At 56.6% G+C, this 57,154-nt stretch carries 54 protein-coding genes and 2 pseudogenes (1 of these 56 running past the window's edge); 27 read left to right on the forward strand and 29 right to left on the reverse strand.

Translation table 11 applies throughout. From position 1 onward, the window contains the following. Positions 1–55: 55 nt before the first annotated feature. From FHT97_RS22265 to FHT97_RS22325, 13 genes and pseudogenes are all read right to left on the reverse strand, one after another. Complete coding sequence (locus FHT97_RS22265) at positions 56–658, reverse strand: cytochrome c oxidase subunit 3 (protein WP_183864273.1); 603 nt, start codon at positions 656–658, stop codon at positions 56–58. After that, a complete protein-coding gene (ctaD, locus tag FHT97_RS22270) occupies positions 655–2,562 on the reverse strand; it encodes a cytochrome c oxidase subunit I (RefSeq protein WP_183864274.1) in 1,908 nt (635 codons plus the stop codon). The genes FHT97_RS22265 and ctaD overlap by 4 nt, the downstream gene beginning before the upstream one ends. Further along, positions 2,559–3,527, reverse strand: coding sequence for a cytochrome c oxidase subunit II (gene coxB, locus FHT97_RS22275; protein WP_348649632.1), 969 nt, complete (start codon positions 3,525–3,527; stop codon positions 2,559–2,561). The genes ctaD and coxB overlap by 4 nt, the downstream gene beginning before the upstream one ends. A gap of 11 nt (positions 3,528–3,538) precedes the next feature. Beyond that, positions 3,539–4,129: a c-type cytochrome gene (locus tag FHT97_RS22280; protein ID WP_183864276.1), complete on the reverse strand. Its 591-nt coding sequence runs from the start codon at positions 4,127–4,129 to the stop codon at positions 3,539–3,541. Positions 4,130–4,155: 26 nt separating this feature from the next. Continuing rightward, positions 4,156–6,555, reverse strand: coding sequence for an FdhF/YdeP family oxidoreductase (locus FHT97_RS22285; RefSeq protein WP_183864277.1), 2,400 nt, complete (start codon positions 6,553–6,555; stop codon positions 4,156–4,158). A 362-nt stretch (positions 6,556–6,917) separates the two neighbouring features. Continuing rightward, positions 6,918–7,556 (reverse strand): UdgX family uracil-DNA binding protein, encoded by a 639-nt coding sequence (locus FHT97_RS22290; RefSeq protein WP_183756694.1) that lies wholly within the window; start codon positions 7,554–7,556, stop codon positions 6,918–6,920. 76 nt (positions 7,557–7,632) lie between these two features. After that, positions 7,633–7,800, reverse strand: a pseudogene (locus FHT97_RS22295) (SDR family oxidoreductase); the annotation flags it as partial. 32 nt (positions 7,801–7,832) lie between these two features. Beyond that, positions 7,833–8,126 carry a hypothetical protein gene (locus FHT97_RS22300; protein ID WP_183864278.1) on the reverse strand — a complete coding sequence of 98 codons (294 nt, stop codon included), beginning with the start codon at positions 8,124–8,126 and terminating at the stop codon, positions 7,833–7,835. A 591-nt stretch (positions 8,127–8,717) separates the two neighbouring features. Then, positions 8,718–9,053, reverse strand: coding sequence for a hypothetical protein (locus tag FHT97_RS22305; protein ID WP_183864279.1), 336 nt, complete (start codon positions 9,051–9,053; stop codon positions 8,718–8,720). Positions 9,054–9,059: 6 nt separating this feature from the next. Continuing rightward, complete coding sequence (locus FHT97_RS22310) at positions 9,060–10,037, reverse strand: HWE histidine kinase domain-containing protein (RefSeq protein ID WP_183864280.1); 978 nt, start codon at positions 10,035–10,037, stop codon at positions 9,060–9,062. Between the two features lie 53 nt (positions 10,038–10,090). Then, complete coding sequence (locus FHT97_RS22315; protein WP_210280976.1) at positions 10,091–10,441, reverse strand: response regulator; 351 nt, start codon at positions 10,439–10,441, stop codon at positions 10,091–10,093. Between the two features lie 381 nt (positions 10,442–10,822). After that, positions 10,823–11,155: pseudogene (locus FHT97_RS22320) on the reverse strand (alpha-hydroxy-acid oxidizing protein). A 311-nt stretch (positions 11,156–11,466) separates the two neighbouring features. Then, a complete protein-coding gene (locus FHT97_RS22325) occupies positions 11,467–11,871 on the reverse strand; it encodes a PAS domain-containing protein (protein WP_183864281.1) in 405 nt (134 codons plus the stop codon). A 704-nt stretch (positions 11,872–12,575) separates the two neighbouring features. Between FHT97_RS22325 and FHT97_RS22330 the strand changes: the two genes are divergently transcribed. Further along, positions 12,576–12,806, forward strand: a complete 231-nt coding sequence (locus FHT97_RS22330) for a hypothetical protein (protein WP_183756699.1) — start codon at positions 12,576–12,578, stop codon at positions 12,804–12,806. A gap of 735 nt (positions 12,807–13,541) precedes the next feature. Here the strand turns inward: FHT97_RS22330 and FHT97_RS22335 are convergent. The 3 genes from FHT97_RS22335 to FHT97_RS22345 all read right to left on the reverse strand — a co-directional run bounded on the left by FHT97_RS22335 (position 13,542) and on the right by FHT97_RS22345 (position 15,804). Beyond that, entirely contained in the window at positions 13,542–13,742 is a 201-nt protein-coding gene (locus FHT97_RS22335) for a hypothetical protein (RefSeq protein ID WP_183864282.1), read from the reverse strand. A gap of 558 nt (positions 13,743–14,300) precedes the next feature. Next, positions 14,301–14,831 carry a DUF4142 domain-containing protein gene (locus FHT97_RS22340; RefSeq protein WP_183864283.1) on the reverse strand — a complete coding sequence of 177 codons (531 nt, stop codon included), beginning with the start codon at positions 14,829–14,831 and terminating at the stop codon, positions 14,301–14,303. A 142-nt stretch (positions 14,832–14,973) separates the two neighbouring features. Further along, positions 14,974–15,804 carry a phytanoyl-CoA dioxygenase family protein gene (locus FHT97_RS22345; protein ID WP_183756702.1) on the reverse strand — a complete coding sequence of 277 codons (831 nt, stop codon included), beginning with the start codon at positions 15,802–15,804 and terminating at the stop codon, positions 14,974–14,976. A 116-nt stretch (positions 15,805–15,920) separates the two neighbouring features. Here FHT97_RS22345 and FHT97_RS22350 point away from each other — a divergent pair, with 116 nt between their 5' ends. Next, positions 15,921–16,079, forward strand: coding sequence for a hypothetical protein (locus tag FHT97_RS22350; RefSeq protein WP_183864284.1), 159 nt, complete (start codon positions 15,921–15,923; stop codon positions 16,077–16,079). A gap of 48 nt (positions 16,080–16,127) precedes the next feature. Here the strand turns inward: FHT97_RS22350 and FHT97_RS22355 are convergent, their stop codons facing one another. Then, positions 16,128–16,991 (reverse strand): SDR family oxidoreductase, encoded by an 864-nt coding sequence (locus FHT97_RS22355; RefSeq protein ID WP_183864320.1) that lies wholly within the window; start codon positions 16,989–16,991, stop codon positions 16,128–16,130. A gap of 262 nt (positions 16,992–17,253) precedes the next feature. On the opposite strand from FHT97_RS22355, the gene FHT97_RS22360 reads away from it, so the two are divergent. Then, positions 17,254–17,439 carry a hypothetical protein gene (locus FHT97_RS22360; protein ID WP_348649633.1) on the forward strand — a complete coding sequence of 62 codons (186 nt, stop codon included), beginning with the start codon at positions 17,254–17,256 and terminating at the stop codon, positions 17,437–17,439. 85 nt (positions 17,440–17,524) lie between these two features. After that, positions 17,525–17,728, forward strand: a complete 204-nt coding sequence (locus FHT97_RS22365) for a CsbD family protein (RefSeq protein WP_183756703.1) — start codon at positions 17,525–17,527, stop codon at positions 17,726–17,728. A 79-nt stretch (positions 17,729–17,807) separates the two neighbouring features. Here the strand turns inward: FHT97_RS22365 and FHT97_RS22370 are convergent, their stop codons facing one another. Then, entirely contained in the window at positions 17,808–18,002 is a 195-nt protein-coding gene (locus tag FHT97_RS22370; RefSeq protein WP_183756704.1) for a hypothetical protein, read from the reverse strand. Positions 18,003–18,318: 316 nt separating this feature from the next. Between FHT97_RS22370 and FHT97_RS22375 the strand changes: the two genes are divergently transcribed. From FHT97_RS22375 to FHT97_RS22395, 5 genes are all read left to right on the forward strand, one after another. Next, positions 18,319–19,404: a YihY/virulence factor BrkB family protein gene (locus tag FHT97_RS22375; RefSeq protein ID WP_183864286.1), complete on the forward strand. Its 1,086-nt coding sequence runs from the start codon at positions 18,319–18,321 to the stop codon at positions 19,402–19,404. A gap of 223 nt (positions 19,405–19,627) precedes the next feature. After that, entirely contained in the window at positions 19,628–20,062 is a 435-nt protein-coding gene (locus tag FHT97_RS22380) for a SyrB-like regulator (protein WP_183756706.1), read from the forward strand. Positions 20,063–20,192: 130 nt separating this feature from the next. Beyond that, positions 20,193–20,789: a hypothetical protein gene (locus tag FHT97_RS22385; RefSeq protein WP_183864287.1), complete on the forward strand. Its 597-nt coding sequence runs from the start codon at positions 20,193–20,195 to the stop codon at positions 20,787–20,789. Next, the gene (locus FHT97_RS22390; RefSeq protein WP_183864288.1) at positions 20,752–21,375 is read left to right on the forward strand and encodes a hypothetical protein; all 624 of its coding nucleotides are present in this window, start codon (positions 20,752–20,754) and stop codon (positions 21,373–21,375) included. Before FHT97_RS22385 ends, FHT97_RS22390 begins: the two co-directional genes overlap by 38 nt. Positions 21,376–22,269: 894 nt before the next feature. Further along, positions 22,270–22,962 carry a class I SAM-dependent methyltransferase gene (locus FHT97_RS22395; protein ID WP_183864289.1) on the forward strand — a complete coding sequence of 231 codons (693 nt, stop codon included), beginning with the start codon at positions 22,270–22,272 and terminating at the stop codon, positions 22,960–22,962. 17 nt (positions 22,963–22,979) lie between these two features. Here the strand turns inward: FHT97_RS22395 and FHT97_RS22400 are convergent, their stop codons facing one another. After that, positions 22,980–24,407 (reverse strand): mannose-1-phosphate guanylyltransferase/mannose-6-phosphate isomerase, encoded by a 1,428-nt coding sequence (locus FHT97_RS22400; protein ID WP_183864290.1) that lies wholly within the window; start codon positions 24,405–24,407, stop codon positions 22,980–22,982. Positions 24,408–24,443: 36 nt separating this feature from the next. Beyond that, positions 24,444–25,868 carry a phosphomannomutase gene (locus FHT97_RS22405; RefSeq protein ID WP_183864291.1) on the reverse strand — a complete coding sequence of 475 codons (1,425 nt, stop codon included), beginning with the start codon at positions 25,866–25,868 and terminating at the stop codon, positions 24,444–24,446. A gap of 700 nt (positions 25,869–26,568) precedes the next feature. Between FHT97_RS22405 and FHT97_RS22410 the strand changes: the two genes are divergently transcribed. Then, positions 26,569–28,032: a hypothetical protein gene (locus FHT97_RS22410; protein ID WP_183864292.1), complete on the forward strand. Its 1,464-nt coding sequence runs from the start codon at positions 26,569–26,571 to the stop codon at positions 28,030–28,032. On the opposite strand, the gene FHT97_RS22415 is transcribed toward FHT97_RS22410, so the two are convergent. From FHT97_RS22415 to FHT97_RS22435, 5 genes are all read right to left on the reverse strand, one after another. Further along, a complete protein-coding gene (locus FHT97_RS22415; protein WP_246712730.1) occupies positions 28,023–28,946 on the reverse strand; it encodes a family 16 glycosylhydrolase in 924 nt (307 codons plus the stop codon). The genes FHT97_RS22410 and FHT97_RS22415 overlap by 10 nt on opposite strands. A gap of 27 nt (positions 28,947–28,973) precedes the next feature. Beyond that, positions 28,974–30,113: a glycosyltransferase gene (locus FHT97_RS22420; protein WP_183864293.1), complete on the reverse strand. Its 1,140-nt coding sequence runs from the start codon at positions 30,111–30,113 to the stop codon at positions 28,974–28,976. Positions 30,114–30,355: 242 nt separating this feature from the next. Next, positions 30,356–30,589 (reverse strand): hypothetical protein, encoded by a 234-nt coding sequence (locus FHT97_RS22425; RefSeq protein ID WP_246712731.1) that lies wholly within the window; start codon positions 30,587–30,589, stop codon positions 30,356–30,358. A 184-nt stretch (positions 30,590–30,773) separates the two neighbouring features. Next, the gene (locus FHT97_RS22430; RefSeq protein WP_183864294.1) at positions 30,774–32,093 is read right to left on the reverse strand and encodes a polysaccharide biosynthesis/export family protein; all 1,320 of its coding nucleotides are present in this window, start codon (positions 32,091–32,093) and stop codon (positions 30,774–30,776) included. Between the two features lie 35 nt (positions 32,094–32,128). Beyond that, positions 32,129–33,199: a glycosyltransferase gene (locus tag FHT97_RS22435; protein WP_183756755.1), complete on the reverse strand. Its 1,071-nt coding sequence runs from the start codon at positions 33,197–33,199 to the stop codon at positions 32,129–32,131. A gap of 326 nt (positions 33,200–33,525) precedes the next feature. Here FHT97_RS22435 and FHT97_RS22440 point away from each other — a divergent pair, with 326 nt between their 5' ends. From FHT97_RS22440 to FHT97_RS22455, 4 genes are all read left to right on the forward strand, one after another. Then, positions 33,526–34,248 (forward strand): sugar transferase, encoded by a 723-nt coding sequence (locus FHT97_RS22440; protein WP_183756715.1) that lies wholly within the window; start codon positions 33,526–33,528, stop codon positions 34,246–34,248. A 218-nt stretch (positions 34,249–34,466) separates the two neighbouring features. Next, the gene (locus tag FHT97_RS22445) at positions 34,467–36,488 is read left to right on the forward strand and encodes a glycosyltransferase (RefSeq protein WP_183864295.1); all 2,022 of its coding nucleotides are present in this window, start codon (positions 34,467–34,469) and stop codon (positions 36,486–36,488) included. Then, entirely contained in the window at positions 36,488–38,143 is a 1,656-nt protein-coding gene (locus tag FHT97_RS22450) for a Wzz/FepE/Etk N-terminal domain-containing protein (protein ID WP_183864322.1), read from the forward strand. The genes FHT97_RS22445 and FHT97_RS22450 overlap by 1 nt, the downstream gene beginning before the upstream one ends. Then, positions 38,140–39,174, forward strand: coding sequence for a glycosyltransferase (locus FHT97_RS22455; protein ID WP_183864296.1), 1,035 nt, complete (start codon positions 38,140–38,142; stop codon positions 39,172–39,174). The genes FHT97_RS22450 and FHT97_RS22455 overlap by 4 nt, the downstream gene beginning before the upstream one ends. 12 nt (positions 39,175–39,186) lie before the next feature. Here FHT97_RS22455 and FHT97_RS22460 read toward each other — a convergent pair whose 3' ends face one another. Both FHT97_RS22460 and FHT97_RS22465 read right to left on the reverse strand, forming a co-directional pair. Continuing rightward, a complete protein-coding gene (locus FHT97_RS22460) occupies positions 39,187–40,626 on the reverse strand; it encodes a lipopolysaccharide biosynthesis protein (RefSeq protein WP_183864297.1) in 1,440 nt (479 codons plus the stop codon). A 112-nt stretch (positions 40,627–40,738) separates the two neighbouring features. Continuing rightward, the gene (locus FHT97_RS22465) at positions 40,739–42,706 is read right to left on the reverse strand and encodes a hydrolase (RefSeq protein WP_183864298.1); all 1,968 of its coding nucleotides are present in this window, start codon (positions 42,704–42,706) and stop codon (positions 40,739–40,741) included. Positions 42,707–42,984: 278 nt separating this feature from the next. On the opposite strand from FHT97_RS22465, the gene FHT97_RS22470 reads away from it, so the two are divergent. From FHT97_RS22470 to FHT97_RS22490, 5 genes are all read left to right on the forward strand, one after another. Continuing rightward, positions 42,985–44,316 carry an FAD-dependent oxidoreductase gene (locus FHT97_RS22470; RefSeq protein ID WP_183864299.1) on the forward strand — a complete coding sequence of 444 codons (1,332 nt, stop codon included), beginning with the start codon at positions 42,985–42,987 and terminating at the stop codon, positions 44,314–44,316. Between the two features lie 63 nt (positions 44,317–44,379). After that, positions 44,380–45,480 carry a glycosyltransferase family 4 protein gene (locus tag FHT97_RS22475; RefSeq protein WP_183864300.1) on the forward strand — a complete coding sequence of 367 codons (1,101 nt, stop codon included), beginning with the start codon at positions 44,380–44,382 and terminating at the stop codon, positions 45,478–45,480. A gap of 132 nt (positions 45,481–45,612) precedes the next feature. Continuing rightward, complete coding sequence (locus FHT97_RS22480) at positions 45,613–46,641, forward strand: glycosyltransferase (RefSeq protein WP_183864301.1); 1,029 nt, start codon at positions 45,613–45,615, stop codon at positions 46,639–46,641. Between the two features lie 190 nt (positions 46,642–46,831). Next, positions 46,832–47,836, forward strand: a complete 1,005-nt coding sequence (locus tag FHT97_RS22485) for a glycosyltransferase (protein ID WP_183864302.1) — start codon at positions 46,832–46,834, stop codon at positions 47,834–47,836. Between the two features lie 44 nt (positions 47,837–47,880). Continuing rightward, positions 47,881–48,963 carry an acyltransferase gene (locus FHT97_RS22490; RefSeq protein WP_183864323.1) on the forward strand — a complete coding sequence of 361 codons (1,083 nt, stop codon included), beginning with the start codon at positions 47,881–47,883 and terminating at the stop codon, positions 48,961–48,963. Positions 48,964–49,231: 268 nt separating this feature from the next. Here the strand turns inward: FHT97_RS22490 and FHT97_RS22495 are convergent, their stop codons facing one another. Continuing rightward, the gene (locus tag FHT97_RS22495) at positions 49,232–50,038 is read right to left on the reverse strand and encodes a DUF1206 domain-containing protein (protein WP_183864303.1); all 807 of its coding nucleotides are present in this window, start codon (positions 50,036–50,038) and stop codon (positions 49,232–49,234) included. Between the two features lie 190 nt (positions 50,039–50,228). Here FHT97_RS22495 and FHT97_RS22500 point away from each other — a divergent pair, with 190 nt between their 5' ends. The 8 genes from FHT97_RS22500 (at position 50,229) to FHT97_RS22535 (ending at position 55,861) form a co-directional block, all read left to right on the forward strand. After that, positions 50,229–50,561: a hypothetical protein gene (locus FHT97_RS22500; protein ID WP_183864304.1), complete on the forward strand. Its 333-nt coding sequence runs from the start codon at positions 50,229–50,231 to the stop codon at positions 50,559–50,561. Between the two features lie 116 nt (positions 50,562–50,677). Then, the gene (locus FHT97_RS22505; protein ID WP_183864305.1) at positions 50,678–51,538 is read left to right on the forward strand and encodes an alpha/beta hydrolase; all 861 of its coding nucleotides are present in this window, start codon (positions 50,678–50,680) and stop codon (positions 51,536–51,538) included. 88 nt (positions 51,539–51,626) lie between these two features. Next, positions 51,627–51,887, forward strand: a complete 261-nt coding sequence (locus FHT97_RS22510) for a DUF2934 domain-containing protein (RefSeq protein WP_183864306.1) — start codon at positions 51,627–51,629, stop codon at positions 51,885–51,887. 170 nt (positions 51,888–52,057) lie between these two features. Next, entirely contained in the window at positions 52,058–52,651 is a 594-nt protein-coding gene (locus FHT97_RS22515) for a cysteine hydrolase (protein ID WP_183864307.1), read from the forward strand. Between the two features lie 11 nt (positions 52,652–52,662). Next, positions 52,663–53,706: an ATP-dependent DNA ligase gene (locus FHT97_RS22520; RefSeq protein WP_183756728.1), complete on the forward strand. Its 1,044-nt coding sequence runs from the start codon at positions 52,663–52,665 to the stop codon at positions 53,704–53,706. A gap of 280 nt (positions 53,707–53,986) precedes the next feature. Next, a complete protein-coding gene (locus tag FHT97_RS22525; protein WP_183864324.1) occupies positions 53,987–54,451 on the forward strand; it encodes a nutrient deprivation-induced protein in 465 nt (154 codons plus the stop codon). Beyond that, positions 54,444–54,860 (forward strand): phage holin family protein, encoded by a 417-nt coding sequence (locus tag FHT97_RS22530; RefSeq protein ID WP_183756729.1) that lies wholly within the window; start codon positions 54,444–54,446, stop codon positions 54,858–54,860. The genes FHT97_RS22525 and FHT97_RS22530 overlap by 8 nt, the downstream gene beginning before the upstream one ends. Then, a complete protein-coding gene (locus FHT97_RS22535; protein WP_183864308.1) occupies positions 54,860–55,861 on the forward strand; it encodes a DUF3618 domain-containing protein in 1,002 nt (333 codons plus the stop codon). Before FHT97_RS22530 ends, FHT97_RS22535 begins: the two co-directional genes overlap by 1 nt. A 492-nt stretch (positions 55,862–56,353) precedes the next feature. On the opposite strand, the gene FHT97_RS22540 is transcribed toward FHT97_RS22535, so the two are convergent. Beyond that, positions 56,354–57,154 carry the final stretch of a potassium transporter Kup gene (locus FHT97_RS22540; RefSeq protein WP_183864309.1) on the reverse strand. The gene runs 1,101 nt beyond the window's last position, so the window shows 801 of its 1,902 coding nt (coding positions 1,102–1,902); its start codon lies beyond the right edge, outside the window — the gene reads right to left on this strand; it ends in the stop codon at positions 56,354–56,356.

Raw genomic sequence — 57,154 nt, forward strand, 5'->3', positions numbered from 1 at the left:
AGCGCCCATAAAAACGGAGGCAGAACGACGAGACGGTGTCGGAGTGAAGATGATGTCATAGACGTGGAACCCAATAAATACAGCCGTAAATCGGCAACCAAATGAGGACCACGAAGTTCCAGTAAAGCGCGTTGTCCTGGACGTCGCCGAAGCGGCGCGTGTTGTTCCCGTGCCGAGTGAACATCAGACAAGTGAGGACGACAGTATCTGCGAGGTCCGTTACAATATGGGTGGTGTGCAGGCCGAGAAGTGTCCACACGATCGACCCGTAGGCATTCTGGTCCCACATCGTATGAAGGGCGTAGAATTCGAAGACGCGAAACGGCAAGGGGATAATTCCAAGAAACGTCATCACGATCAGACCAATTTGCACGCGCCGTAACTGTTTTCGCTCAGCCCATCGTGAGAGAAGAACATTCGGAACAACGCTTGCCAGAAGGATGGCTGTCAACCAGGTGCCTGCCTGGAGATCGGGCGGGGGCGCATCAATCGGCCATACCGGCGCGAGGCCCATCAGGTAGAAGTAGACAGCGATCCCTAGCGCAAATCCGGTCCCTTCGATGAGCATGAATGCACAGGTCGCCCACCACGTGGGGCTAGCCATCCCCATCCCATGAAGGGGCAAGTTGGACGTGTCGAGTACAATACGATCCCTCACGCCTCGTCCTCCGGATCTCCCTTTGGCCAGAACCATCCGATTAAGGTTACCACGATCGGTATCGCGCCCCAGATGACTGCCCAGGGGGAGAAGATCGACCAGATCAGCATGACAGCAGTCGCAACAGCGGTCCAAAAGGGCCATAGTGAATTTCGTGCCGACGATTCCCGTGCCTCAGGCGCGGCATCCACCACTCGTGTTACCAGAAGTTCGCGACGGTCCACGCGAAGCCCGGCCGCGACGGGCAGAAGATCCTGGTCAGCTGATAGTGGAGCCAAGCTGTTGACCACGGGGATGCGGCGGAAATTAAAGGCTGGGGGAGGCGACGACGTCGCCCATTCCAAAGTCGTCGCGCTCCATGGGTTTGGCCCGGCTAACGACCCCATTCGCCAACTGCACACCATGTCAACAAAAAAGATAAAAAAACCGGCAGCCAGGACGACAGAACTAAAACTGATAAAGAGATTCAGCCCCGCCCAAGGCAGCTCCGGCTGATAAGTGTAGACCCGTCGGGGCATTCCCGCTAGGCCGAGAATGTGCATCGGAAAAAAAGTAAGATGAAAGCCGATGAAGATGAGCCAGAACGCCCACCGTCCGAGGCGTTCGCTCATCATGTGGCCGGTCGCTTTGGGATACCAGTAATAAATGGCTCCGAGCAATGGGAAAACTGCGCCACCGATCAGCACGTAGTGAAAGTGTGCTACGACAAAGTAGGTGTCATGGACTTGCGTGTCCAAGGGAACGGAAGCGACCATCACCCCCGTCAGCCCACCCATCACGAAGGTCACTATGAAGCCGAGAACAAACAGAAGGGGCGTCTTGAATACGGGCTTTCCGGCCCAAAGGGTTGCAATCCAACAAAAAATCTGAACGCCGGCTGGCACGGCAATTGCCATGCTGGAAGCCGTAAAAAAGCTTTCTCCGACCCTTGGCAGGCCAACGGTGAACATGTGATGCACCCAAAGACCGAATGACAAAATTCCGGTCGCAATCAACGCGGTGACCAAAGCCAGATAGCCAAACAATGGCCTTCCAACGAATGTCGGCAAAATCGTGGAAACCATGCCGACAGCAGGAAGGAAAATGATGTAAACCTCGGGATGGCCAAAAAACCAGAACAGATGCTGCCAAAGAAGCGCGTCGCCCCCTTTGGCCGGGTTGTAGAACTGCGTTTCAACCAGCCTGTCCAGTATTAGTGTTGAGCTGGCGAACATGATCGCAGGCATCGCCATGATGATGAGGAACGACATGACGAGCATCGCCCAGACAAGGACGGGAATTCGGTCCAGCGACATTCCCGGTGCCCTCTGCTTGAAGACGGTAGCGACGATCTCTACAGCGACAGCGAGTGCGGCAAGCTCCGTGAAGGTAATCATCTGCGCCCAGAGATCGGCTCGCTTTCCGGGGCTGTATTGCGGGCCGGCGAGCGGGACGTAGGCAAACCATCCGACATCAGGCGCTGTGTCTAGCGCAAATGACAGCCAGAGCAGGATGCCACCAAACAGGAATATCCAATACGAGAACGCGTTCAGGCGAGGGAAAGCAATGTTTCGCGTTCCGACCATGAGAGGAACAAGATAGACCGCCATTGCCTCCATGATCGGGACGGCAAAAAGGAACATCATGTTCGACCCGTGCATCGTGAAGATCTGATTATACCGGTCAGGGCCGATGTAGCGCGCCTCCGGCCGCGATAGCTGAAGGCGCATCGCAAGTGCCAGGATTCCCCCAAGAATGAGAAACACAAAGGCGGTGACGACATAGCGTCGCGCGATGATCTTGTGATCCACGGTCGCTAGAATGCCCCTTACACCAGAAGGAGAAGCCCATGTTCTGGCTAACCGCGATTCCAGATCTGCGTCACTGAGGTCGATATCTGTCAAGGCTCGCTGATCACCGGTCATTTCAGGCTTTCCATATAGGCTGAGACCTGTCGCAGCTCATCGCTTGTCAATGGAACGAGTGGCATGTTATTCCCTGGCTTTATTGTCTGAGGGTCTGCTATCCATGCGGCAAGCGAGCCGCGTGTGGTCTCGAGCACGCCAGCAGCAATTGTCTGCCGGCTACCGACATGGGTCAGATCTGGACCGCTTGTTCCAGCCGCAGGCGTTCCCCGAACCGTGTGGCAGGCAGCGCAGGGCTTGTTGTTGAACACCGTCTTGCCTGCATCTGCCTCCTGCATACTTGGTTCGATTGCTGCTGCTGCCTGATTGACTTGCCACCGTTGGAAGTCGGCCTCCTCCTGTGCTATCACGAGCAAGGCCATGTGGCCGTGCTGCAAGCCACAAAACTCCGCGCATTGCCCGCGATATACCCCTGGTCGCTCTGCTCGAAGCGTCAGGAGGTTGCGGCGACCAGGGATCAAATCCAGTTTCCCAGCGAGACTTGGTACCCAAAATGAGTGGATCACATCCATGGATTCCAGCTCCAGCTGCACGTCCTTCCCGACAGCGACATGAAGTTCGTTGGCGGTCTGAAACAGCGTCGCGCCGTTCTGGTCCTTGTAGATAAACTGCCACCACCACTGCTGTGCCTTGACTGTGACAAAGTCGGCGGGATGCCCAGGGGCATCCAGCGCCCGCGTCGTGTAGAAGCTGGTTAATGTGAGTGCCACGACGATGACTACCGTCGCAGTTGCCGCTGCCTGAACAAATATTGTCATTCTACGGGTGTTAACGCTGTCGTCTGGGATCTGTCCTCGGCGAAGCAGGGCCCACACAAGAAAACCCGTCACCGAAATCCAGATCACAGAGCAGATAATGACCATGACGATGATGAGCTGTTGAAGGGCAATGGCGGCGTGGCCATGGGCATTGAGTGCGGCCTGGTTTCCGCTACAGCCAGCGATAAGGAGCAGAAGGGCGGCCACGAAGAGGGCTTTCACGGTGATGGTCCCTGGTCGGGTCTCACCGGTGTCGGCCCCTCATCGAAAAGGATTATCGCTGGCGCGCGGTTTTCTGCTGGTCGATTGGTCTTGTCATCGTTGCGGCTGGGAGCCACAACGCTGGGAGAATAGGCCCCAATTGACTTCACGTAGCCGGCCAGCTGCCAGATTTGAACGCTCGTCATCTTGCCCTTGAACGCTGGCATGCCATGCGGGCGCCCGTCTCGGATGGAGGCAACGATCGATATCATCGAAGGCCCGTAAAGCCACCAACCATCGAGAAACGATGGTCCATTCTTTCCCTGGCCATCGCCATGGCACTGCGGACACCCGAACCACGCATAGAGCCGCTTGCCTTGGCTCAGATTATAGGCCGTGCTTTCATAGGGCTTGCCCATTTTAAAATAGACCTCAGGCGGCGTGCCCCCGATGGTGTTCGGCATCAAACGAAGATGGTCAAGCGCTGCCGCCGTCGGGGGATCAGCACGGAATTGACGGGGCTCTCTCGCCCATCCGATAAAAGTTGCAGCGCCGCAAAGGCAGAAGAACCCCGTTGTAGCAGCGATCGTTGTGGTGATGCTCGACATGGCCTCCCGCCAAAAATCGATAAGACTTACTCAACAGGTACCTTGTCCGATCGACTGAGCCGGATCGGCAGCAGCTTGTAGGACGGCGTCTTCGCTCTCGGGGCGTGATGGCCCAGCGGAAACAGCGGATTTGCTTCGGGGTAGTAGGACGCACAGCATCCTCTGGGAATGTCGTATTCGACGATGCGGAAGCCCTGGATGCTGCGAACAATTTCCGGTTCAATCGCCGTTGTCATGTCGACGAACTCACCTGGTTTGAATCCAAGCCGCTCAATATCTTCCCCGTTGAGAAAGACAACCTGTCTTGTTCCATCAACACCACGGAACCGGTCGCTGTATCCGTAGATGGTCGTGTTGAACTGGTCGTTCGAGCGTAGCGTAGCAAGATTGAGTACCTTGTCGTCGACGCTGCTGATGTCGAATTCGGGAAAGAGGCGGGATGGCGTTATGAAGTTTGCCTTCTTGTTCGCCGTGACCCACTTTCTCTCCCTAGCTGGAACAGGTCGCGCGAAGCCCCCAGGTTGAAACAGCCGCTCATTGAATTTCTTGAAGGTTTCTGGATAGGTATTTTCGATAGCATCTCGGATCAATGAATAGTCTGCGACCCATTCGTCCCAGGGGACGATACCCCTCGTTAAAGTAGCCTTCGCCAGCCCTGCAATGATAGCTGGTTCGGACAAGAGATGAGGACTGGCCGGTTGGACGCGTCCTCTTGATCCGTGGAAATGGGCAACGGAGCTTTCCATTGAAACAGCTTGGGGGCCCGTGGCTTGTTGATCGATCTCAAGCCGTCCGAGACAAGGTAACAGATATGCAATTTCACCGTGAATCAGGTGACTTCGGTTGAGCTTGGTTGCGATCTGCACGGTTAGACGAAGCTTCGCCCAGGCGGCCTCCATTATTTTTGTGTCTGGAACGGCCCGGATGAAGTTGCCTCCGAGGCTCACGAAAGCCCGGCTCTTTCCCGACAGTACGGCCTCACAGACGTCCACGGTGCTCCGCCCCTCCCATCGCGGAGGATCAAAACGGTACAGTTCCGCGAGCTTGTCTAGGGGAACTAGGGCCGGCTTTTCGGTAATCCCAACTGTCCGCTGACCCTGGACGTTGGAGTGGCCCCGCACGGCGCAGATGTTGGCACCGGGTTTGCCGATGTTGCCCCGAAGAAGCGCGAGATTTGCGACCATATGGATGTTTTCAACGCCCATTACCTGCTGAGTAAGCCCCATTCCATAGACGAGCACGACCGCGTCCGACTCTGCGTAAGTTCTGGCAGCTGCGATCATTTGCTCGCGTGTAAGTCCGGAAGTCCCCTCCAGGTTCTCCCAGGAATGCGCGCGGGCTGCCGTTGCGAATGCCTCGAAACCAGAGGTGTGCTCTTTGATGAAATCGTGATCGAGTACATGCTTCTTGTCTGCTGCAGTCATCGCTGCGGCGAAGGCGACAGCTGCGGCGCTTTCGCTCCTCGCCTCTCCATCGGATCCTGCAACCTTGCTCAAGCCGAGGCTCTGCTTGGCATCGTCGGCCTCAATCAACGCCTTGCACACTCCAAACAATGCTGCGATGTCGCCGCCATTTCGGACCTGATAATACTCACTCGAGATCGGGGTTTCGGACCCGGTAATCATCTCGCTTGGGGCCTGAGGGTTGATGAAGCGTTCCAGGCCGGGCTCTCTCAACAAATTGAACGTGACAATCTTAACGCCGCGATGCACGGCATCCTGAAGATCGTGCAGGAGTCTTGGCGACGATGTGCCGACATTTTGTGCTATGTAGAAGATACAATCGCAGTTCTGAAAGTCTGAGAGAACTGCCGTGCCGACGGTGGCGCCAATACTTTCAGGCAGCCCAACAGACGTGCTTTCGTGGCACATGTTCGACGAATCCGGCAGGTTGTTACTGCCGAAGATACGAGCAAAGAGCTGGTACATGTAACATGTCTCCAGCGAAGCGCGGCCAGATGTGTAGAAATCAACCATTTCCGGGGCAATCTGCTTCAACTCACGACCAATTTCGTCGAATGCGGTGTCCCAGGCCACCGGAATGTATTTGTCAGAGGCGGAGTCCCAGCGCATCGGATGGGTAAGGCGACCTTGCTCCTCGAGGTCGTGATCCAACCAAGTCTCGAGTTCGCCAAGCGTATGCGAGGCGAAAAAGGTTTCGTCTGCGCGCTTGCTGGTGACTTCCCAGGCGGTTGCCTTCGCGCCGTTCTCGCAAAATTCCAGCGGGTGTGATTTGGCCGGCTTTGCCCAGGCGCAGCTTACGCACATATAGCCTTCGGGTTTGTTCTGGTGCCTGAGCAGCGACGGTCCGGACAGCGGGATATGTTCCCGCAAAACGATCTCCGTCACTGACTTGGCTGAGCCCCATCCACCGGCCGGGCCACTGTCGAAGCCAATATGAGGCTTATCCTGGGGGCGAGAGGTCATGGGACATGGCCTTTAGGAACTGAAAAAGAACGCTCGTGAGCATTCCCGCTGTCCAGGGCTGATTCCTCCTCAGCAAGAGAAAATCGGAAGGGAGAGGGGGCTGTTATTTGCATTCGGCTCCTCCGTGACCAAGCCTCCCATGGGACGTACGCGGTCCTTATCGAGGAGTGAGCTTCTAACCGTGGACGAAGGTCATTTGTTCCAATAGGGACGTGACGGGCCCACGTCTTTCGATCCGCTTTCGATGGTGCGAACTGGCCTTTGGCGTCTGTAATGACCTTCGGCTGCATCGGCTTTCCTCCGTACTTCCAGGGCCAAATGATAGGCCGCCACTTTGTTCTTTTGACTTGACCCTCACGCGGCTATCCGTCCTCGAGAAGCGTGGCTATGGCTTTCAGATCATTGACGAAGCGCGCCCTGTCTTGCCGCCCCGCCGCTTGGTCGAGCACTCGCAAAAGCGCCGAGGGATGAATGGTCACGAACACCGACAGTCCGACGGGTGAACGAAAGACGGAGCCTCGGTCGCGGGTGACCTTAACTTGTGGCCCGAGCAGGGAGTACGCCGCCGTCGCTCCGAGCGCCACGACGAGCTTCGGCCGCACGAGGCGCAATTCGGCTGCGAGCCACCACGCGCACACCTGAACCTCTCCCCTGGTGGGCTTGGCATGGATACGACGTTTGCCGCGGGGTTCGAACTTGAAGTGCTTGACCGCGTTGGTGACATAGCAGGATGCGCGCTCGATACCGGCTTCCTCCAGACAGCGATCTAGCAGCTTTCCCGCAGGCCCGACGAACGGCTGTCCGGCAACATCCTCCTTGTCGCCCGGCTGCTCGCCAACGAAAACGACTTCGGCTCCTTTCGGACCTTCCCCGAACACCAGCTGCGCTGCGTGTTTATAGAGTTCGCATCGCGTGCAGATGGTCGCTTCTCTATGAATCTCATCGAGGCTCGCGCCGGGAGCGCCCGGCTGCGTCAATGCCGGGCCGACTAATTCTGCCATGCCTGTTTCTCCACCTCGGACGCTAGGCCAAGGGTTGCGCATTAGAGTGCAGAGCGCGCTTATATCTTTGCGGCGCCTAGAGGATTGGCTTGCCGCCGGTAACCGCGATTGTCGCCCCCGACACGTAACTTGAGAGCGGATCAGCGAGCATCACATAGGCCGTCGCCAGTTCTGCGGGTTGCCCCGGCCGCTGCATAGGAACCTGCTTGCCGAAGTTCTTCACACCGTCAGCCGGCATCGTCGACGACCGCGTCCTTCCCGCTTACGCCGGCGGCTTTAGTTGTTGTTGTCGGCGCATGTGTCTTCGGCATTCTGCGTGTTGCTGTTGCCCCCTTGCGTCTGAAGCGAGTTCTTGCCCATGATAGACTTGCAGTTCTGCTTGTTGAAAGTCTGCGTGCTGCCGGTGGTGGTTTTATCGGCTTTCTTCATCTTCATTCCGTTGGTCGTGCTGCTGGAGGCACCATGGTTCTTGTCCATGGTCGAGCCTGCCGGCGCCGGGTTGGACTGGGCGAATGCGGATCCTGCGAGCCCGATGGCGAGAAGTGATGTTCCGATGATCTTGAAGCGCATTGTCTCCTCCTTTGGAGCTTTGCTTGGTTGCACTTCCTTTGAAACTGCGGGCTTTCGTCATTGTTCCACGCCTGCCAGAGCCCGATGTCGTTGCAGAGAGGGAAAGCGTTGGACTGAGCGAGCGCCATATTCGGGTCCATCGGAAGCGGGCAATTCCCGCTGATGGCTCCTCAAAGGAACAGGAACGGTTGCGATCACCCGGAGGCGAAGACGGAGCGGCGGCAGCTTGCTAGCCAACCCATTGAGATTGATCGACGGAGATCCGGACCGGATCCAGGACGCCATTTTCAAAAGCGGGGTTGGACTGCGTCCGAGTTGTGCTGACGGGCCGCTCGATTCTGAGCGGCTGCATTGACCCGTGACCGCCGAGTGTGTGACTTGACGTCAAAACTCAGAAACTCAAAACCGCGCGCAATTTTTTTCCACCTGACCGGGACCATCAATGGCTTCTTGTCACCGGAGGCGTCGGTCAGGCTCGCTTTCGGGAGATGGCGCGAAGTCAGCCATGCGAGAGAGAACGCAGTCCGGAGCGAGGATGCCAAGCATGCCATCGCCGCTCCGCAACGGGAAACGCCTTTGTCGTCACCTCCGCTAGCTGGTTGCGACAAGCTTACGGATGGCGTCGATCATCTGGCTTCGATCCGTCGGTTTGCCGAGGTTGACCGCATTGGCGAGAATGGGAAAGGGCGCAAGCTCGAGTGCGACCGGGGTGACCTTCTCCCGCCCGAGATGGACGTCGAGCACGGCCGCGTGTGGCCGCGCTGCTTCAAGCAAATCGAGGGCGTCCTGAACCGAAGAAGCAGGCCCAAGTACCTCGAACCCAGCATCCACTAGGACGCGTCGAAGGGCGTCGGCAATAAATAATTCGTCCTCAACGACAAGGACGGCTGTCCGCCCTTGGGGTTTCTCTCGGTAAGGATCTCTCACGTGTCCTCACACCGGGATCTTGATCACCGCAGCCAAACCTTCAGTCCTGTAAACCAGTTCCGCCGATCCAGCGATATGTGCTCCGAGGCCTTCAATTAGCTCGGTTCCGTAACCTTTCCGCTTGGGGGCGGAAACCGACGGGCCGCCTTCCTCTTGCCATTGGCAGGCGAGCAGTTGACGACCATTTGGTCCGGTCTCCATACACCAGCTCACACGAATGCGCCCCGCCGAGGTGGAAATGGCACCATGCTTGACAGCATTCGTGGCAAGCTCATGAAAAATCATGCTCACTGGAAGCACCTTTGCGCTCGGCATCTCCACGGCCGGGCCGGAGCATTCCAGCCGTTCCGAAACGGTGGTGCCGACCGCCTGTGTCACAAGGAACTCGAAATCGGCTGTTTTAGCGCGCGCGGCGATGTCCTGCGCCTTGAACGTGGCGTCCAGCCGCCCGACAAGCGCCTCCTTGAAAATCGCCACCGCCGGCTGGTCGGCACGCGTGTTAATAACCACAGACCGGACGACCGCCGCCATGTTTTTCATCCGATGGCGCAGTTCCGCGACGATGAAATCCATTTCGGCATCATGACGGTGGCGCTCTGTCACGTCGTCGAAGATGATCAGGATGTTGGGACTATTGTCGTTCGGATGCAGGAGGCGGCGGGCGTCAATGAGAAAGGTGCGGGGCCCGATCGCGGGGAAATCGTGCGTCACCTCGAAACCAATGACGGCCGCCGCCCGCGGAATGATCGCCGAGATGAGCTGCCGCAGCTCGGGAATATCCCACTGCCCATTGCCGAGGCCGAAGAAGCTCTGCGCGATGATGTCGTCCCGCTCGACCTTGAATGCCTTGATGAACGCATTGTTGGCCGTAGTGACACAGAAGTTCTCATCGATGACGACGACAGGCTGTGTCATCGTGTCGACAACACCCTGAGCCTGGACGTGTCCCGTCTTCATCAGGCGGTATAGGTCTTCAAGCTGCATCTGCGTCATCCTCGGCAATTGCGGTCTATCCATCTGCGGATCACACGGCGAACTTATTGATTGGAATTGGTGACACGCGTGATCAGTTCCATCAGCGCGACTTCGTCGTATGGCTTCTGAAGCACAGGATGGCTGTAGCGGCCACCGACCTCAGCCTCGCCGAATCCAGTCGAGAAGATGAATTTCTTGCCGAGCTCAACGAGTTTGTCCGCGACGGGAAAGGTCATTTCCGACCCGAGCTTCAGATCGAGAACGGCGACATCGAAGTCAAGCGAGCCGACCATGTCCAGCGCCTCGTCGAGGCGTCCAGCGATACCGACGACCTCGTGGCCAAGTTCAGCGAGCATTGCTTCAAGCGTCACCGCTATCAGCATCTCATCTTCGATAATAAGGATACGCGCCACGGGTGTCTATCTCACGTCAGCACCCCGAGGATCGAGATGGCTTTAACCGCGGCTGGTGCCGCTTCAGGCGCACAATTGCAGATGTGTGGCGCCCTGTCCATGAAGGCCCAGAAATGTACGGCAGCAGACAATGACTCGCCGCCGGCGCCGCCGTGACCGACGCCCACTGCTTCGGGTTCGAACTAGCTCTCCATCCCAAATTGTTCTCCATCGGCCGCCGGGGAACTAACTACGGAAGGGTTCGTTCATTTGATCATCCACCCAGGGCGTCGACCGGATGGCGAGATCCCCATGCAATCACTGGCAGTGAAGCGCCATATGTCGTAGCATCTCACGATCTACCGTTGCATTTAGTGACGATCGAGGGAGTTTTCGACATTGCTAACGCGCATTATGCCAAGCGCATAAGATGCTCGCTGGTGAACTCATCAATTGTCGAAATGCCGAGGAGCGCCATATTCCGATGAAGTTCCGCTTGGAAATCTCTGCTGCTTTCATGATACCGGGCAGTCCGGCAACCGTGGCCGCGTAAAGGAAGGGGCGGCCGGCAAAAACGAAGTGCGCACCGAGAGCGAGCGCTTTCATGACATCGGTACCACGTCGAAATTCACCGTCGACCATTACTGCCCGCCAACACGTTCAACGATCGCTGGGAGTGCGGCCAGAGGATATGGCACCATCGAGCTGCCGTCCGCCGTGGTTCGAGACGATCACTCCGTCGGCGCCTACCGGCGGCGCAGGAACTTGGTGTGGTTCAATCGATGCCAATTACAGAAACCGAAATAAGCACCACCACCGCGTTTCGGTGGTTTTCGTGGGGACGCCCAAAGTTGCCTCGCCTTGCATTGAGCGACGCAGCACCCTTGGTTTGTGCTGATGGCGCTGACGCACGACTGTGAGGAACAGGTCCACAAGCGGTAGCTTTTCTCTCCCGCCACCGTACTACTACCGGCGCATCGCCAAAAGATGTTCTTGTCTTCCGAGCGACAACAATTGAGGCTTCGGCCGGGCATTGCAGCTTTGTCTCAGTGTGTGCTGCCTGCTGGCGCTTTCTCCGTCGCCATGACGATGCCCGCGTAGTGGACGGGATTGTCATTGCGATCCCTGAAACAGCGACCAAATGCCGAAACATGAATGTATGAGCCATCTGCCTTGCGTGATCGATATTCTTGCACCGTCGGGTGTTCCGCAATGATGGCGTCGTTTATCTGCTTGGCCAATGTCGGTGCATCGTCCGGATGCACGCGATCAAGATAGGTCTGGACGGGCAGTCCACGTTCGGTTTCAACCGGGTCGAGACCGAAAAGCTCGGCCAGCGCGCTGTCGGCGTAGACAAGGTTGCTATTCAGATCCCAAGTGAACAACCCTGCATCCGGCATTCGCTCAGTCGAGATTTGCGTAAGAAACAGCCGCTCCGCGCGCCGTACCATGGTTCCTCCCATTCAAAAGCCTCCACCAGAATGGACCCGCACCGAGTATCCATGCAAGCTGTCTTTTGAGAGGATCGCCTACGTCCAGAGGTTTAAGGAAGGATTGATCCTCTCACAATGCTTCGCCAGGCCTACTAAAGCTCCCCTTGCCATGGAAGGCAGGTTTTGTCTGCCGACGCGGATCGCTCTGCGGCAACGACTAGCCCGAAGCTTTGCCCCGCCAAGAATCACGGTCTGACGGTGTTCGCTGGCAGGGTTCATAGTGAATGAGTAAACAAGTCATGTTCGGGAGCCTCAGATCGGCTGCCCGGCCATCTCCCGAACAGCGCACGAAGCCGAAATCACGCGGGGTAACTTTTCCTTTCTCGTCATTGTTCAATCCTCCTCAACGCGAATATCTCAGAGCCCCTTCAGTTGCCACCCGCCGCAAGAGACAGTCCGGCGGGATCATCGCCGACCCATGTACGATATCGTACGGGTGTTCCTGGTTGACCTCCGGTACTGCAGAGCTAGGATCAGAAAGAAGGCGACGCAGACCGCCGGAGTCATATTAAACTTATCTACGCCTTTAAAAAATGTCCGGCGCGGCACCGCACGTGCGGCTCGCGCTCCAAACTTGAAACTTTCGGTATCCTGAGCGGTTCTAGGGAAATCTAGCAAAGCAATCTGCCGCGCGTAGCCGGCACGTTCAACCGGAGTAACGAATGTCCCTCTCGAATGCCCAAGCCCTCAATCCAAATGAACTGAAGCTTGTCACCAAGGTGGTGTCGAAGTGGTGCCATAAATATCACGTGTCCCCGAATAGTGATCAGGGAAAAGCTGTCATGGCGGCAGCGATCGAACGTGTTCTGGCTGGCGAACACTCAGCAGTTATTTTAGGCGAAGCTATTCGGTCCCATATGGCGATTCGGCATTATCAGCAACCGTGGGAATGACCACGGTCGGTTGAGTTCCGCGCATCCAACGCGTACTGAGGCTAGACGTCGACGTAACAGCCCCGCCGCTCATCGGTGGCGTAAACGTCGCAGGCCGCTAAGGTGCACATCGCGGCCGGACGATGCGTCGACGTTGTGACCAAAACCTACGTAGGCTGCCATCGACTTTGTCGCGCATTAACCAAGAAAGCCGGTAAAAACAGTCAGGCATGTGACGGTATGTTTGTCTTGTCCGTGGCCAGGTCGTTCAGGATCGGCGCAGGGCCAGGCCGCCAAGACGCCTCTTGTGCTCAGTCCACGCCGCGTTGCGACCGCGTCGGTGTTTCTCCTCCACCTGGCGCCCTCTTCCCCTCAACATCGTGGAAACCGCCGCCGACGCAGCGGACGCAGATCGGCTCCCTGGAGCGACAGCAGGGGGCGTTCGACTTGGTCCTTCGGACCTATGAGGGGGACTTCACGCTGCGCCAACCGGAATGCCTCGACTCATCACGCACCGCAAGCGCCAAGACGTCGACGAAGTCTTAGAGCTCCTGAAGGACATTGATCGTCGTGACTTCGTCTTGCACACATTGCGCGAGGCACTTCGGCCGATCACGACGGCGGAATGTGCCTGTGCCTGTGCCTTCGTCCGTGAGACCGGACTTCAGGAAGATGACGCCAGGCTCGAGCAGACCGGAAGCCGGTTCTCACTCGACTATCTCCCCAAGGCAAATCGCGTCCGACGCGCTGGGACGGTCATCGCCATTTTTGGAAGTGGCGGCGTAGCAGCCTCTTGTCGGCATCTACGCTTTTCAACCACCATGGCGTCAGCTCACGGGAGATGGTGACGATGACGCAGTGGATCAGCCGGGTGGAGGATATGTTGCCGAAAACCGTGGCATCGTAACCCTCGCTCGCCAGCATCATCAAACGGATGGCCGCAAGAGGCGTCTCCATGTCGTCGATAGCATCCTGCTGTGCCTTGATGAGTCACAGATCGAGGAAGTCCTCGCGACGGCAGGCGGACGACACTGGACGTCGCGACTTCGACCGTCCTCCGAGACGAGGTCGGGTGGATGTCGTCCCTGCCAAGAGCCGCACAGGTTCCTTGATGTCTTCCGGGACATCGCGAAGTGGATCATTCCCCAGAGCGGCATGCCGTTGTCGACATGCCGGTTGTTCTCGCGACAGGCGATCTCGGCGCCGTACCAGTCGAGGTGCGCACCGAGAAGCGGTGATGGATGCCGACCTAGGCCCGTTGGATGCAGTTGAAGAAGCTCTCGACATGGTTCTGGTACTCCTTGCTGTGGTTGACCCGAAAGAGTTCCTGGAGGCCGGCCATGGATGCGCGATCCATTTTCCCACGTGCTTCTTGACGAACTGAATTTTGTCGGCAACTTGATCCGGGGATGTTTCCCGCGATCCGCGTCGGTGGCAGCCTACACCCCCGCGCCAACTCTGGTCACTTGTGAACCAGCCGCGCCCTGCTGCTGGCTCGCCAAGGCGCGATCTGGTCTATTTGTTGAGAGCCTTCGCCATTTGCAGGTGGTGTTCTAATGCCGGGCGCGTTTTTGCTGCCCAGGCCTTGAGATCGGCGTTGTCCCCTTCATCACCGTACCGCTTGAACAGGTCTACGGCCATTTCATGGGCTTCCTCCTGATCGGCATGATATTGTTTCACAAAGTCATCACCATTCAGCTTCTGGAGCTTATCGAGCATGCTATGTTGTGATTTGCTCATATCGGTGGGGAGCGTTGCCTTCACCTTGCCCCCGCTCACGAGTGCCTTGAGCTCCTCAGAGGTCCTTTGATGATCAGTGACCATCTGTTGAGCAAAGGTCTTCGTGGCATTGTCTGCGCGTTCCAGAGCAAGTTTGCTGGAGGCAATTTCGAACATATCGCTCGCGGCGGCCTCTGTGACGAAGTCCTCAGTCTTTGGGGCTACACCGATCAGGGAGTTCATGCCGGTTTTTTCCGCCGCGGACTGGCCAAAGGCGGAAGATGCGAGCGCGATGGCGAATCCGCTGGCGATGAGAAGGTGTTTCATGTCGTCCTCCTGGACAGTTGAGAAGAAATTCTCAAACCCAATCAGGATGGGAATGTTCCAGAACAGCCGATAGCGCAAGAATGATGCGAAACGCCTTTGTAACCAAGACAAAGACCTTCGCCCGACTAGACCCAGTCCTTTTTCAGGTCGGATCTGCCCCCATGACCAGGCCTTCGATATCATGCTTTTGAATGATCGGTTGCAAGTCATCCACGACACGGCAAACAAGATGGTCTCGGGCGATGGGGGGAAGTGTGTCGTACCACTCGCGCGTGACCATCATGTCATGAAGTTCCGCGTGGCCGGCACCGGGCGCATCGACACCGAGTACCATGACGGGACGAGCGATCGGAGACCCATGCTCCGTGCCTCGATGGACCGTTAGTGCGGATCTGCAGGAAATGTCACCGCGGTTGGGATACTTGCGGGTCGCGCGCTCCTGAAATCTTGCCCACTCGGATTTGTCCGGAAACATTTCATGTTTCCATTCTCTACCGTCATCATACTGCGTACCGGGAGCTATTTCGAATGGCCCCATATCTTCCGTCACATCGACACCGGTGAGATTGAAGGCAAGTGAAGTAATTTTCCGATCGCGATACGTATCAATAGGCGACGGAAAATCACGATGCCACGGCTGATACTTGGCGCCCTGGAATGGGACGTCGAGCCCAATCTCGACGATTTGGTAGTCTTGACCGAGCACAGCGGTACACATGCCAACAAGCCAGGGATGCGTGACAAGGTCAACAAAACCTCGGAAGTTCTGGGGATGGATCTCGACATACCATCTTCTGGGGCCCCGACCGACCGCGCCGCCGGGTCTCTGGATTGCCTCCCAGAAAGCCGTCATCATGTCCTCGCGCATGTCGTCGGCCCAGTCGCGGCTGAACGCGCCTTTCAGCCCGGTAATTCCGTCGTTGCGCAGGTCGGCAATGTTGGATTCCAAGTCGAAATGGTCGTCACCTGCCATCGGAATTCCTCCTCCTTGTCCAAGTGGGAGAGTAAGATTACTAATAATTTCTATCAACCGTATATTATTAGGGCACGATGAAGCAACGCAAGGTAACGACCTTGCGACGAGTTACAATGGCAGATGTGCACGGGCAGCGACCTGTTCCCAGCCGACCGGATTGGGGCGAAGACGGTCACGAACGGATCGCAACCCTCACCGGCGAAAAGCTCAGGGATGTCACGACTGATCGCCTGCGATTCAGCGTCGTGGCGCTTCACGTCGCGGCGGAGTAATCCCAGCTGAAATGGATGACGTTGCAATCAATCGTGACAAGCAATCTGTTAGATCATGATCTCACCGCCGGTCACCGGAACAACAGCGCCTGTCATGTAGCTACCAAGATCGGAGGCAAGGAGAACATACGCGCCCGCCAATTCAGCTGGCTGGCCGGCGCGCTTTAAAAGCGTCTGCTCACCAAACTTCGAAGCCTTTTCGACGGGCATCGTCGAAGGAATGAGTGGCGTCCAGATGGGGCCCGGTGCGACCGCATTCACTCGAATGCCTTTCTCGGCGACCATTTCCGCGAGCGCTGCGGTGAAGTTCGAAATGGCGCCCTTCGTGGAGGCATAGGCGAGAAGCTGGGAAGAGGGTTGTCTGGATTGAATTGATGTCGTGTTTATGATGGCGCTCCCCTTCCTCATGTGTGGGATCGCGGCTTTCGACAAAAAGAAGGGAGCGTAGATATTGGTCCTGAACGTTTCGTCCCACTCCTCTTCCCTAATATCGGCAATGTCGGCGTATGTCCGCTGGAAAGCTGCGTTGTTGACCAGTATGTCGATCCGTCCTAATTCACCAACCGTACGGCTGACAAGCTCCTGGCAATGAGCCTCCGACTTGATGTCGCCTGCCATCAGGACGGCCTTGCGGCCCGCGTCTCTGACCCATCTCTCAGTGTCTCGAGCGTCATCATCTTCGCTCAGATAGGAGATCACCACGTCTGCTCCTTCGCGCGCAAATGCGATTGCCACAGCTTTCCCGATCCCGGAATCTGCGCCCGTGATGAGCGCAACCTTCCCTTCAAGCCTGCCAGTTCCTCTGTAGTCGTGCTCACCATGATCCGGAGGCGGTTGCATGTCGGCTGTTCTGCCTGGCGGCTTCTGCTGTTGCTTGGGAAATGGTGGTAGCGGTCTACGGGCGTGAGTCATTTCGATATCCTCGTTGAATACTCTGGCGATTAACCGCCATAAAGGGGAACAGTTCCCTTCTCGTGTGCGGACCTCGCAACCTGGCGCGGGATAGCATCTCGCCTCTAATGTTGTCCAAGGCAGCGCCAACTGGCCCGCGCGTCCGGAACCTTCTTCGCCGGGAAAGGTTTTCAAAGTCTCAATTCGAACGGATCCGTGACCGATGTCCAGCGACAACATATTGACCGCTTCCATTGACGATTTTGCCAGCAGGCTTGCAGCCATGATTGATGACGAGCTGTACCAGACTATGGAGCGTCTCGAGGCACTGAGCGAGGCGCCAAAGCGCGGCGATGTCGACGAAATTCTTGCGAGGATAGCGTTGACCGAAACCGAGATAGAACGACGTCACCCCGGACAACTCATGCGGCCATACCTGGATTGGAAGGAAAGTAAACTCGGTCCGTAAACGCCAGCGGCCCGACCTTCTTTTAGAGGGAACTGTCTGGCTGCTTGGTCGTTTGTCTCGCAGTCCCAACCCGATGGAGAAAAGAATGGATTGGAACCGCATAGAAGGAAACTGGAAGCAGGCCAAAGGCAAAGTCAAGGAGCAGTGGGGAAAGCTCACGGATGACGACCTTGACCAAATTGCTGGCAAGCGCGACCAACTCGAAGGAAAAATCCAGGAGCGCTACGGGCTTGAACGTGACCGCGCCCGGCAGGATATCGATGATTGGTATGGCAGGCAAACCTGGTGATAAATCAATCGACGGCCCGGACCCCAGTCCGGGCCGTCATGCATAGAGACGGCGCCCCCGTTGATATTCCATTACTGTCTCAATCCGTCTTGAGAAGGATCAGAACGTGATCGCCATCGACGTGTGTGACGACGTCGCCGTCCTCGGTGACAAACCGCGTGTCGCCGTAGTGCTCGAAGTCCGGCAGGAACTTCTGCGCCGAGCGCATTTGTTCGATGGCGATACGCAAATTTTCTGCCCGGATCCTATGGGGCAAGCGTTGGAAAATGGACACCGGCTGATCTCCTGAGGCAATCCAGAAATAATTAAGCATGCCCGCTCGGTTGCAATCCCTTCAATGTGAGTAAACAGGGCTAACCCGGAGAACCTTTGGGCGTAACCACCCGACGGTTCGCTCCCGTGTCACTCGAAATGCGTAGGTGATGCATCGCTCATAAGAGCCCGAGCGCGCGGTTGCCTGACGATTGAGTCGTGAGGAGAGAGGCCCTGCCTGGCTGCATCGCTCTACCTTCGTGCATTGCTCGCTGCATCCCGGATGCATCCTTCCGGCGCCAGCTGCGTTATTGGGAGGATCGGCGGAGTGAAACATCATGAGACAACCAATCCTCAGCAAATCGGGCAACTCGATAACGGCAAGCCTGTTTGCGTTGGCAGCCGGAGCTGTGTTGTTGAAAGCCTTCGCGGAACGCAAGGAACCGGAACCTCCAAGTACACCGCATGACGATCCGACCGATGTGCGGGGGCGCAAGGCTGAGGTTCCCGAAGACATCCCCAGAAAGGGATTGCGTGACGTATTCTGGCGAGTTGTGGGCAAGATCTCGAGCCATCGCATCACCCTCATCGCCGCAGGTGTGTCGTTTTATCTGCTACTCGCCATTTTCCCGGCGCTTGGCGCCGTCGTCTCACTTTACGGGCTCGCTGCCGATCCTATCACGATATCCGACCACCTGAGAGAGCTTTCGTGGGTACTTCCGCCTGGAGCTTTTGATCTCATAGCTGAGCAAATCAAGAGTATCGTACAGCGCGGAACAAGCACGCTGGGCATAGCATTCTTTGTGAGCTTGGCCATCGCATTGTGGAGCACCCATAACGGAACACTTGCGGTGTTTGACGCCATGAACGTGGCGTACGAAGAGAACGAAAAGCGCGGGTTCGTCAGGCTGAATCTCGTCGCCCTTTGCTTCACTTTGTGCGCCGTCGTTGCGGCGCTGCTCATGATTTTTCTGGTTGCCATCATGCCCCTTGCTTTATCCTTCATGTGGATTGATGCATTTAAGGAACAGATTGTCCTGTTGATGCGTTGGCCCGTACTCTTGCTTCTTGTCATCGCCGCATCGACAGCAATCTATAGGTTTGGTCCAAGCCGCGCGCCAGCCCGCGTGAGATGGATGACATGGGGAGCCGGCTTTACAGCGATCGGCTGGTTTATCATGTCCGCTGCCTTTGCCTTCTATCTGAACCACTTTGCCAACTACAGTGCGACCTATGGCACGTTGGGAGCTTTGATAGGCTTTCTCATGTGGATGTGGTTGTCAGTCGTGATCCTGATTCTCGGCGCGGCATTAAACGCGGAGCTCGAGCACCAGACGGAAATTGACACCACGACGGGACGACCATTGCCTATGGGCGCGCGCGGAGCTTATGTCGCCGACACTGTCGGTGAAGTGCAAGACTGATCAGTTTGAGTTGCGTGGCTCGAAAACCAACAAACATTTCCGAACCAACATGTCACACGGGGGTAGTTCACCGAGCTGGCAAGTGGCCTTTATCTGGCGCGATGGGCTTTTTTTGCACCATCATCTGCTAGGCGTATCAAACCCGCAATCCAGCGATGGTCGAGAGGTTGACTCCGTGTGCCGCTCGGTCGAAAAGACTTGTGGCTATAGAGGGAGATAACTGATGGCTGACGACAATAATGGAAGTTCGACGAGCGAGGTTGTTAACGCAACCGCTCCTGCAGAAATGCCGGCTCCGAAAAAACAGCGCGGCCCGCGCAAGAAGATCACCACAGAAGCAGCCGGTTCAGCTGTTCCTGTTGCCAAGTCACCGAAGGGCACGCGCCAGAAGCGCAGCGAGCTGATCAGCGAAACAAAGCCAGCTTCCGTCGAGGCAGCCGCCCCGGCAAAGGGCCTGGTGCCGACCGGCGTCCGGGGCCCGCGGAAATACGGTGCGGCAAAACAGGCAAAGAAAACCGGCACGGTAGTCGCTACGGCAGTTGACGAAGTGGCCGATCTTCTTCAGCTCGAGGAAGAGAACAAGCGTCTGCGCAAGACACTCGCAGAAAAACTGCGGGCGGAAAATGCCGATCTTCGCAAGCGGCTCGGGATCGCTTGATCGAAAACATAGTGAGAAACGCGTAACAGTGCCTCGCATTCTCATTAGAACCATGTTGCCGGACTCGGTCAGCGGGCCCGGCTCGCAACTGCGGCAACGTCGCCGTCGGTCGGCCCGAGATTGAAGCATTATGAAATCACCCTGGAAATATCTGACACAATTGACATCCCGAAAGCGGCCGGCCGATTACGAAGATAGGTCACTCGACGACAGTCCCGGACAAAGGGCGGAGGAAGGCGAGGCACTTCAGTCATCGGGGGAGGTCGAAGCCACACTGCCATCTGGAACGGCCGATGGAGACGAGCCGCTATCTGATCCGGAGATGGACGTCGGCACCCCGTTTGAAACCAAAGATGACTTGGGCGTCGCGACATCACACCTGTCAGATGGGGCCGATGGGAATGATCAACTGGTGTCCAAAAGCCGCAATGACGACACTGTGGACAAGCCGACACCGGTGTCGGTGAGCGATGCAAAGAGCGAAATCGTCCATCCGTTGCGACCGACGCGAGCAGGGCGGCCAAAGAAAAACCACGCAAAGGTGGTTGCTAAGACCACGTCCGCATTAGATAAGGGGCAAACAGAATCGCCCATCCCGCCCGCTCCGACCGTCGTCGACCACGGTACGGAGCTGGATCGGGAGATCAAGCATTTGAGAAACGAATTGGCTGAACGGCTGCGTTTGCAGAATGCTCAGCTCAGGGCGATGCTTGAGCGATTCGAATGACCATATTGCAGAGTGGACAATTATGAAAACACAGTCGCGCACGTTTGTTGTAGAATTCAAATCATCGCGTCGCCGTCCGAAGGATCAGGCGAAATCGATTTGGGGAAACACCGATCTCAAGGCCATGGCACGTGAGACGGAAGCCGATGCTCCGCATCTGTTCGAGCCGGTAGTGCCGGCGTTGCAGACTGGACCAGAGCAAAAGCATGAACCAGTAGAAAGCCCAACACCAGTCGAAACTGTCGCCTTGGATCAGGACCACAAGACGCAACCCCTACCGTCCGATGCGCCGGTTGAAGCGGCGACACAATTTGAACCAGATGCAGCAGTGGCAGTGACAGTGCATCCGGAGGTGCCATCCACGACACCGCCGCGAAAGCAGCGCAAATTGCGCTCCCGTCCAGCACGCACAGCAAACGCCGGTGGCCGCAAGGCGCCAGTCGTTGCGGCGGCCGTTCAGCCCGACGATCTTGTCGCGCTTGAGGATGAAAACAAGAGGCTCAAAGCGCTGATGACAGTACATCTGCGCCAACAGAACACTGCGCTTCGGGATATGCTCCTGCGTTTCGCGGACAGGGCTGCCTAGATCGGCGACGTTGCGACCGGGGGATTTTCTCTCCTGGGCAGGCTGCCATAGTCGTCCAACCGCTCTCGGCAAGGGGGATGGACCACGCTACTTTGTTCCTTCGCTGTCTAAGGGGAGGGGTTCCCTGCCGTTCAAAATTCGATCGCGTTATACTGCACTGGATTTCGACGAACGAGCGCTCTCAGCGAAGCGCGACCAGCAGCGTACAGCGGCTCGGACCTGTTCTATGATATCATTTGCAGCTTGATCGGAAACTGACGCTCCCGGGAAATCGTCAGCAAATGGTCCTGCCCGGACTTTGCCTTCTCCTGCGACAACCGTGCTATGCTCGCCGCCCGGCCCCGACGAAAAGGTACGATCGTAAGCCGGCGACAGTGACCATCGACCTTCGACGTTCATGAGGAACGCGTGGTTCTCTGCCGAATCTCGCGATTAAACGGTAATGACCATGTTTTGAAACATTCGCAGGAAAGCGCCACTGTCCCGGGTGATCATAAGCGTAAGCTTGTGAAGGCGGTCGTAGTCTAATGAGGCCTCGCGGTGGCTTGAGCCGCTTGTCGGATGAGATGGCGCCTCTGCATCCATAGGTAAGCCTTCCCAACAGAGAGGCGGCCTCCTTTCGTCGAACGCCCGAAGGTGCGTCACTACCTGTTACCTACATAAAAGCATTTCGGTATCATCCGACTGCAATAGATCGTGACATTTAATTCGTTTTTTATTGCTGGACGGTCTCTATCGGGGTTGTTATGCTGCTCTGCACAATAGAGACGAGGGCGCGTTTCTTCGAGAAACCTCAATCGCTCTATTGTTGCACTTGCTATTGGGGCCTTTGTTCGGTGTTGCCCGAAAGAATCGTGGCTGCACCCGTGGAAGGTTGTGAAACGGGAGCGTTCGGTGGAGCAGATCTATATTTCAAATCAGTACGCCGACTTGAACCCAACATGGCATGAAGAAGATTCACCATGGAAAGCTGCACAAATCTCCAAGATCATCGACAAGAACAGGATCAGCTTTTCCAGTCTCTGCGAGGTTGGTTGCGGTACCGGCGAGATCCTGCTCAACCTGGCCCGAACCTACCCCCAGGCAAAATTTGACGGCTATGAGGTCGCCCCCCACGCCTTTCAAAGGGCCAGCCTGAAAACGACGAGCAATGTTTCCTTCCATCTGAAAGATATTCTCCAGGAACCGGACCTACACTACGATCTTCTCGTCATCGCCGACGTGATCGAGCACGTGGAGGACTATCTTTCCTTCATCAAGGGTCTGCGTGGCCTTGCTCGCTACAAGATCTTCCACATCCCCCTGGATCTGTCGGTTCAGTCTGTCCTCAGAGGCTGGCCAATTACAAACCTTCGCAAGAACGTCGGCCATCTCCACTATTTCTTCAAGGATACGGCGCTCGCCAGCCTGACGGATTGCGGATATAGGATTGTCGATCATGCCTATACCGCAAGCCGCATCGAGCTGCCGAAACAGGCCTTCAGCAGCAGGCTAATGAGCCTGCCAAGAAAACTTCTGTTCCCCCTTAACCCTGACCTTACGGTCAGGGTCCTCGGAGGCTACTCTCTGCTTGTCCTGGCAGAATAGGATCGATCGGCGGTCAATCAGCTGCGGCCGAACTCGTCGACGATACGGATGATATCGTCTTCGCCGAGATAGGATCCTGTCTGGACTTCGATCAGCTCGAGCATGATCTTGCCCGGGTTGGCCAGGCGATGGACTTCCCCGAGCGGGATGTAGACGGATTCGTTCTCTCTCAGCATCTGCACGTTCTCGCCGATGGTCACCTCGGCCGTGCCCTTGACGACGATCCAATGCTCGGAGCGGTGGTGGTGCTTCTGTAGTGACAGTTTCTTGCCCGGCGTGACGAAGATGCGTTTCACCTGGAAGCGGTCGCCGTTCAGCACCGAGGTATAGCCGCCCCAAGGCCGGTAGGAGGTGGGATGGGTCTCGGTCAGCTGCGATGTCTTAGGCGCGGCGGCGAGCATCTTCACGAGGTTGCCGACGTCCTGGCTGTCCTGCAGTCGGCCGACATAGACGGCGTCCTCGCTGGCGATGACAGCGATATCGTCCATGCCCTGGACGGCGAGGTGTACACCATGTGTCATGATCAGCGAGTTCTTGGTGTTGACGACCGTCGTATTGCCGGCTGCCACATTGCCATATTCATCGCGGCTACCGCTCTTCCAGACGGAATCCCAGCTGCCGAGGTCGGACCACTTGAACGGCGAGGGGACGACGGCGGCGTTGCTCGTCTTCTCCATGATCGCGTAGTCGATCGAGATGTTCGGGGCAGCGGAGAAAGCTGCCTTGTCGAGACGGATGAAGTCGAGATCGGTCTTTGCGTTCTCAACGGCTTCATCAGCGGCCCTGATCGTCTCCGGAGCGTGGGTGCGCAACTCATCGAGCAGGCATGAGACCGAGAACATGAACATCCCGGAATTCCAATAAAACCCGCCTGTCGCCACCATATCCTCTGCCTTGTTGAGAGGTGGCTTCTCAATGAAGCGTGCTACCGTGCGGGCTCCTGTCGCCAGCGTTTCGCCGCCTTCGATATAGCCGTAACCTGTAGCCGGTTCGGTCGGCTGGATACCGAACGTCACCAGCTTGCCTTGGGCTGCCGTGGCGGCAGCGATGCGTACACAGTCGAAATAGGTGTCGTCGGCGACGATCTCGTAGTCGGAGCCGAGCACATGCATGATCGTGTCTCCATCGAAGCGTTTGCCGACAATGGCCGCGGCTGCAGCCACAGCTGCAGCCGTATTGCGGGCAACCGGCTCAAGCAGGATGGCGGCGAGGTCGATATCCAGTTCACGCGCCTGCTCGGCGACGAGAAACCGGAATTCTTCGTTCGTGAGCACGACAGGTGCATCGTAAAGCGCGGGATCGGACACGCGCTGAAGCGTCTCCTGGAACAATGTCTTATCGCCGATGAACTGGATGAACTGCTTAGGAGCTGCGGCACGCGATAGCGGCCACAGACGTGTGCCCCTGCCACCAGCCATGATTACGGGAACGATCTTCTGTGTCATTTGGTGTGTCCTCGAAAACTACCTTTGCTTTGCCAATCAATTCGCCTGCGCCCACCACAGGATTCGTTCCAGGCCTGCACGTAGCAAGTCCTGAGCGGCTGCTTCGCTTTGCGCCTCCGCGTAGCAGCGCATTTCCGGAGCATTGCCGGAGGGGCGGAAATGAATGATACGTCGATCCGTCAGCGTGGCTCGAAGCCCATCGATATCGCTGACGCTGTCAAGCACGCCGATCGGCTGCAGAAAGGCCGCAAGACTGGCGGGGCTGGCGCGAAGATGGGCCATCAAGCGGCCGCTGGTCTCGACCGGAAAATTCTCAAGCCGGTCGGCTGCGGCAAAAGGAAGGTGGAAGGACGCCGCAATCAGCGAAAGCGGTTGGCGCTTCGTGGCGGCAAGAAAGAGGGTCGAAAGGATCGGCACGAAACAATCGCGCGTTGGCAGGGCGTCCAGCACGTGGCCGTTGACGTCAAATTCGCTTGCGGTCAGTACGCCGCCATTGGCTTCGAAACCCGCCACATGGTCCTGGCCGACCGCAAGTGCGTCCTGCATCCCTGATATGACGAATGGAGAACCGACGCGCGTGCGAATGACGCTGAAGGCACCGGCGGTCTCCAGGCCGGAATTCGACGTGACGGGTGTCACGACAGTCGCTGCGCAGAGAAAGTTCGAGGCGATCAGCCCAAGCAGGTCGCCACGCAACGGCATGCCGGTTTCGTCGGCCACCAATGGGCGATCACCATCACCGTCCGCAGAAATTATAGCGTCAAGTCGATGATGTCTCGCCGCTTCCTTCAACTTGGCTATCGTCTCTTCAGAAACCGCTTCCGTGTCGACGGGAATGAATTCATCCGAGCGGCCAAACGGTACGACCGTCGCACCGAAATGCTCCAGGAGTTCCACCATCAGGTCACGGGCGACCGTGCTATGCTGGTAGACGCCGACCTTGAGGCCAGCAAGCGCGCCCGCGGGAAGAACAGTGGCGTTGCGTTGTCGAAAAACAGAGAGGCATTCCTCGGATCTGTCTTTCATCCTCGCACCTCTGGGGGAAAAGGTGAAACCGGCGCGATCGAATTCTGCCGCAAGAGCCGTGATCGCTGCCTCGTCCGTCTTGTCGATCTCACCGTCCGGCCGGTAGAACTTGATACCATTGCGATCGGCCGGGATGTGCGAGCCCGTGACCATCAGGCAGGCCGCCTTTTTCTTCAATCCGTAAAGAGCGAGCGCCGGCGTTGGCACCGTACCGCAGTCGCGGACATCAAAACCAAGGCTGGCAAGTGCCTCAGCACAGTTCCCGGCAATCTCGGGGCTGGAGTCCCTGAGGTCCTGGCCGATCAGAATGACGTCACCGGAGCGGGCCATTCCGCTGTCGAGCAGGTATCGACCGAAGGCAGAAGCATGAAGCGCCGAAGCCCGGCCCTTGAGGTCGACAGACAGGCCGCGAAGCCCGCTCGTTCCGAATTTCATTCCGATCTTCCTTCACGCATTCGACGCTGGACTCAACTGAAAATTTCAAGGCCGCTGCCCGCACCAACGTCTTCATGCAACCTTCGGCAACCGTTAGGTCACGGCCCCTTGCGAGCACCCGCCTCGCGCCAGATCAGGAAGAGCACACCTCCGACATAACCGACCTGCATCAGGATTATGCAAAGTACGCTATAGTAAAGCGCAAGCGCAATACTCCCGTAATGGTACCAACACAGGAGAAAAAATACGCATGAAGCGCAGAGCATGCGTAAATAAATGCCGGGGGCACGCATCAATTGGGTAAAACGCTTCATAATTAGTTACCCCTTCAAATGCAGGTTCACATAAGGAGAAAAGTTTTGCAAGCGCGAACATGTTTTACTGCAATGCACAAAGCGGGTGTGATAAGCTGCAGACAGCTGGAGTTGATGCCGGCAAGGAAAGACACGTTGGACTACTGAAATATGACGGGGTCAGCGGCGACATTTCGACTTGGTCTATTCCTTTCTCGGTATATTCTTTTCAAGCACTGTCCCCACATATATGCTGCATTGCAGCGCCAGCTTATTAATGTATACCTCTATCAGAGGCGTCTAGACGTCAAGGAAATGCCACCGCATACCAGGCAAACGATCGGGCCTTCCTCAGCGCCAGGAAATATGAGGTTATCGACTATGGTTGAGTTCAAGGGACGTGTGGGATGATAGAGCCCATCGGAATATTCACCGTCGCTCTCGGCCTCTATTGCCTGACGCGTGGATATGGGGCGACAGTCACAACCTTCATCGTCCTGACGCTCCTTGGATCCGCCGCGGCGTTGACGCTCGGCGGTTCCAGTGTGCCCCCGGCGCATCTCTTCCTGCTGTTTGTTCTGATTGCTGCGCTGCGAACTCCTTCCCTGCCGGGTATGGCAATCAATGCCCTTCGTCTCGGCAAGCCTGCCTTCTGGTTGGCCGGACTTCTGCTCTACGGTGCGATCTCCGCCTATTTCTCTCCCAGACTGTTTGCGGGGATGAGCCATATCATTCCGCTGGGAGCATCCGAGTATCCCTCGACGGGCGGTACCGTTCCCCTTGGCCCCGTCTCCAGCAATCTCACGCAGACGATTTACCTCACCGCGGATCTTCTGTGCTTTGTCATCATCGCGTCCGTCTGTTCGACAAAGACCGGTTTTCGCGCGACGTTCAACGGGCTTCTCGCCTGGGCCGCGGTCAATGTGATGTTTGCACTGCTTGATCTGGCTACCAGCGCAACCGGCACGGAAGAGCTTCTTCAGTTCATGCGCAATGCCCAGTACACGTTCCATGACAGTGATACGGTCAATGGCATGAAGCGGATCGTTGGATCATGGCCGGAAGCCTCGGCCTTCGCCGGGATGACGCTCGGTGCCCTCGGATTTACCGGCACGCTGTGGATTTGTGGTCGCTACCCCGGCACAACCGGTTTGCTCGCCCTCTGCTCGTTCGTGCTGATCATATTGTCAACATCCTCGACCGGTCTGATTGCCGCACCGATATGCCTGTTCCTGCTCTATCTGACCGCGGTTTTGCGATGCGGGATCTCGCCCGAGAGTCGCCGCAGCACGGGCGTCGTTCTGCTCGCCCCGCCGATTGCCCTTGCGTTGACATTGATCATCGTGCTCCAGGACAATCTCTTCCGTACCATCTATGACTACGTCGATTTGCTGGTCTTGAGCAAATCGACATCCGGCTCGGCGGTCGAGCGCGGATCCTGGAATCTTGCCGCCTGGCAGAACTTTACAGACTCCCTGGGTCTCGGAGTGGGTCTGGGCACCGCGCGCACCTCTAGCTTCCCGATGGCGCTGCTTTCCAACGTCGGCGTCCCCGGCACGGTATTTTTCCTGTTGTTCCTGCTGTCTGCGCTACGGCCTGGCATGTCGGCTCGCACCTTCGAATCCGACGTTCGTCTTGCAGCCTGCAACGGCTGTCTCGGATTGCTTGCCGGATCATTGGTGGCTGGGCCGACCGTCGATCTCGGTCTGCTCTTCTTTGTGCTCGCCGGCCTGACGGCCAGCCGTCCTCTTGCCAGACTGAAAGAGATCCCACTGTTGCCACTGCGGGGTAGTGGTATCCTCGACAGAGCGGCCGAGGCACGCCATTCACATCCGCAATTGAGCTTGCATAGCCGCAAGCATCAAACGTAGACGCGAAAATAATCAACGCGCATATGGGTTAGAAGCTGCTCGGGCCCGAGACCCTGGGGGTAGGGAATGTCGGCGCTGAGCGCAAGGGTGAGCAGCGGCCAGAAAACATCCCCATCGACGTCGAGGTCAGGAGAACGGTGGATCGGCCAATTTGCTGTTTTGCCGGTGCGTGTATCGACGATTGGCTTTCGTTCGAAATAAGGCACACACTTGGTGTCATCGACGAGAATACCGTACCGTCTGTAGTCTCGCGTAACGTCGACAATTGTCGGCACGCCCGTACCCTCGTGATGCTCCCCGGGCTGGCCCCATTCGTGCAGATAGGTGCCGTACAATGTCGGTTCCCATCCTTTATGTTCCACGACATCGAGCTCGATGCTGGTCTTTGGAGCAAGAATGCTGCGACCATTCATCAGCCAGAAAGCCGGCCAGGTCAGAGGATGGCTTGGAAACAGCATCCGCGCTTCGAAATAACCCCGCCGCCACCCCTTGGTGACGATCCCGTCTTTCCTGGCAGTCTGAATATTTCCCGAAATCCACTGATATTCCGGGTTGGTGTTTCCATAATAGGCCGGGACAGACATCGCAGCACCGATATACTTGGCCGATATCTGAAGTGCCTTGCCGTCTTCTGCACGGGAATCATCCACTATCTCGTAGGGGATAAAGCCTTCTTCACCTGTCCGCCTGGAAAAGGCCGAGCGACCGTAGAAACCGGTGTCCCAGGTGCCGGCCTTTGGCCCTGCGTGCCAGACAGACCAATCCAGTTGCAAAAAACTGTCCTCGAAGTCGAGGCGCCGATTGTCGGTCGGATCATCCGTGCCGGCAAGAGTCTGTCTGTGCGTGACACCCGCAATGGCAAGCGAGCCAGTGGCCGCGAGCAGCCGCCTTCGGGACATCTCATGTCTCGTCATCAAGGCCTCCTGAAATGCCCAACGCGATTAGCCTGCAGCAGCGCGCAGAGCCGTGGCATGCACCTCAACCACCTTCTCTTCGCTGTATTGGTCGATGAACGATTTCCTGAAGTCTGAATCACCTTTGGCCAAGATGATGTCATCGCAGTAATCGATCATCGCGGCGACAAGCGAGGGCCCGCCGTCCGGATCAACCAGGCGGCCGAGCCTGCCGTCCACAAGGATGTCGCTCGGGCCGAACTCGCAATCGGTGGCGATGACCGGGAGACCGAAACGCAGCGCTTCGCATATTGCCAGCGACCAACCCTCCCAGCGCGACGTCGACACATAAATGTCGCTTGTCGACAGCGCTGGATACGGATCATTGGGGTGGTGTTCTATTGAGACGACGTCTTGCAATTGGAGTCGCTCAATGTCGCGGCGCAGATCCTCTTCACCCGCCCCGTGCCCAACGATCTTCAGCCGTGTGTTCTTGCGCTGCTTGTAGACTTCGGCAAATGCGCGAACCAGGATGTCCTGGCCTTTCTGATGAGAAAATCGGCCAACATTGACAAAAGTCACGCATCCCGGCTGGCCACCTAAAGCCTCTGGTCTGTCAAATTTGCGAACCGGATTGGGTACCCAGCACTGCGGTACCTTGCTGCCAAACATCTCGCGAAAGGATGAAAGTTGGCGGGGCGAGGTTCCAAACACGTAAGCGGTGCGGCGAAGGAAAAACGTCTTCATCAAGAAAAACAGGATACGTGCCTTGAGATGGCTGCGTTCGCGCTTGGGGTTGCCATGCAAGTGGACGACAAAGTTTCTCTTTATGCCGAGGCAGGACGCCATCGCGATCACCGCAGGTTCGATCTGGGGAACAACGATGAGATCGTACTTCTTGCTCTTGATGACATCCCTGAAGGTTGTCATCAGCTGGAGCCTGCCCCGCGGTCGTCGATCAATCGTGTGATAGCTGCGCTCGGAGGGCCGATTATGATGTTCTGACGTGTAGAGAACGTCGATATCGAAGTCATCGGTGTAGCGTTCAGTCAGATTGCTGCAAATCGTGTCGACGACCCGCTCAATGCCCGCAAACGATTGGGTTCCCGGCTGGATGTAAAGAATTTTAAGAGCGGACCCGCGGGGGAAGGGATGCCTTTGTCCGAGCTTGGCGGCACTCATCTCCATAAGAGGGTCCTTTTTGGCGCCGCTTTGATCACAAGTGTTCGCTGTGGGCGGCATGAATAATGGGACTCTTGCGCGTTGCACAATAAGCGCCGCCCGTGTCACAGTATAATTGTGCGGTGCAGTCTAAAAAGCAATAGTAATTTTGGGCAGGAAGCCGAAGACCGGAACAATATCGCTACGCCTTTTAGATTAGCCGACTCGCTAATTTAGCAGGCGATTTTTGATGCGGAACGCGATAGTGTTCAATCCGTCGTATACTTCGATTCAATCTTCCGGTGCGCGCGGATCTCGTTGGCGCGCCGGACGTAGAGGAGATACAGCACGCCGTGCGTGAAAATATAGCCCGCTTCCAGCACGGATGCGAGCGCCATGCTCAATCCGAGTGCCAGGAGGAATGGCATGCCTGCCACAACGCTAAAGATCGCATAGGCCGCCATAACAACCATAACGACCAGGGTGAAGACCAAAATAGGCATACGAAGCGCAGAAACTGCGCCTAGAACGAAACAAATTGCCAACGTCAAACCCATAAACGCTACCCCGACCGCCCGTACGTAACCGTACACAATCATCGGGCAAATAGCTAATATAGGCAAGCTAATATTCTCTTACACGAGAACTATTCACACTTTCGCCGAGCAAAGCCTTGCGCTGAGAGCGTTAGTTGCTGTCGGCAACGGAGGCCTGGGCGCCCCGCTGCCGCCGCTCGACGCGAATGACGTCACCTGGCAAAACAGGGTCATTATCGCTGACGATCAAGCTTTCATTGCTGCCGTCGACAACGCGGTTGATGCTTGTCGTGAAGGAATAGGTATCCTTGTCTTCCTCCAGTGCCGCTACGGCGGCAGGAGCGCGCACTTCCAGATTTCTGAGAAGATCGCTGGCGGTCTCGGTTTTTTTGGCGTTGGAGGCGAAACGGTCACGAAGCTCAGCGGCTTCAGTCAGCGCATTTATGCGATACCGGTTGCGAACATCCCCAATATCCTGGTCGACCTTGGCAAGGTCCTGTTGCGTCTTCAGAATGGCGAGCGAGACGTCAAGATTGCGGCTTTCGAGGTCGGCGAGATTTTGATTGGCGCCGAGCTGGCGCGCCGATACCGTCAATCCCTGCTGAACGAGTTTGTTGACGGAGCCGAGATCCTTGTTGGCCATATCGATCTGCTTTGCGAGCGATACGGCCTTTTCTTTCAGTGCGGAAATCTGATTGGCTGCCAGAACTTTTGCCTGGTTGAGGGAGCCGATCTCAGTCTCCATGGAGCGCAGGCGGGTCTCGAAGAGCGCTTCTTCCTCGGTCAGCATCCGCGCAACCCCGGGCTCCGCTTTTCGCGAGGTCAACTCGGCCGGAAACTTGATCTCGGGATCATTGTTGAGGATAGCGTCGATGCGCGCCTGGCGCGCCACCAGTTCGAGCCTTTCGGCCTCAAGCGCGCGTATTTCGCCGCGACCCGACAACGCGTCCCGCTGAAGGGTAATTAGGTTGGAGTCAACGGGCCCGATCCCGCCGGCCATGCTGACGGCCTGTACGACCGTGAGACCGGGGCTGAAACTGTACTTGCCGGGCGTCGCGACCAGCCCGGTGACGAAGAACGGCCGATATGAAGCGATTTCGACCGAGGCGTTCGGCCTCTTTTGCAATCCAACCTGATTTTGCAGGCGCTCACCGATCGATTCAGAAACCTGTTCGAGCGTTTTGCCGGCCGCCGGGACCGTGCCGATGATCGGCAAGGAAAGATTGCCTGCAGCTGAAATAACGAATTCGCCGGTCAACGGCACCCATTCGAATGGAGCGCCGGTACTTGGGCGCCACTCGAAAACACGGATCCTGAGCACGTCCTGCGGTCCGAGCAGATAGTCCTGCGCTGCCGCCATGTGGCCGCACAGAGAAGCCAGGACGGATACGGCCGCAAGGAGACAGGCTTTTGAACGGCGGCCGAGAAGACTTCTTATGGCGCGGACGTGGTGTTCGATGTTGAATGACATGCGTTGCTCCATGACAACCGTGTGCCAGGTTACCTTCAGGCCGAAACGGCAAGCTCGGTTCCTGTCGCGCGTTCGATAAAGGTGCGAAATCGGTTTATGAAAACTTCGCGGCGGAAATCAGCAGCGCGTGAAACGGCATCGCCAGGATTGAAGTCAAGTCTCTCCATCCGCTCGACGGCATCGATCAGTTCCTCGACAGCCTGGTTCTGGAAGAAGACACCGGTCTTGTTGCTAATAACAGTCTCGGTGGCTCCACCTCGTCCATAAGCGATGACGGGTCTTCCGCTGGCCATCGCCTCGACCGGTACGATTCCAAAGTCTTCCTCGCCCGGAAATATCAGTGCCTTGCAGCGAGCATAGTGGTGCCTGAGAGCATCGAAAGGTTGCGAACCGAGTATCGTGACAGTCGGGCCGGCGATCTTCCTGAGATGATCGAGCATCTCTCCGCCGCCGATGACGACGAGCTTGGCCTTGAGGCGGTTAAACGCTTCGACAGCAAGATCAGGTCTCTTGTAGCTGACGAGCTCCCCGACCATGAGGTGGTAATCGCCCAGTTCCGATGCTGGCACTGGCCGGAATGCACCGGTATCGACCGGGGGATGAATGACCGACGCTTCGCGCCGGTAATAGCTCCTGATGCGGTGAGCGACCGTCGTCGAATTGGCGACGAAATCATCGACCCGATTGGCGGTCGCAACGTCCCACGTTCGCAAGTAATGCGCCATGGGCGGCATCATCAGGCGGGTCATCAGTCCAGAACTCTCGTAGTACTTGTTGTACATGTTCCAAATGTAGCGCATCGGCGAATGGCAATAGCATACGTGCATCGCCGGCGAGGTCGGAATAATACCTTTGGCTGGCCCCGACTCGCTGCTAATCACAAGGTCGTAGGCACCAAGGTCAATCTGTTCGAGCGCCATCGGCATAAGCGGTAGATAGCGCTTGTACATCTTCCGCGCATAAGGCAACGAGCCGATGAACGTCGTCTGGATTCGATGCGACTTGAGCTTGTCGGAAATCACCCGCGGATCAAACACATGCGTATAAATATCCGCATTGGGGAATATGTCGCAAAGCGCCTCGAGTACCTTCTCGCCGCCACGCATGCCTACCAGCCAGTAATGTATGATTGCTACTCGCACACAAAGCTCCACTAACTCGAATGGGTAACACGTATTACGGCGCGCAAAACGGGCAGGGAATCTATCTAGCTTTCGATATGTGTATTGCGAGACGCCAGATTAGTTCTATTGTGAAAATAAGACAACAAGTTCCAAGAAATACGTCTTATTTTCCGCATTGCACCCTTGAATAGTGCAGCGCAATAAATGTATTGTCAAATCGTTTAATACTTGTTAACGTTCTTGTGCTTGCCCGCTTGGGCAGTTTCTGCACGTGCCCTGGACAGTTTTTATTACGTGGGAGTACGCGGATGAGAGAATTTGATCTCGGACGAGAGTTCGACGGCTTCGACAAGGGGCGGCACTCTCGAAGCGAGCGAATGCGGCGTTTCGAAAGGAAAAGACGAGGCACCTCGTCAGCCGTTGCCGGAATTGCAAAATATGCCCTCGATGCGGTCCTTGCGGCAATGGGACTGATTGTCCTTATGCCGATGATCGCAATCTTGATGGGTACACTTCTCGTGCTGCAGGGAAGGCCAATCTTCATCGCGCATCGCCGCATTGGCAAACATGGCGTGATGTTTCCCTGCCTGAAATTCCGCACCATGGTGGCTAACGCCGACGAGGTGCTTAAACGACACCTGGCTGCCAATCCGCACCACCGGGCGGAATGGAACGCCACCCGCAAGCTCCGGGATGATCCCCGCGTAACGCCATTCGGCGCACTTCTACGCAAGACCAGCATCGATGAAATTCCTCAACTCCTGAACGTGATCCAGGGGAAGATGAGTCTCGTCGGTCCGCGGCCGATCGTGGCAAGCGAGGCCGAACTTTACGGCGTGCACTACAGCGACTACATCCAGGTCCGCCCTGGACTGACCGGACTGTGGCAGGTGAGCGGTCGTAGCGACACGAGCTATGGCGAACGAGTGCAGCTCGACGTGCGCTACGTACGAGAGCAAAGCATCCTCGGCGACATTGCCATTCTGCTGAAAACCGTACCGGCAGTCCTTCGTTCTCGCGGCAGCTACTGAACGACAGCGGCGCGGCTGATACCCCGCGCCATTCCCCTTTTCAGTCGTCGTCAGGTTGGCCGGCAGACAAGGGGAGATGTTATCCATGTGATTGCTCCGTGACAGTGCTTCAACGGGGCTGCGCTCGATCCATGTATTACGGAGGGAAGACATATTCTTGGTACATGTGATCAATACGATGCCTCGTCTCACGGCCTTGGGCGTGCGAGGAACCTGACATGAGCGCCTCCTTCGTCGTCAATGGCCGCTTCCTCACCCACAACGTGACCGGTGTACAACGCTATGCGCGCAATGTTGTGAGTGCGATGGATGGTTTCGACCGCGCTCGTCAATCCATCGTCCTGGCGCCGGCGGCGACCAAAAACCCAGGGTATTCTAACCTTGGATTCATCGCAAAAGGAGCATTGACGGGGCATGGATGGGAGCAGGTCGACCTGCCCATTCAGCTTGGAGGCCGTCGGCTTCTCAATCTCTGCAACACGGCGCCAGCAATCAAGAGTGATCAGATCGTCTGCATTCACGACTCCAATATCTTCGCCGCGCCTGCAAGCTATAGTCGGGGATTTCGTGTGGTCTATCACAACCTTCAGCCCATCCTTGCGCGCCGTTCTGCGCGAATTGCAACAGTATCCCATGCAGCCGCCAGGCAGATCGCCAGGCATCTGCCTGTTTCTCTCAATTCGATAGCTGTCCTGCCAAACGGCCACGAGCATGCGCTGAGTTGGGATCCCGGGCGCGCGACCTTAGCACCGGATTTACTCACGTCGCGCAACCACCGGCCTTATGTCCTGGTGCTTGGATCGAGAGCCCGTCACAAGAATGTCTCCCTGCTGATGGACATTGCCTCAGCCCTCGATCAAATGGGCGTCGATATCATCATTGCCGGTGGCGGCGATGGTATCTTCACGCAGGAAGCGCTGCAGGGAAGGGACAACGTGCAGCTGTGCGGCCGGGTATCGGACGACGACCTCGCCTATCTCCTTGATCGCGCGCTTTGCCTTGCCTTCCCGTCTTTGACCGAGGGGTTTGGCCTGCCGATCGTCGAGGCGATGGCCCGGGGCTGCCCGGTGATCTCGTCAAATTGCGCCAGCATGCCGGAGGTCTGCGGTGACGCAGCACTTCTTGCATCGCCTTTCGATCCAATCCAATGGATTGAGCATGTCAGATCGCTTCTGCAGTCGAAGGATCTCCGCGACGAACTCAAAGGGCGTGGCTTGGACAATGTCCGACGCTTTTCCTGGAAGCGGAGCGCCGAGGGATATCTGGATCTCCTTGAAAAACCCTCCGCAAGCCTTGCAACCCATCAGCCGCAGCCGAGCCCGACACCGCGTATCGCTGCTGTTTTTGCAACCCGCGGCAGGCCCGACGTTGTGTCCGCAACAGTCAGACACCTACTTGCTACGCAAACCCTGCAGCCAAGCTCCCTCATCATTTCATGCGTCGATGCGGCAGATGCAGGCAGCCTTGCCTTCCTGCCTGATGTCACGATCGTAACAGGTCCACCTGGTCTTTCGGCCCAGCGAAACACAGCCCTCGCACACCTTGATCAAGACACGGAAATCGTCGCGTTCTTCGATGACGATTTCGTTGCAGATCGAGATTGGCTTGCCGCTGCGGCCCGTGTCTTTCGAGATGAGAGTCAGGTCGTGAGCTTTACCGGTCATGTCGTCGCCGACGGCATCAAGGGACCTGGAATCCCGTTCGACGACGCTGTTCGTCTCGTTGAAACTGCAACCGTTCCAACCGGTGAATGGACCGAGCCTTATAGCCCCTATGGCTGCAACATGGCATTCCGTGTGGCAGCAATCGGAAATGTGCGGTTTGATGAACGTCTGGTGCTTTATGGTTGGCTGGAAGACCGCGATTTTGCAGCCGAGCTTGCGCGACGCGGTGGACGGCTGATCAAATGGTCCGGCGCATATGGTGTCCATATGGGTGTCAAGAGCGGGCGGGTCAGTGGCGAGCGCCTCGGATACTCGCAGGTTATCAACCCTCTTTACATGCGAGCGAAGGGGACGATGAGCCTGATCAAGGTCGCTGATCATGTCTTCCGCAATACGGCAAGCAACTTTGGTCGCGCGCTCTTTCCCGAGCCGTTCATCGACCGCAAGGGCCGCGCGAAGGGAAACCTGCTTGCACTTGCGGACGTTCTGCGCGGGCGGTTGGAACCCGAAAGAGCAGCGGAAATCGGAAGGCCAAATATAACCCCCAAGCCCGGTTGGAGGCAGGAGACACGATGATGTTCAACAGACCAAGGCCCCTTGATGCCAGCTCCCGATTGTGGCGCCTGGATGAGCCCCAGTCTGACAGCTCGGCTGATGGCCCCCTTGTTCTCATCAGGTCGGTTATCGCACTCGCCTACCGCCATAAGGTCAGCCTGATCGCCTGCACCATCCTGGGTCTTGCCTTGGCGGCCATATACGCGCGCTCGCTCCCGCCAACATACACCTCGACGGCAACCCTGCTCCTGGAACCGCGCCAATCCACGGTTTCCGGACAGGAATCGATCCAGCAGGGGTTCGACCTCAACCGCGCCGACAGCGAGTTGCAGACGATCCGCTCCGAACGGTTGCTTTCCTCCGTGTTTGAAAGTCTGGGTCTGAAAGACAGCCCGGAACTCGGGGCAAATCAGCCTGGTCCTATCGAACGCCTCATTACGATCTTGGGTCCAAGCGACGCCTCATCGCAAACGGGCCTGGGGAAGGGGGCGCGCGAAGCGGTCAGCGGCGACCCCACTCTCGTAGACGAGGCCGAAAGAGCAGCCTTCCTGAATTTTGCAAAACGTCTCAATGCCCGTCGTGTGGGACAATCATTCGTTATCGAAGTGGAGTATGCGTCCTCCGACCCCGCTCTGCCGTCACGGGTCGCAAACGGGGTGGTTTCCGGTTATATCTTCCAGGCGATCGCGTTCAAGGAGCAGATGGCCCGCGCCGGCACCGAGGCGCTGCAGAGCCGCCTGGATAGTCTTTCCGCGCAAATGGAGGCCGCCCGTTCCGCGATGCACGAGGGATCTCTCCCTTCGATCCCCACACCTGACGCCGATGCCCGCGTCATCGGCGCCGCGCTTCCGCCTCTGGCGCCATCTGCGCCTCGTAAAACCCTGATCACTGCGCTCGGCGGCGTCCTTGGCCTGCTTGGAGGATTTGGCCTTGTCGCTGTCCGGATGGCACTCGACAGACGTGTTCGCGATGCGCGCGAACTTGCCCGCGACAGTGGACTTGCCTGCCTTGGCTCCATCCCGGTTGCCCCGGATTCCAACGGGGTTCCCTGGAACGTTGGCACGCGCGACGTGGGCTTCGTCAGCGCCATTCATGACTTGCGGACTTCGGTGGAGATTGCCTGTACCAGTCTGCGCAATGACAACAGTATCGCGATCGCGGTCGTTTCCTGGGCACCGGGTGCCGGCGTTACAATGATTTCGTCAAGTCTCGCACAGCTGATGAGCAGAAGCGGCCGCTATGTAACGCTGTTTCAGAATCCATCCGATACCAATATAACGGCCCAGACAGAGGTGTATACCTCCGCGACCGCTTCCCTTGCGGATGCTGCGTTCGCAGGGCTTCCCCTCGAACACATTTCGTTTCACCAGGTCGACGGTGTGGCCGTTCTGCCGATCCACTCGCGCGATACCAACGCGAACCTGTTTACCGACTTCCGCAATCCACGGGTTCAGCGGATCCTTGAGGCGACACGGCAAAAAGGGGACGTCATCCTCGACCTCCCGCCGCTTCAGGGCTCGATGGATGCGATGGCGCTCGCCGCCTATGCCGATGCTGTCATTATCGTCGCAAAGTGTGGAGAGACAACGATCGAAGAGGTCGTCGAGGCAATTCAACTCCTGCGTCGGTCCGGCGCCAATGTCGTCGGGACCGTCCTGAACAAGGGACGGCGATGACCGAAGAAGCCGGCATATCGCCTGGGCCGGCCAAGCTTCGTCTCGCCGTGATCATCGCGTGCTGGAACTATGCAGAGTATGTGGATGAGGCGATTAGAAGCGTCCTTGATCAGACGCATTGTGATTGCGAACTGATTGTCGTCGACGACGGTTCGACGGATGGATCGTGGGATGTCATTCAGCGCCACCCGGTAAGGGCTTACAAGATCGACAATTGTGGTCAGCGCGCCGCCTGCTCCTTCGGGGTGAGCAAGACGAGCGCACAGTTTGTGCTCTTCCTGGATGCTGATGACACCTTGGCCCCTGGCTCGCTTGAAACCATCCTGAGAGAACTGGATGACAATGTTGCAAAGCTTCAATTTCCGCTCGTTCGCACCGACCGAAACGGCCTTGTAATTGGTGATCCTGTTCCGAACCTGGCCTCGTTCCGCGATAACGGGGAACTCGCGAGGCTCGTGCTCAAGAACGGGACCTACGCCAGCCCCCCGACATCAGGGAATGTCTTTCGCCGTGATCTCTGTGAGTTCCTCAAGGAGGCGACCTATGATCGTGCGGTTGATGGCATCCTGCTGTTTGCCGCGCCCTTCTTCGGGGACATCGTCAGTCTGTCCACGCCGCTTGGTCGCTACCGGGTTCACGACCGAAACGATTCCGGTCTCGGGCGTCCGCTTGATGCGCAAATCCTGCGGCGGGAGATCGCCCGCTTTGCCGATAGAATGGGGCATCTGCGACGCATCCTTGACCGGATTGGCAGAGCAGAAGAACTCGTTCAAGTTGGCGAGACCCAGTACTTTCTCGAACGCTCGATCTATCTCGCGATCGCTGAGGGTCACCGCGTTCCAGTGACGCTGTTGTGGCACCTGATCGGCAAAATTTGGGCGACCGGCAATTCGTTCAAAACCAGATCCGCGATGGTCGCGTTTCTTCTTTTCACAGCCATTCTTCCGAACCGCAACGCACGTCGTGGGCTGTCCTATCGGCTCGATGCCGGTGACCGGTCGATGACCGGGTTGTTGCGGGCGCTGTTTTGAACATCTGTCCCGTCAGGCGCGATCGATAAGCTCCAGACGTCCACGTCCGGCAATCAGACGCATTCCAAGCAAAAGCAATGTGACACCGTAGGCTGCAGCTCCCGTTGCGATGACGAGAGCCAGCTCGACAACGTGATTCAACTGCTGCCCAGCCAATTCGTCTCGCAACAGCCAGACCGCTGTCGCCATGACGGCGGCAGCGAAGCCCACTTTCCAAAGATTGTACAGTTGCTCTCCAATGCCGAGGCCAAGCAGCTTCCGGACCTCGTTAAGGTAGAAGCCAAACATCAGGAAAGAAAGCGCGACACGGGCAAAACTGACGCCCGTGACCGAGCCCAGATAGAAACCGAGCGAAAGCAGCACCAGGCGCAACAGGAGATCGGTCGTGTTCAAGCGAAAAATGATATTGGGGCGATCAAGGGCCAGGCTCACGGAATAGAGGGTCTGGAAATATGGAATTGGTGCGACGGAAAGCGCAAGAATGCTCAGTAGTGGCGCAGCTTCCTTCCACTTCTGCCCAAGTAGCAGATCGGTCGCGAGATCGGACGTGAGCGAAATCCCGATGCAGGCAGGTATCGAGATCAGCATCGCAAAGCGTGCCGCCTTCAGAAACGCGATCTTTACACGGTTACGATCCGAGCTGATCTGCGAGAAGGCGGCCATGACCGGCTGAAGAGCTGGGCCAATGATGCTTTGCGTCGGAATGACCGCGACATCGTTGGCAACCGCGTAGCGACCGAGTGTTGCACGGTCTGCAAGTCCGCCGACCAGGAAGCGATCGAATTGCCAGTTCAACGCCGACACAAGCTGCGCCGAACTGAACCAACCGATAAAGCTTGCAAAATCACGCAGTCGCGACAGCGATAGCGCTGGGCGATAGGGGGCAAGGACATAGGAAGCGATGGACGACACGATAGAGGCTATCACGGAATTGACCGCGATCGCCCAGTAGCCTCCACCCGAGAGCACGACAACTGTTGCCGCGATGCTGGCAGTCAGTTTACCGGACAGTTCCAGAATGAAGGTCTGTCTGAAGCCGAGCTGGCGCGCAAACTTTACCATGGCCGGGCTAGCAAAGCCTCTTGCGACCGGTCCAAGCGCCATGACCGCCACAACAGGCAAAAGCTGGGTCTCATGATTGAACAGTGCAAATGGATAGGCGGCCGCGAAAATGATCACGGCAATAACGCTGCTTCTGATGATCCCAAGCGTAAAGCCGGTGTCGAGATGGCTCTTGTCAATTGACGGCAGCCGAACGAGCGCTTGAGTTACGGGGACCTCGAGCACCGTATCCACGATCATGACAAGCGACGTCGCGAGCGCCGCCAGACCGAAATCCGATGGCGACAGAATTCTCGCGAGAACCAGAAGTGTGAAGAAGTCGATGATGCGTCCAACAAAGCGGGAAAAGACCAGCCAACTTGCCCCTTGAACAGCTTTGAACGCAAGCATCAGAAACTCCAACCTGTCGAAGCTGCAACTACAGCAATTGCTTGGTGACCAAGGCTCGCCAATCCTGTGCGTTCTATTTCGTCAGAGACGATCGACGCCACAGGCAATCCTCTCATCGCTGGAAGCGCGCCGATACGCCGCGCAGGATGTGAGCCAACTCGATCACCGGAAGAAGTGCAGACTTGAGGCGAGGAAAATCTCGCGCAATCGCAGCTTCGCGCCAAAGATGAGACTTCACCGATCTCAATTGCTGGGCGATACTTGCCTTGTCGGTCCGGTTGAGAATGTTGATCGTATCCGGGCGGCCAAAATCTACCGACCGCAGCCCCACTCCCAGTGCGAGAACATCGAGTTCTGAAGGGTTGGTTATCGCTTGTTTCAATCGCACCCACGCAGCCGGTATGTCCCGCATCACCTGCGCTCCGTCGTCCAGGTCATCGATGTAATCCAGGACGCCTCCAAGAAGGGGATTGCCGGCCGACGCATCGATTTTGCCGTAGGCAATATTCCCGCAGTTTCCCTCTACAATGCCGTCACTTCCAAGGCTGAGCATCCGGACCGACGGCACAGATGGCTCGAACAATCGCTCGATGATATGCCAGTATCGAAGGATGACCGTTTCCACCTTGAATGGGTTGTAGAGGTTGTCCTCAACGATGAGACCTGAAAGCTTTGAAAAATGGTCTTCGCTCAGTCCCTTGTAATTGCAGCGGGCAAACTGGATCGTCTCGAACCGTCTTTCCGGCATTCCGGCAGCCAACAATCTCTGCGTACTACCGTAGAGTCCGGTATCACACAGGATAACCCTGTCCCTCACATCTGACATCGTGTCGAGGTGACGCCTGAAGAAGGAATTCTGTTCGATGACGTCAGCGAGAACCGGGCGCCCTGCGGGACTGTCAAGCGTATCGAAGAACCTAGATGAGGAAAAAGGCGCATCCCAGGCAGGAGGAAACGTATATTTCCCGCCCCCCAGAAAGGTTGCGACTTCAGCAAAACTGTTGCCCGCGAACTCCCTGGCAAGCTCATCCAGGACCGCTGGACTGCGAGATTCCAGCGCTATTCGTGCCGCGACCAATCTCGAAACCAGAATATTGTCGCGTCGGAGTGAAAGCGGCAGGCCAAGGCGCGTGACCAGGTGCTCGAAGGCCTGGCGTATCCCGACGCCGCCACGCGCGCAAAATGCAAGTGTTCCGCTTTGTGCTTCTGCCTGTCGTGCATACATCCAGATGTTTAAACAGAACTGAGCAACAATTGGGCCAAAAACTTCCCGGCCAAAGGCCGTTTGATCCTCGAGAATGGAAATGCGGGATCGACCGCTTCGTCGCAACCGGCGTTGAACGCTCCTCATCACTTCCGAACGCGCCCCATCGGCCTTTGTCGCCAAGCGCCTCAGCCGGCCCTTGGGAACATGAACCGTCTGTATGCCCATTCTGTGGGGCACTGTATGGTCGGCCAGTTCATCGTCACCAATGTGAAGCAGGCGCGATGACGAAACCTTTTCCGAGGCAAGGACAGCGGAAAACAGTGAGCCGGAGCGTTTGCTTGCGAGTAGTTCGGCACTTGAATAGATCGCGTCGACCAGGCCCGGCCCATGAAAATAATTGATCAACTCCGACAACCGGTCGGCTCCAAGTGCCGTATCGGAAACAGCCACGATGCGAATGCCAGCCTGCCGATGCTGGCGAAGAGCCATGGCCAGCGGCCCATTGGCATATAGCGAATTCTTTTCAATCGCGATTTCGATATCGATACGCTTGTCGCGGAGCCTTGCTGGCAGACCAAGCATTGCCAGTTGCCGCTCCACGATATCGGTCAGCCTGACTTCCCCAACGCCACCGCCGACATTAAGTGCCCGATAAGCAAGCTTTTCCGCCATCAAGCGGGCCTGCAACAACTCCTCGACATTACCGCGCAGCCCCTGTTCCCGCAGAAGGCGCGCAAAACGCTGCTCCCCTTCCATCATCCGGGATTTTTGGGATCTGGGCTGGCGTAGCAGCAACGTATCGAACACGTCGGTCGAGATCACCCCGACAGCATCGAGCGGGCTCTGTAGAACGTCGAGGTTACGCCGCAACACTGATTACCCCTGCCGATACATGAAAGAGATCCCACATCTCAAAGACGAGGTTGCGGGTGGTATTGCTGCACCTGCGAGAAGATGCTTGCTAGCATGTAATAACATCGTTCGCCTATTATCAAGTCAAAAAAAATCGCCAGTTCTTGCAATGATAAGTGTCGTTGAAGAAGACAGGTTCCACTATGAAATGTTTTAATGTATTTGATTGTTTCTGTTGACTGTGTTCTATAGAACAAGAATTGTTGCATTGCAGCACTCATGCGGCGACGGGGTGGAGAATGGATGACACAAGCCTGCAGGTCGTGCCTCTTTCCAAATTCCCGCATTTCGACGCAGTGGTGCTGGGCGCCGGCATATCGGGCCTTGTTGCTGCTTCCATCTTGTCGGAACAAGGTCAGCGCACCCTTGTCGTCGACGATTACAGCCATGTGGGCGGCAACCATATGGATTGGACGTCGCCGGAAGGCTACACGTTCGACGTTGGCAGCCTGATCTTTCAGGACGATTCGCCATTGCTGCGGCACTTTCCGGAGCTTCTGCCCCGTTATGTTCCGATCAATCCGACCTGGGGGCGATTGAACCCGCAAGGTCGGATCACGGTCTATCCTATTTCTGTCCGGGACGACATTCTCGCTGCTGGACCTTTAGGGCTGTCGCGTATCGCCTTTTCTCTGATCTATGCGAGGCTTTTCCGCAGAAACATGCGCAATGCACGAGACTTTGCGCGCTACTGGATCGGGGCCTATCTGCTTCAGCGGTCCGGCCTTGAAACCTATATGAAGCGCTTCTACGGGATTGAGCCTGAAAAGATTGATCTCGATCTCGCCCGCAAAAGAATGGGATGGATCAGTGAACACGCATCAATCAAGGGCTTGCTGAGGAAATTTACGCTCATCCGGCGGCAAGCAGCGGCGGGACCGGTAAATCGTCAAATGGCACGTCCTCGGGAAGGGTTCGCAAGCCTTTATGACGTAGCCGTTCAACGTCTGAAGGTCGCCGGCGTGTCGTTCCGACTGTCCGCTGGGCTCAGGAAATTGTCAAAGCTCAATGATGGTTTCGAAGTGTCACTCGCGGATGGCCCAGTATTTACCAAGCGGGTGATTTCAACGATTCCAATTCCCGCTGCCGAACGCCTTTGCGACCTTCCGTCACATTCAGCCTTGAATACGATTACACTCATAACCCTCTACTTCAGCTTTCGCGGTACACGTGGGTTTCCACAGTCGATTATTTACAATTTCTCGCATGAGGGTTTCTGGAAGCGGCTGACAGTTTATTCCGATTTCTACGGGTCTCAAAATGACCGGGAATATTTTGCGGTCGAAGTAATCGCCAGCCAAGTCCTGACCGTTGACCAGGCCGAGGCCGATTTTCGCAATCACACGCGTGCCAACGCTCTGTTTACTGGAGAGCTCAAACTCGAGGGAAGTCAGATCCTCGAAAACGCCTATCCTATCTACAGCCAAGGCGCCGCACAGCATGCAACGCAGGCAATCGCCAAGCTGCGACAATTCGGCATCGAATCGATCGGTCGTCAGGGTGCCTTCAACTATCAACCGACGGCGCGGGTATCGACAATCGAAGTGGAGGCTGCGCTCGGCAGCGGTTAACTGCACGCTTGGAACAGAACACCGCTCGTCACGCGGGGCAAGTGAGAAGACGAAAGGTTTATTATGCGTATCCTGCATGTTCTCAACCACACCCAGCGCCTGAACGGACACGTCCATGCCGCCGTCGACCTGGCATGCGCACAGGTAGGGCAGGGCCACGACGTTTGCGTTGCGAGTGGGGGAGGTGACTTCGACGGATTGCTGAAACGTAAAGGCGTCCATACAGTTCTTGTCGATCACAAGCGCAGTTTTCCAAACCTCGCCAAGGCACTTGTCCACCTTCGCAGTCATGTGCGCAGCTTCCGTGCCGACGTCGTTCATGCCCACATGATGACGAGCGCAGTCCTTGCATTTCCGGTCTGCAGGATGAGCGGTATCCCTCTCATTACCACCGTTCACAACGAATTTGAAAAAAGCGCAACTTTGATGGGTCTTGGAACGCGGGTCATTGCCGTCAGCGACGTCGTCGGCGCGTCAATGCAGAGACGGGGTGTTCCGTCGTCGCGGCTTTGCGTCGTACTGAATGGCACGATCGGCTCCGCCCGCTCCGACGGTCGCTCCGAAGAACCGGCTCCGCTCGTCTCACCCAGCATCCTATTCGTTGGTGGCCTCCATCCCCGGAAAGGGTTGCCAGATCTTATGGAAGCCCTTGAGATTGTCCATCGCTCCAATCCAAACGTACATCTGTACATTGTGGGAGACGGCCCGCATCGCGATGCCTATAAGAACATGGCCTCGCAGCTTGCATGCGCCAAAGCCATTACGTTTGTCGGCCCGACCACCGATCCCTACCCATACATGCTGGGCGCCGATATCTTCGTCTTGCCATCGCACGCAGACCCCGCACCGCTTGTCCTGTCCGAAGCGCGAGAGGCACACTGCGCGGTCATCGGAACGCAGGTCGATGGAATACCTCAATTGCTCGAACATGGCGATGCAGGGATCCTGGTACCGCCGCACGATCCGTCGGCGCTGGCAGAAGCCCTGATTCAAATCGTTGAGACCCCAGGGAAGATTGAAGAATGGAAAGCTCGCAGTCAATTGCGCATTGACCACCTCACCATTGATCGGGTCGCACGAGAAACGATGCAAGTATATGTCAGCGCCCTGGCATCGCGATCGACGGCTGACGCAGGAAAAGTGAAGCATTCCAATCTGGCATAGAAGCAAAATGTTCCGCGACCGATCCTCAGCTCTCGCATTGCGCGTATCGAATTGTACGATTTAACGGTGGAACATTTCAATTGAGAGTGTATATTGCGACGCAACAAGATGCGTTGCATACGGAGCGATCTGATGCCACCGAACATTCCTCTCATCAGCATAATAATTACTTGTTTTAATTATGAATTGTACATAAGGGAATGCATCGAGAGTGCAATGCAGCAGGATTATCCAAATCTTGAGATCATTGTCGTTGATGACGGCTCGAGCGACCGCTCCTGGGACATCATCCAGGAGTACCGCGACCATGTAACGTGCGTGCGTCAGAAAAACCGTGGTGCGCTACGCAGTTCGCTCACCGGATTTAGCCTTTCCAACGGCGATTTTGTCCATTTTCTCGATGCCGACGATCTCCTCGAATTCGGAGCCCTCCAGCAGGTCGCACCTTACCTGCAGCCTGACGTATCGAAGGTGCAATTCATGCTAAGCCCAATCGACAAGGAGGGGAAGGTTATTGGAGATCCATTCCCAAAACTCGCACATTCCAAGGAATCTGGACCGCTCATTCATTCGATAAACCAGCGAGGCTATTACAATACTCCGCCAACCTCCGGGAATATTTATCGCCGTGATATCTATGAAAATCTGGGCGATCTGAGCTACGAAAGAGCGATCGACGGCGTACCCTACTTGTTGGCGCCTTTCGTCGGAAAGGTGGTATCTCTGGATCTACCGCTCGGAAAATACCGAATTCACAACGCCAATCTGTCATCCTTTTCGACGCTGACCAGCGAACGACTGAATGGCTATATGGACCGTTTTCTGGCTCGGCTCCGCCATCTATCGCAACTCATCGACGAGCGCGGCCTCAAGGGGAAGATACGCCTCCGCCAAGACTATGCCTATGTCAGGGAGATGATGATCCTCAGCACCGTTGCTTCCGGCAAGAGGCCGTCTTTTCCTCTTCTGACGTCCTATGTATCGGCCGTCCGTCGAGAGCATGGTTCAATCTTGAGAACATGCATATCTCTTGTTTTCGCACTCGGCCTGTTTGTACTTCCAGACGTCGGAAGACGGCAGCTCGCCTCGTTTCGATTGGATCCGTCGCGGTTATGGCGATTAAGGTCGCGGCTCAAGAACGCAGTCTCCGTAGGAACTTGACGATGACACATCGATACTTTGGCCGATTGATGTGCAGGGGGAGTGCCGATGGGATCTCCCATGCAGGAAGGCACAGCTCAAATCTAAACGCCGTGGCATAGGACAGTAGTCATTGCATTCAGCCGATCTCCCGCGCGAACGAGGCTGAAAGGTTGGAATTCAATTCAGGTGCGTGCAAAGGAAGCCTGTTGTGAACCACAGAATATCCGTCGTTTTGGCAACGTACAACGGGGAACGCTATCTTTCGCAGCAACTGGAGAGCCTGACGGCACAGACGGTGAGGCCGTTCGAAATCATCATAAGTGACGACGATTCCACTGATTCGACACCCGAACTGCTTGCAGCATTCGAAAAATCGGCGCCATTTCCCATCCTACGCTGGAAGAACACACCCGGCCTGGGGTTTCGGGAGAACTTCCTTCGTGCAGCATCGAAGGCGTCGGGTGACTGGATTGCCTTTTGCGACCAGGATGACATTTGGCGCCGGGACAAACTTGAGGTGTGTCAGAGACTTTTCGAAGATGGTGTCACCCAGGTTGTCCACCAGGCTGAACTCATCGACAATGCTGGGACGAAGATTGGCCTCTTCAGTCAGGGCATAGAGACAACCCGCATCAGGCCACCGCTCTTTTACGACGTGTGGGACACCTTTCTGGGTTTCTCGATGATCGTCCGGCGCGACGTGCTGGATATCCTTCCGTCAAGCAGACGATTTGTTGACTATATCGAACCAAACCATCTCATTGCCCATGATCGATGGGGATTCTTTCTCGCACAGACTCTTGGAAAAACAGCGGAGATTGCCGAGCCACTGGTTTATTACAGGCAGCATTCCTCCAATCTGTTTGGCAAGAGCGGTCGCAAGCAGGTCGACGGCGATATTCGATTGAAGAACAAGGGTTACATCGATGCGACACGAGGGATGTTGGCCTGCGTCGAGGGAATGCCCGCTACTGCAGAAACTCGCTTTCCCGGCTTCCGGCGGCAGGCTGCGCTGAAGGTTTACGCGTCCGCATTAAGGCAGGTCGAGGCCCGCGGAAATATCTACGAGCTGGCCGGCCACCTGGCTTTTGCCGAATTCATGCGCCTCGTCTCGTCGGGCTGTTATCGAGGTGCACAGGACGGCAGATTGAGGTGGCGTTCGCTCGCGCGCGATCTGGCGTTTTGCTTTGGGATGTGGAACGAACGTTGCTGACGTATCCGGCCAGTAGTAATGGCGGTAGAGGAGGGGCTTTGCGCATGGCGAGTAGTCAGAGGTCGGCTTCCCACTACGTAGCACTCGATGGCGTGCGAGGTATCGCGGCAATATCAGTGCTGCTCTTTCACCTCGAACGGTGGCTCAATGTCCCGGGGCTTGCCGCGAACGGAAATCTCGCGGTCGACATGTTTTTCACCTTGAGCGGGTTTGTTCTTGCAGTTGCCTATTCCGAGAGGGTTCATAAGATGAACCTCTGGGACTTCTTCGTCATGCGTGCGGTCAGGCTCATGCCTTTGATCATGCTCGCAACCATCATAAGCTGTTCGTACGTTCTGCTAAGGGCCGTCTGGCAAACCAACGATATTGTCCTTTCGACGGTGGCCATCGCCCTCTTCACCGGTGCCCTCAACATTCCCTACTTCCATGCCCCTTTCAACATCGGCGGCCCCCAGTTGTTTCCGCTCAACGGCCCACAATTTTCTCTATTCCTGGAGGTCGTGGCCAATGTCGCGTGGTGGGCTGTCCGCTTCGGTCCACAGATCGCCATCGCAGTCCTTACCTTCGTCGTATCGGCCATCTGCGTGATCGTCTTCGGTATCGGAGGCGATACCACAGAGACGTTTTGGCTCGGGTTTGCGCATGTTGGTTCGTCATTCGCGCTTGGGGTGCTGATCTTTCATCTCGACCGGATGATCACACGCAGGCGGACGCGGCTGGTCGGAAGTCTATTCTGGTGCCTGACCGCACTCATGCTGCTGGTGTTCTACGTGCCCGTGGAAGCCACGTTTACATTGAAGCTGTTCTGGAAATTCGTTCTTGCACCTGCGTTGGTGTGGGCCGGGGCGTATGTAACGTTGAATAAAACGCAGGAAGGGGTCGCAAGGTACCTTGGCGATTTATCCTATCCCATCTACGCCTTGCACTATCCGCTCTTTTGTTGGGTCAACGGCACTCTGCAAGCCGCCACAGGCGTTAAGGAGCCGATTGTTGAGGTGCCGCTCGTCGTGGTGACGGTGATCATTGCCAGCGATGTGGCCTTGCGGCTTTTCGACAGGCCGGTACGTCTTTTTCTATCGCGGCATATTTTTGCAAGATCAGGCGTTCACGCGGCCACCCCGGGTTAATCACATACGCGCGATTGCGAGTACCACGATGAGAATATAGCCGAGCAGTGATGTTGCGAACATGGCGACGAGCAAAGAAACCAAACCTTCTCGCTTGCATCGACCGGGCCTTGATGTCTTTGGCAGGCCCGCTCCAGGACCGGGGAAAAAGCTGTCGTCTCGGAACATTCTGCCTCATCCGCATATGATGCTTACGAACATGCATCACTCACGAATGTTCCCTTTTTAAAAGAAGCCCCGGATTGTCGAGCCGCCTCAGTTATGCTTTTCATAGTCCTGCTGGCAGCTTTGATCGTATAGCACCCACATCAGGGGAGCGAATAATGCGGTAGCGCGCCTCTACGAAGTTGTAGAGGCCGAAGGATGCCAAGCCGAGAGCGACGGCCAAATAGATGATCGCGCCAAAAGGTAGACGACGGATCCAGTTCAGCGCATCTGCCATGCTCCCTGCCTTATCGGGATCAACCGTAAGAGCTGCGTAGCAAAACAGTACCCCGATGATCAGAAAGATGATTCCGCGAGATACCAGCCCATAAATACATAACAAAAGCAGCGGCCTGCGACCTGATACGGAAAGATAGCGTTCGAAGTGACGGGACAACCCCTTGTGGACTGTAATCCCGCCGCCGAGCAGGAAAGCGAGCCCGATCGCGCCGGCCAGATAGATCCCGAAAGGTTGCGCCAGAGCCCAGGCCGCCAGTCCCTTCTCTCCACTGCCGTGGCCGCCGTAGTCAAGATTCAAGGCCCGCGAGAAAGCATAGGCCGCAAGTCCTATATAAATCACCGCGCTCGCGAAAAGGGTCGCTCGGATTGCAAGACCTTTCGCGTCGTTTTCGTGATTGTCTGCATTCGCTACAGACTGGGCCAGCCGCCAGGCCACAAAACCCAGCAGCCCCATACCAATCAATGTGAGCCATACTCGTCCGAGGGGCTGCGAGAGAAGAGTATCGAGCGCGGATCTGGTCTCTGGCCGGCTACCAAAACTCGAAAAGAGCGCAAGACCTGCAACGAGAACAAAAACGATACCCCGAGCCACGTATCCTGCGCGTGCGAGCAATTCAAATTTGGAAACCATGGCAACTTCGAACCTCCGAGAAAATCAGGAACGAGACGAAAGGCGTTGAGTTCCATTGCGCTGTTGTCCTTGTCCCACGCAGATGGAATGTGTCTGCGGCGACCGAACGGACTGGCATGTCTTTGCGTTACGTCGGTAAGAGAGAGGATGAGGGAAACGCTATCCCAAGTCCCTGCGAGGAGGAGCGATTATGGTTGATACTCGTACCAAGGGATCAGGCGCAAAGGCCGCGCTCGAGCAGTATTTCGAAGAGATCGAAGAAGGCCAGCGTGAACCGCCCGATGACGACGAAAACTTGCTGGAACTTGAAGACGCTCTCAGGGAAGTTGCTTGGCTTCGCAAAGAGGTGGGGGATTTGCGGACTCAACTGGCCATCATGAGAGGATCAACGGGGGAAGTCACCAAGGAAGCATCGCGATCCTGGCTGAAGGTCACGGCAGCTGCCGCGACGGCTCTTGCGCTCGGAACGATATTCAGTCGGCGCCATTACCGGGCGCGGGGTGGCCACGCACACCTAGGATGATCGTCTGTAGCAAGTCATGAGGTGGCCGCTGCTTCTATCAAGCCGGCTGGCTATCATCGAGTTTGCGGTTCCCCTGCGCAACACGCCTCGCGTCACACTCACCGCCGGAGACGTTCATGTTTGACAATTTTGAATTGAAGATTGCTGCGACGACCGAAGGCCAAATTCGTCTTCGGATTGGCGGTAAAGGGCCAGCGACGATGCTCCTTCATGGACACCCGCGAACTCATATGACCTGGGGGAAGGTTGCTGACGCGCTGGCAGACCACTTTACGGTTATTTGCCCGGATCTTCCGGGGTTTGGCGGGTCCTTCATTCCAGCCGACAGTTGCAACAGCGAAAAATCTTCGAAACGAGCAAAGGCTGCCGTTCTCAAGGAACTTATGGAGAACCTCGGTTTTGTTAGTTTCAACGTTGTGGGTCATGATCGTGGAAGCCTCACGGCATTTCGGTTGGCGATGGACTATCCCCAATCGGTCCGGCGGCTAATCACCATCGATGGATTGCCTGTGATCGAGCATCTGGAGCGCGCCGACTGGAAATTCGCCAGAGATTGGTACCACTGGTTCTTCTTTGCCCAACCCGAAAAACCCGAACGGGCAATCTCCTCTGATCCCGACGCCTGGTACAACAATCTGTCGGCAGAGCTGATGGGGCAGGAAGCTTACGATGACGTGTTGAGGGCCATTCACGACCCTGCCGTAGTTCATGGGATGATCGAGGATTATCGAGCCAGCACACGAATTGACCATCTGCATGATCGGGAAGATCGTGACGCTGGGCGACAGGTTCAATGCAAGATGTTGTGTCTTTGGTCTCTCCGAGATGATCTCCAGAAGATCTACGGAAATCCGGCTGCAATTTGGAACTGCTGGGCCCGCGATGTCGAAGGTTTCGGTATCGACAGTGGGCATCACGTCGCTGAAGAAAACCCGGAGGCTTTGGCCTCAGCAATCACCGACTTCCTTCTGGAGTGACAGTCTCCGCGATAATCAAACTTCCCGCTGGAACTCTGTTAAAAGCCCGAGGTTAGTAAACGTTACCCAGAGCCTAGGAGCGCTTGCTATGGCCGAGGACAGGATTCGGGCCGAGGCCTACAGAAAATGGGAGGCCGAGGGCCGTCCCGATGGACAGGCCGAGCGACACTGGCTCGTCGCTGAAAAGGAGATTACCAAGACCGAGGGCTTACCGAAAGCAAGGTCGTCTGACCAAGCAGGTGGCATAGTCCCATCTGACGATCCAGAGGATACCGGCTCGGATGCAGTTCCCTCGCAGAAGGCAACGACGCCGTTCAGCCCGGGCGAACTGGCGTCCGAGAATAAGTGAGTAACGCTCGGCATCATCGACGGCGGCCGGAAAGTTTGACCGTACCCCCGCCATGGGACTGAGCTCTACCGAACCCATGGAGCACATAACTGGAGAGGGGTTGGTGGCACCTGGACATTATGTTTTGCAGAAAAGAACCGTGCCGGCCAATCGAATTTGAAAGGCGAAAAATGTCAAACTGGGTGCATCTTTGTATCGACATGCAGAGGCTGTTTGCGGAGGACACACCCTGGCACGTGGCGTGGATGAAAGAGGTTTCGCCACAGGTTGTCGCACTCGCGGAGCGCCATCCGGAGGCTACGATATTCACCCGTTTTGTTCCGCCGCGGAAGGCTGAAGACATGACTGGGATGTGGCGTGCCTATTACGAAAAATGGGGGATGATGACCCGAGACAATCTTGACACGGCTCTTATTGATCTCGTTCCGGCCTTGCGCGCCCTGACGCCACCGGCGCGCATCTTTGACAAGATGACCTACTCACCATGGGTCAGCGGCGAGCTGCATTCCATTCTCGTGAAAGAGGGTGTCGATACCGTCGTTCTGACCGGTGGAGAAACTGATGTTTGCGTGCTTGCCGCGGCTCTCGGCGCAATCGATCTCGGTTACCGCGTCGTCCTATTGAAGGATGCTGTTTGTAGTGGCGCCGATGATACGCACGACGCGTCTCTGGAACTCCTCGGCGACCGCTTTTCCGTGCAGCTTCGTCTTATCACAGCGGATCAATTCCTAAGCAGTCTGCCATCAGGTTTGCACCTGGATTAGGGCAAAAAGCCATGACCAATGCCGCAAAGAACCGTTCCTACGCGCTGCCCCTCGATATCGAACCAATGGAAGCGAAGCTGGTCAACAGCCTCCCAGACCAGAAGGGGTGGCAGTTCGAGCCGAAATGGGATGGATTTCGGTGCCTCGCTTTCAAGGAAGGATCAGTTGTTGACCTTCGGGCGAAGTCCGGAAAACCTCTGGGGCGATATTTCCCCGAAATGCTGTCGCTGCTGAAGGACCTGCCCGTTACACGGTTTGTGGTCGACGGCGAGCTTGTAATTGAAGCTGGTGGACATCTATCGTTTGAAACGCTGCAAATGCGCCTCCATCCTGCTGAAAGGCGGATACGAAAGCTGTCGACCACTCACCCGGCCAAACTTGTTCTTTTCGATATTCTTGCAGATAACAATGGGCGTTCTCAGCTCAAGGAACCTTTCGAACGACGACGAGAGCTCCTCGAGGATTTACTAGGACCCTTCGTATTAAAGAATCGGCTGGCGCTCTCGCCCTATACCAAATCTGCACAGACTGCCGAAGAGTGGCTCTCTAAAGCGGGAGCTGATGGTTTCGACGGGGTCGTTTGCAAACGTCTTGATGGAGCCTATGAAACTGGCGAGCGCGCCATGATCAAGGTGAAACGATTGCGAACTGCCGATTGCGTGATTGGCGGATTTCGGTACGGGAGTCGCTCGGATAAAGTCGGCTCGCTTCTGCTTGGTCTATACAACAAGGAGGGTAAGCTTGATCATGTTGGCTTCACGTCGAGCATCAGAGACCGCGAACGAGCGGAGCTCACTGAAAAGTTGGAGGCACTTCGCGAGCCTCCCGGGTTCACTGGCAAGAAGCCCGGAGGTCCCAGCCGGTGGAGTACTGAGCGAACCGGTGAGTGGGAGCCGCTGAAGCCGGACCTTGTCGTTGAGGTCCGGTTCGATCACGTAACAGGTCGTCGTTTTCGCCATGGGACGACGCTGGTCAGGTGGCGGCCTGACAAGAAGCCACGTCAATGCGACTACGAGCAAATCGACCAGGCGATCATGGTGGACCCCACTTTCTGACGGGCCGGGTGGGCGCCAAGCTGCAGCGCCTACCAAATCAACAGATCGCGTCGGGAGCCAATGGCTCTATTCATCCGGTGCAAATTTCGCCTGATCGAACAGCCTGTCACGCAAAGTGGAACAAAGCTTTGCTGTCAGGGTTGGACGTTCTCTACCGCAAGCATGGGAGATTTAGATGTCCAACGAATTCCCGAGAGGGGATGCCCCCTTCGCGCCGGCCCTGACGGCGCAGCAGGAGGAAAGGTCAACGACGTCCGGCACCTCAACGACACCCGACGCGATGGCGAAAGCCAGGGACCTGAAAGAAAAGGTGGCCGACGATCTGAGTTCGGTCCAAGACAGCCTGAAAGCGGGCGCTGATACCGCAGTTGAAAAAGCAAGGGACGCAGCCGCCAGCCAGAAAAATTTTCTCGCCCGCCAAGTCGGCGGCATCGCAACTGCACTCCAAAAAGTGGGTTCGGAACTTGAAAATTCGGATCAGCCTGAAACCGGACGCTATGCCAGCCAAATTGGACGGAGCGTGCAGGCCGTTGCCCGGCAGATAGAAAACCGGGATCTTGGCGAACTGGCAACGGCCGCGGAAGATTTCGGTCGCAGGCAACCGGTGGCATTCCTGAGCGTGGCGGCCCTTGCTGGTCTGGCCGCAAGCCGTTTTCTCACCGCTTCTGCAAAACGTTCGCCCGGTTCTGTGACTAACCAGTCTCGAAAGACGGATTACAAGAGCGAGGGTAACACAGATGTCTAAAGTACCCGATAACTTATCGCTGTCGGAACTGGTGGGTGGTCTTGTCACTGACGTGACGAGTCTGTTGCGCAAGGAAATCGACCTCGCGAAAACGGAAGCATCCGAAAAATTCTCGCAGGCACTCACAGGCGTTGAAGTTCTGATATTTGGACTGGTCCTGGCAATCGGTGCGGTGGGCGTGCTGTTGACGGCCGCGGTGGCAGGACTTGCGGCGTTTCTCGTTACACAAGGTATCTCCCCGGCGAGCGCGAATGCCTTGGCAGCTTTGATCATCGGAGTGGTTATAGCGGGTATCGCCTGGGCCATGGTCGCCAAGGGTCTCTCGGCTTTGCGCGGAAGCAATCTTCGGCTTGACCGGACGGCAACGTCGCTTCGCCGTGATGTCGGTGCTGTAAAGGAGAAATTTTAATGAGCAACTCAGCCGAAAAAACCTCTCTGGATTTGCAACGGGAAATCGAAGTGGATCGGAAGCGGATCGAAAATCGGATCGACGCTATCCAGGAAAAGATGTCGCCCGGCGAACTGATAGATGAAGTTCTGAACTATGCAAAACAAAGCGGTGGCGCCGAATATGTAAGCAATCTTGGTCGGGCGCTAAAAATGAACCCGATGCCGGTCGCTCTGATGGGGATCAGTCTTGCTTGGCTGATGGCAAAACAGAATGGCGATGCGCAATTGACAACAGCATCCGATCCTGAGTACCCACTCTACTCGGCCGATGGTGCGATCCGCCGTTTGGGGCCTCCTGAAATCGAATTCGGCAGCAGATATAGCTATTTCACAGACAACACCGGGAAGCGCTTGAAAGCGTTGACGGATGAGGCTGGTGCACGCGCCGGTCATTTCATTGACGAGGCGGGAAAGACGTATCGCGGATTTGTCGACGCAGGCGGAAAGCAGATCGAACAGATTGCCGATGAAACGGGCGCCATGTTCGATGCAGCATCCGGTTGGACCGCAAAAACCTGGGCCCAGGTCAAGGATGCAACGAGCAGCGTAGGATCAAAAGCATCGCAAGCGATGTCGTCGTTGTCCGATCGATCGGCCTCGGCCGGGGCAAGCATCCAGGAGCAGACCACTAAGCTAAATGATGCTATTCTCACCCATTTCAGAGACCAACCTCTCGTTGGTGGAGCCTTGGCTTTCGCCGTCGGAGCCGCGATCGGTGCGGCGCTTCCGCATAGCGAGATGGAGGATGAAATGCTAGGCGATACCGCAGACCTCGCCAAGACCAAGATTGCCGACGAGGCGGCGAACATGGCCGAACAAGGCATGGATATTGCGTCGGGTGTCTACGAGCAAGCTGTTTCGGTGGCCGCCGAGGCACACGATGTGGTCAAAGATCGGATTCTGGAGGAGGTTAATGCCTTCAAAGCCGGGAACGGCGCTACCGAACCCAAACCGCGCTAGGATACTTTTGACCTGGTCCAGCCAATCCTTGCCGAGTTGAGGGTTGGCGCAAAACCTGACAGCATCTGACCGTGACCGGCGCGGCGCTGATACGGTCTGTGTGGTATCACTTCAACCGGTTCGCGACCGGTTGGCTGTCATTGGAACAGTGACCTGGGTTCGTGTGCGCTGTCACGAGCTGTTGGCGCCGTTGATGAGAATATCCCTCGCAAGGCCTTGAAAAGCGCATCGCCCGCAAACGCGTTGCCGCCGTCATGGCACACCGGTCTTACGAGTTTCGATCAGGTTCTGAATTACACTGGGAGCCGAGGACGAGTGCACAGGGCCGGGCTGGTGCGGCGCCATGCGACAACAAACACTCGCGCTCCCACCAGGGCGAAGCTGTCCACCTGCGCCTTAGGCCATGTGCGCGAAATCCGTGAAATGGCACCTCCGCAGCCTCTGTTCCAGCGTCTTTAACCACCCTGCAATTGAAGGCTCTAAGAAGCGGAGTCAGATGACCGTCTGAAGACCAAGCTCGACCACACGGCCTGTCGGCAAGCTGAAGTAATCCGTTGCGTTGCCCGCGTTTCTGGAAAGTGCGATAAACAGCCTATCCTGCCACAGTGGCATGCCGCCTTTCTTCGAAGGGAGGATTGTTCGGCGGGAAAGGAAAAATGACGTGGACATTATATCGAACGTCAATCCGAGCTTGCGTGCCAGAACGAGGGCGCTCGGTATATTTGGTGTCTCCATATAGCCAAATGTGATGATCAGCCTGCTGAAGAGCGGATTGAAGCTTTCAAGGGAAATCTTGTCATCATCAGCAACAAAGGGCTTGGCAGCCGTCACCACGCTCAAAATTACGTTGTGCTCATGGATGACCTTGTAGTGCTTCAGACTATGCAGCAATGCGGTCGGAGCGCCTTCGATGTCACTCGTCAAAAAAACTGCTGTTCCGGGCACCGTCGGCGGTTTCCTGCGGTGAAGACTGTCAATGATGGAGGCAAGGGGGATTTCGTCGGCTTTGGTCCGGTTTGCCAAGATCCGCCGACCGGCGGTCCAGGTCTGCATGAGGAGTGCCATTGTCGATGCCACAGCAACCGGGACCCATCCGCCGTCAGCAAACTTCACCACATTCGCGAAAAGAAATCCGGTGTCGATCACCATCAGGGGGACGATGACAGCAAGCGTCGTTGCGATAGTCCAGTTCCAGGAGCGTCGCATCACCACGAAGAGCAGCAACGATGTTATCAACATCTCACCAGTGACGGCTATGCCATAAGCCGCGGATAATCCGCTCGAGCTCTGAAA

Origin of the sequence: Rhizobium sp. BK399 (assembly GCF_014194695.1) — a bacterium.
GTDB lineage: Bacteria > Pseudomonadota > Alphaproteobacteria > Rhizobiales > Rhizobiaceae > Rhizobium.

Bases quoted from the DNA above. Each gene is read 5' to 3' on its own strand.
- FHT97_RS22335 (WP_183864282.1), bottom strand. From the start codon at position 13,742: ATGGAGACGCCTCTTGCGGCCATCCGTTTGATGATGCTGGCGAGCGAG.
- FHT97_RS22460 (WP_183864297.1), bottom strand. From the start codon at position 40,626: ATGCTTGCGTTCAAAGCTGTTCAAGGGGCAAGTTGGCTGGTCTTTTCC.
- FHT97_RS22440 (WP_183756715.1), top strand. From the start codon at position 33,526: ATGAGAGAATTTGATCTCGGACGAGAGTTCGACGGCTTCGACAAGGGG.
- FHT97_RS22355 (WP_183864320.1), bottom strand. From the start codon at position 16,991: ATGACTCACGCCCGTAGACCGCTACCACCATTTCCCAAGCAACAGCAG.
- FHT97_RS22495 (WP_183864303.1), bottom strand. From the start codon at position 50,038: ATGGTTTCCAAATTTGAATTGCTCGCACGCGCAGGATACGTGGCTCGG.
- FHT97_RS22500 (WP_183864304.1), top strand. From the start codon at position 50,229: ATGGTTGATACTCGTACCAAGGGATCAGGCGCAAAGGCCGCGCTCGAG.
- FHT97_RS22410 (WP_183864292.1), top strand. From the start codon at position 26,569: ATGATAGAGCCCATCGGAATATTCACCGTCGCTCTCGGCCTCTATTGC.
- FHT97_RS22350 (WP_183864284.1), top strand. From the start codon at position 15,921: ATGGCAGATGTGCACGGGCAGCGACCTGTTCCCAGCCGACCGGATTGG.
- FHT97_RS22345 (WP_183756702.1), bottom strand. From the start codon at position 15,804: ATGGCAGGTGACGACCATTTCGACTTGGAATCCAACATTGCCGACCTG.
- FHT97_RS22450 (WP_183864322.1), top strand. From the start codon at position 36,488: ATGTTCAACAGACCAAGGCCCCTTGATGCCAGCTCCCGATTGTGGCGC.
- FHT97_RS22455 (WP_183864296.1), top strand. From the start codon at position 38,140: ATGACCGAAGAAGCCGGCATATCGCCTGGGCCGGCCAAGCTTCGTCTC.
- FHT97_RS22530 (WP_183756729.1), top strand. From the start codon at position 54,444: ATGTCTAAAGTACCCGATAACTTATCGCTGTCGGAACTGGTGGGTGGT.
- FHT97_RS22380 (WP_183756706.1), top strand. From the start codon at position 19,628: ATGGCTGACGACAATAATGGAAGTTCGACGAGCGAGGTTGTTAACGCA.
- FHT97_RS22285 (WP_183864277.1), bottom strand. From the start codon at position 6,555: ATGACCTCTCGCCCCCAGGATAAGCCTCATATTGGCTTCGACAGTGGC.
- FHT97_RS22430 (WP_183864294.1), bottom strand. From the start codon at position 32,093: ATGTCATTCAACATCGAACACCACGTCCGCGCCATAAGAAGTCTTCTC.
- FHT97_RS22420 (WP_183864293.1), bottom strand. From the start codon at position 30,113: ATGGAGATGAGTGCCGCCAAGCTCGGACAAAGGCATCCCTTCCCCCGC.
- FHT97_RS22375 (WP_183864286.1), top strand. From the start codon at position 18,319: ATGAGACAACCAATCCTCAGCAAATCGGGCAACTCGATAACGGCAAGC.
- FHT97_RS22520 (WP_183756728.1), top strand. From the start codon at position 52,663: ATGACCAATGCCGCAAAGAACCGTTCCTACGCGCTGCCCCTCGATATC.
- FHT97_RS22470 (WP_183864299.1), top strand. From the start codon at position 42,985: ATGGATGACACAAGCCTGCAGGTCGTGCCTCTTTCCAAATTCCCGCAT.
- FHT97_RS22535 (WP_183864308.1), top strand. From the start codon at position 54,860: ATGAGCAACTCAGCCGAAAAAACCTCTCTGGATTTGCAACGGGAAATC.
- FHT97_RS22505 (WP_183864305.1), top strand. From the start codon at position 50,678: ATGTTTGACAATTTTGAATTGAAGATTGCTGCGACGACCGAAGGCCAA.
- FHT97_RS22425 (WP_246712731.1), bottom strand. From the start codon at position 30,589: ATGCCTATTTTGGTCTTCACCCTGGTCGTTATGGTTGTTATGGCGGCC.
- FHT97_RS22435 (WP_183756755.1), bottom strand. From the start codon at position 33,199: ATGCGTGGCGGCGAGAAGGTACTCGAGGCGCTTTGCGACATATTCCCC.
- FHT97_RS22475 (WP_183864300.1), top strand. From the start codon at position 44,380: ATGCGTATCCTGCATGTTCTCAACCACACCCAGCGCCTGAACGGACAC.
- ctaD (WP_183864274.1), bottom strand. From the start codon at position 2,562: ATGACCGGTGATCAGCGAGCCTTGACAGATATCGACCTCAGTGACGCA.
- FHT97_RS22510 (WP_183864306.1), top strand. From the start codon at position 51,627: ATGGCCGAGGACAGGATTCGGGCCGAGGCCTACAGAAAATGGGAGGCC.
- FHT97_RS22365 (WP_183756703.1), top strand. From the start codon at position 17,525: ATGGATTGGAACCGCATAGAAGGAAACTGGAAGCAGGCCAAAGGCAAA.
- FHT97_RS22400 (WP_183864290.1), bottom strand. From the start codon at position 24,407: ATGACACAGAAGATCGTTCCCGTAATCATGGCTGGTGGCAGGGGCACA.
- FHT97_RS22480 (WP_183864301.1), top strand. From the start codon at position 45,613: ATGCCACCGAACATTCCTCTCATCAGCATAATAATTACTTGTTTTAAT.
- FHT97_RS22415 (WP_246712730.1), bottom strand. From the start codon at position 28,946: ATGACGAGACATGAGATGTCCCGAAGGCGGCTGCTCGCGGCCACTGGC.
- FHT97_RS22445 (WP_183864295.1), top strand. From the start codon at position 34,467: ATGAGCGCCTCCTTCGTCGTCAATGGCCGCTTCCTCACCCACAACGTG.
- FHT97_RS22515 (WP_183864307.1), top strand. From the start codon at position 52,058: ATGTCAAACTGGGTGCATCTTTGTATCGACATGCAGAGGCTGTTTGCG.
- FHT97_RS22325 (WP_183864281.1), bottom strand. From the start codon at position 11,871: ATGGTACGGCGCGCGGAGCGGCTGTTTCTTACGCAAATCTCGACTGAG.
- FHT97_RS22525 (WP_183864324.1), top strand. From the start codon at position 53,987: ATGGCGAAAGCCAGGGACCTGAAAGAAAAGGTGGCCGACGATCTGAGT.
- FHT97_RS22340 (WP_183864283.1), bottom strand. From the start codon at position 14,831: ATGAAACACCTTCTCATCGCCAGCGGATTCGCCATCGCGCTCGCATCT.
- FHT97_RS22385 (WP_183864287.1), top strand. From the start codon at position 20,193: ATGAAATCACCCTGGAAATATCTGACACAATTGACATCCCGAAAGCGG.
- FHT97_RS22310 (WP_183864280.1), bottom strand. From the start codon at position 10,037: ATGCAGCTTGAAGACCTATACCGCCTGATGAAGACGGGACACGTCCAG.
- FHT97_RS22405 (WP_183864291.1), bottom strand. From the start codon at position 25,868: ATGAAATTCGGAACGAGCGGGCTTCGCGGCCTGTCTGTCGACCTCAAG.
- FHT97_RS22280 (WP_183864276.1), bottom strand. From the start codon at position 4,129: ATGTCGAGCATCACCACAACGATCGCTGCTACAACGGGGTTCTTCTGC.
- FHT97_RS22390 (WP_183864288.1), top strand. From the start codon at position 20,752: ATGCTCAGCTCAGGGCGATGCTTGAGCGATTCGAATGACCATATTGCA.
- FHT97_RS22490 (WP_183864323.1), top strand. From the start codon at position 47,881: ATGGCGAGTAGTCAGAGGTCGGCTTCCCACTACGTAGCACTCGATGGC.
- FHT97_RS22360 (WP_348649633.1), top strand. From the start codon at position 17,254: ATGATTGATGACGAGCTGTACCAGACTATGGAGCGTCTCGAGGCACTG.
- FHT97_RS22290 (WP_183756694.1), bottom strand. From the start codon at position 7,556: ATGGCAGAATTAGTCGGCCCGGCATTGACGCAGCCGGGCGCTCCCGGC.
- FHT97_RS22300 (WP_183864278.1), bottom strand. From the start codon at position 8,126: ATGCGCTTCAAGATCATCGGAACATCACTTCTCGCCATCGGGCTCGCA.
- FHT97_RS22330 (WP_183756699.1), top strand. From the start codon at position 12,576: ATGTCCCTCTCGAATGCCCAAGCCCTCAATCCAAATGAACTGAAGCTT.